Annotated in this window: 44 protein-coding genes and 1 tRNA gene (1 of these 45 running past the window's edge); 13 read left to right on the top strand and 32 right to left on the bottom strand. The window is 63.6% G+C overall.

Annotation, left to right across the window (positions count from 1 at the left end; translation table 11 throughout):
• Nucleotides 1-330, top strand: the 3' portion of a protein-coding gene (locus JQ617_RS38875) for a class I SAM-dependent methyltransferase (RefSeq protein WP_212030959.1). Its footprint begins 288 nt before the window's first position; 330 of the gene's 618 nt are visible here — the last part of the coding sequence; its start codon lies beyond the left edge, outside the window; it ends in the stop codon at nt 328-330.
• Between the two features lie 104 nt (nt 331-434).
• On the opposite strand, the gene JQ617_RS38870 is transcribed toward JQ617_RS38875, so the two are convergent.
• Entirely contained in the window at nt 435-1,322 is an 888-nt protein-coding gene (locus tag JQ617_RS38870; RefSeq protein WP_212030958.1) for a branched-chain amino acid aminotransferase, read from the bottom strand.
• A 115-nt stretch (nt 1,323-1,437) separates the two neighbouring features.
• Here JQ617_RS38870 and JQ617_RS38865 point away from each other — a divergent pair, with 115 nt between their 5' ends.
• A complete protein-coding gene (locus JQ617_RS38865; protein ID WP_212030957.1) occupies nt 1,438-2,373 on the top strand; it encodes an alpha/beta hydrolase in 936 nt (311 codons plus the stop codon).
• A gap of 229 nt (nt 2,374-2,602) precedes the next feature.
• Here the strand turns inward: JQ617_RS38865 and JQ617_RS38860 are convergent, their stop codons facing one another.
• Nucleotides 2,603-2,851: a hypothetical protein gene (locus tag JQ617_RS38860; RefSeq protein ID WP_212031000.1), complete on the bottom strand. Its 249-nt coding sequence runs from the start codon at nt 2,849-2,851 to the stop codon at nt 2,603-2,605.
• A gap of 214 nt (nt 2,852-3,065) precedes the next feature.
• On the opposite strand from JQ617_RS38860, the gene JQ617_RS38855 reads away from it, so the two are divergent.
• Together JQ617_RS38855 and JQ617_RS38850 are read left to right on the top strand one after the other, a co-directional pair.
• Nucleotides 3,066-3,938: a hypothetical protein gene (locus JQ617_RS38855; protein ID WP_212030999.1), complete on the top strand. Its 873-nt coding sequence runs from the start codon at nt 3,066-3,068 to the stop codon at nt 3,936-3,938.
• A 177-nt stretch (nt 3,939-4,115) separates the two neighbouring features.
• Complete coding sequence (locus JQ617_RS38850; protein WP_212030956.1) at nt 4,116-5,696, top strand: sensor domain-containing diguanylate cyclase; 1,581 nt, start codon at nt 4,116-4,118, stop codon at nt 5,694-5,696.
• Nucleotides 5,697-5,712: 16 nt separating this feature from the next.
• Here JQ617_RS38850 and JQ617_RS38845 read toward each other — a convergent pair whose 3' ends face one another.
• The 3 genes from JQ617_RS38845 to JQ617_RS38835 all read right to left on the bottom strand — a co-directional run bounded on the left by JQ617_RS38845 (nt 5,713) and on the right by JQ617_RS38835 (nt 8,068).
• Nucleotides 5,713-6,273, bottom strand: a complete 561-nt coding sequence (locus JQ617_RS38845) for a carboxymuconolactone decarboxylase family protein (RefSeq protein WP_212030955.1) — start codon at nt 6,271-6,273, stop codon at nt 5,713-5,715.
• A gap of 109 nt (nt 6,274-6,382) precedes the next feature.
• Nucleotides 6,383-7,546 (bottom strand): PLP-dependent cysteine synthase family protein, encoded by a 1,164-nt coding sequence (locus tag JQ617_RS38840; protein ID WP_212030998.1) that lies wholly within the window; start codon nt 7,544-7,546, stop codon nt 6,383-6,385.
• Nucleotides 7,547-7,603: 57 nt separating this feature from the next.
• Nucleotides 7,604-8,068, bottom strand: a complete 465-nt coding sequence (locus JQ617_RS38835; RefSeq protein ID WP_212030997.1) for an Lrp/AsnC family transcriptional regulator — start codon at nt 8,066-8,068, stop codon at nt 7,604-7,606.
• A 157-nt stretch (nt 8,069-8,225) separates the two neighbouring features.
• Between JQ617_RS38835 and JQ617_RS38830 the strand changes: the two genes are divergently transcribed.
• Nucleotides 8,226-9,242 (top strand): 1-aminocyclopropane-1-carboxylate deaminase, encoded by a 1,017-nt coding sequence (locus JQ617_RS38830; RefSeq protein WP_063692803.1) that lies wholly within the window; start codon nt 8,226-8,228, stop codon nt 9,240-9,242.
• Nucleotides 9,243-9,419: 177 nt separating this feature from the next.
• On the opposite strand, the gene recQ is transcribed toward JQ617_RS38830, so the two are convergent.
• The 4 genes from recQ to JQ617_RS38810 form a co-directional block, all read right to left on the bottom strand.
• A complete protein-coding gene (recQ, locus tag JQ617_RS38825; RefSeq protein WP_212030954.1) occupies nt 9,420-11,285 on the bottom strand; it encodes a DNA helicase RecQ in 1,866 nt (621 codons plus the stop codon).
• 256 nt (nt 11,286-11,541) lie between these two features.
• A complete protein-coding gene (locus tag JQ617_RS38820; protein ID WP_212030953.1) occupies nt 11,542-12,285 on the bottom strand; it encodes a polysaccharide deacetylase family protein in 744 nt (247 codons plus the stop codon).
• 98 nt (nt 12,286-12,383) lie between these two features.
• Nucleotides 12,384-13,385: a homoserine O-succinyltransferase MetA gene (gene metA, locus JQ617_RS38815; protein WP_212030952.1), complete on the bottom strand. Its 1,002-nt coding sequence runs from the start codon at nt 13,383-13,385 to the stop codon at nt 12,384-12,386.
• A gap of 12 nt (nt 13,386-13,397) precedes the next feature.
• The gene (locus JQ617_RS38810) at nt 13,398-14,699 is read right to left on the bottom strand and encodes an O-acetylhomoserine aminocarboxypropyltransferase/cysteine synthase family protein (RefSeq protein WP_212030951.1); all 1,302 of its coding nucleotides are present in this window, start codon (nt 14,697-14,699) and stop codon (nt 13,398-13,400) included.
• A gap of 403 nt (nt 14,700-15,102) precedes the next feature.
• Between JQ617_RS38810 and JQ617_RS38805 the strand changes: the two genes are divergently transcribed.
• The gene (locus JQ617_RS38805) at nt 15,103-16,395 is read left to right on the top strand and encodes a TadE/TadG family type IV pilus assembly protein (protein ID WP_212030950.1); all 1,293 of its coding nucleotides are present in this window, start codon (nt 15,103-15,105) and stop codon (nt 16,393-16,395) included.
• 48 nt (nt 16,396-16,443) lie between these two features.
• Here JQ617_RS38805 and JQ617_RS38800 read toward each other — a convergent pair whose 3' ends face one another.
• Nucleotides 16,444-18,030, bottom strand: a complete 1,587-nt coding sequence (locus JQ617_RS38800) for an amidase family protein (RefSeq protein WP_212030949.1) — start codon at nt 18,028-18,030, stop codon at nt 16,444-16,446.
• Nucleotides 18,031-18,286: 256 nt separating this feature from the next.
• Between JQ617_RS38800 and JQ617_RS38795 the strand changes: the two genes are divergently transcribed.
• On the top strand, nt 18,287-19,105 hold the full coding sequence (locus JQ617_RS38795) for a uracil-DNA glycosylase family protein (protein ID WP_212030948.1): 819 nt from the start codon (nt 18,287-18,289) through the stop codon (nt 19,103-19,105).
• On the top strand, nt 19,102-20,697 hold the full coding sequence (locus JQ617_RS38790; protein WP_349630679.1) for an amidohydrolase family protein: 1,596 nt from the start codon (nt 19,102-19,104) through the stop codon (nt 20,695-20,697). Before JQ617_RS38795 ends, JQ617_RS38790 begins: the two co-directional genes overlap by 4 nt.
• A 6-nt stretch (nt 20,698-20,703) precedes the next feature.
• Here JQ617_RS38790 and JQ617_RS38785 read toward each other — a convergent pair whose 3' ends face one another.
• Nucleotides 20,704-21,738, bottom strand: coding sequence for an aldo/keto reductase (locus JQ617_RS38785; RefSeq protein ID WP_212030947.1), 1,035 nt, complete (start codon nt 21,736-21,738; stop codon nt 20,704-20,706).
• A 10-nt stretch (nt 21,739-21,748) separates the two neighbouring features.
• Complete coding sequence (locus JQ617_RS38780) at nt 21,749-22,930, bottom strand: MFS transporter (protein WP_212030946.1); 1,182 nt, start codon at nt 22,928-22,930, stop codon at nt 21,749-21,751.
• A 98-nt stretch (nt 22,931-23,028) separates the two neighbouring features.
• On the opposite strand from JQ617_RS38780, the gene JQ617_RS38775 reads away from it, so the two are divergent.
• Nucleotides 23,029-23,982 carry a LysR family transcriptional regulator gene (locus JQ617_RS38775; RefSeq protein ID WP_212030945.1) on the top strand — a complete coding sequence of 318 codons (954 nt, stop codon included), beginning with the start codon at nt 23,029-23,031 and terminating at the stop codon, nt 23,980-23,982.
• A gap of 374 nt (nt 23,983-24,356) precedes the next feature.
• Here JQ617_RS38775 and JQ617_RS38770 read toward each other — a convergent pair whose 3' ends face one another.
• The 8 genes from JQ617_RS38770 to JQ617_RS38735 all read right to left on the bottom strand — a co-directional run bounded on the left by JQ617_RS38770 (nt 24,357) and on the right by JQ617_RS38735 (nt 38,610).
• Complete coding sequence (locus tag JQ617_RS38770) at nt 24,357-24,941, bottom strand: hypothetical protein (protein WP_212030944.1); 585 nt, start codon at nt 24,939-24,941, stop codon at nt 24,357-24,359.
• 495 nt (nt 24,942-25,436) lie between these two features.
• Nucleotides 25,437-28,652 (bottom strand): efflux RND transporter permease subunit, encoded by a 3,216-nt coding sequence (locus JQ617_RS38765; RefSeq protein ID WP_212030943.1) that lies wholly within the window; start codon nt 28,650-28,652, stop codon nt 25,437-25,439.
• The gene (locus JQ617_RS38760) at nt 28,649-30,097 is read right to left on the bottom strand and encodes an efflux RND transporter periplasmic adaptor subunit (RefSeq protein ID WP_212030942.1); all 1,449 of its coding nucleotides are present in this window, start codon (nt 30,095-30,097) and stop codon (nt 28,649-28,651) included. The genes JQ617_RS38765 and JQ617_RS38760 overlap by 4 nt, the downstream gene beginning before the upstream one ends.
• Nucleotides 30,094-30,501 carry a FixH family protein gene (locus JQ617_RS38755; RefSeq protein ID WP_212030941.1) on the bottom strand — a complete coding sequence of 136 codons (408 nt, stop codon included), beginning with the start codon at nt 30,499-30,501 and terminating at the stop codon, nt 30,094-30,096. Before JQ617_RS38755 ends, JQ617_RS38760 begins: the two co-directional genes overlap by 4 nt.
• A 100-nt stretch (nt 30,502-30,601) precedes the next feature.
• Entirely contained in the window at nt 30,602-30,964 is a 363-nt protein-coding gene (locus JQ617_RS38750; protein ID WP_212030940.1) for a hypothetical protein, read from the bottom strand.
• 302 nt (nt 30,965-31,266) lie between these two features.
• Nucleotides 31,267-34,014 (bottom strand): DEAD/DEAH box helicase family protein, encoded by a 2,748-nt coding sequence (locus JQ617_RS38745; RefSeq protein WP_212030939.1) that lies wholly within the window; start codon nt 34,012-34,014, stop codon nt 31,267-31,269.
• A gap of 2 nt (nt 34,015-34,016) precedes the next feature.
• Nucleotides 34,017-35,732, bottom strand: coding sequence for a site-specific DNA-methyltransferase (locus JQ617_RS38740; RefSeq protein ID WP_249157859.1), 1,716 nt, complete (start codon nt 35,730-35,732; stop codon nt 34,017-34,019).
• 28 nt (nt 35,733-35,760) lie between these two features.
• Nucleotides 35,761-38,610 (bottom strand): SNF2-related protein, encoded by a 2,850-nt coding sequence (locus JQ617_RS38735; RefSeq protein ID WP_212030938.1) that lies wholly within the window; start codon nt 38,608-38,610, stop codon nt 35,761-35,763.
• 210 nt (nt 38,611-38,820) lie between these two features.
• Here JQ617_RS38735 and JQ617_RS38730 point away from each other — a divergent pair, with 210 nt between their 5' ends.
• The gene (locus JQ617_RS38730; protein WP_212030937.1) at nt 38,821-39,618 is read left to right on the top strand and encodes a HipA family kinase; all 798 of its coding nucleotides are present in this window, start codon (nt 38,821-38,823) and stop codon (nt 39,616-39,618) included.
• Nucleotides 39,615-40,469, top strand: coding sequence for a DUF3037 domain-containing protein (locus JQ617_RS38725; RefSeq protein ID WP_212030936.1), 855 nt, complete (start codon nt 39,615-39,617; stop codon nt 40,467-40,469). The genes JQ617_RS38730 and JQ617_RS38725 overlap by 4 nt, the downstream gene beginning before the upstream one ends.
• Nucleotides 40,470-40,499: 30 nt before the next feature.
• Here the strand turns inward: JQ617_RS38725 and JQ617_RS38720 are convergent, their stop codons facing one another.
• The 7 genes from JQ617_RS38720 to JQ617_RS38690 all read right to left on the bottom strand — a co-directional run bounded on the left by JQ617_RS38720 (nt 40,500) and on the right by JQ617_RS38690 (nt 48,920).
• Nucleotides 40,500-42,275, bottom strand: coding sequence for a relaxase/mobilization nuclease domain-containing protein (locus JQ617_RS38720; protein ID WP_212030935.1), 1,776 nt, complete (start codon nt 42,273-42,275; stop codon nt 40,500-40,502).
• Nucleotides 42,272-42,568, bottom strand: a complete 297-nt coding sequence (locus tag JQ617_RS38715) for a hypothetical protein (RefSeq protein ID WP_212030934.1) — start codon at nt 42,566-42,568, stop codon at nt 42,272-42,274. Before JQ617_RS38715 ends, JQ617_RS38720 begins: the two co-directional genes overlap by 4 nt.
• A 319-nt stretch (nt 42,569-42,887) precedes the next feature.
• Nucleotides 42,888-45,047, bottom strand: coding sequence for a hypothetical protein (locus tag JQ617_RS38710; RefSeq protein WP_212030933.1), 2,160 nt, complete (start codon nt 45,045-45,047; stop codon nt 42,888-42,890).
• A 537-nt stretch (nt 45,048-45,584) separates the two neighbouring features.
• Nucleotides 45,585-45,938 carry a DUF6876 family protein gene (locus JQ617_RS38705; RefSeq protein ID WP_212030932.1) on the bottom strand — a complete coding sequence of 118 codons (354 nt, stop codon included), beginning with the start codon at nt 45,936-45,938 and terminating at the stop codon, nt 45,585-45,587.
• Between the two features lie 245 nt (nt 45,939-46,183).
• A complete protein-coding gene (locus JQ617_RS38700; RefSeq protein WP_212030931.1) occupies nt 46,184-46,549 on the bottom strand; it encodes a hypothetical protein in 366 nt (121 codons plus the stop codon).
• A gap of 5 nt (nt 46,550-46,554) precedes the next feature.
• On the bottom strand, nt 46,555-48,591 hold the full coding sequence (locus JQ617_RS38695) for a tyrosine-type recombinase/integrase (RefSeq protein WP_212030930.1): 2,037 nt from the start codon (nt 48,589-48,591) through the stop codon (nt 46,555-46,557).
• 239 nt (nt 48,592-48,830) lie between these two features.
• Nucleotides 48,831-48,920: transfer RNA gene (locus JQ617_RS38690), tRNA-Ser, on the bottom strand.
• Between the two features lie 196 nt (nt 48,921-49,116).
• On the opposite strand from JQ617_RS38690, the gene JQ617_RS38685 reads away from it, so the two are divergent.
• Complete coding sequence (locus JQ617_RS38685; protein WP_212030929.1) at nt 49,117-49,458, top strand: hypothetical protein; 342 nt, start codon at nt 49,117-49,119, stop codon at nt 49,456-49,458.
• A gap of 115 nt (nt 49,459-49,573) precedes the next feature.
• Here the strand turns inward: JQ617_RS38685 and JQ617_RS38680 are convergent, their stop codons facing one another.
• From JQ617_RS38680 to JQ617_RS38670, 3 genes are all read right to left on the bottom strand, one after another.
• Complete coding sequence (locus tag JQ617_RS38680) at nt 49,574-51,037, bottom strand: trehalose-6-phosphate synthase (protein WP_212030928.1); 1,464 nt, start codon at nt 51,035-51,037, stop codon at nt 49,574-49,576.
• 237 nt (nt 51,038-51,274) lie between these two features.
• Nucleotides 51,275-52,105 carry a trehalose-phosphatase gene (gene otsB / locus JQ617_RS38675; RefSeq protein ID WP_212030927.1) on the bottom strand — a complete coding sequence of 277 codons (831 nt, stop codon included), beginning with the start codon at nt 52,103-52,105 and terminating at the stop codon, nt 51,275-51,277.
• 4 nt (nt 52,106-52,109) lie between these two features.
• A complete protein-coding gene (locus JQ617_RS38670; RefSeq protein ID WP_212030994.1) occupies nt 52,110-53,594 on the bottom strand; it encodes an MFS transporter in 1,485 nt (494 codons plus the stop codon).
• A 182-nt stretch (nt 53,595-53,776) separates the two neighbouring features.
• On the opposite strand from JQ617_RS38670, the gene JQ617_RS38665 reads away from it, so the two are divergent.
• A complete protein-coding gene (locus tag JQ617_RS38665; RefSeq protein WP_212030926.1) occupies nt 53,777-54,148 on the top strand; it encodes a DUF3175 domain-containing protein in 372 nt (123 codons plus the stop codon).
• Between the two features lie 113 nt (nt 54,149-54,261).
• Here JQ617_RS38665 and JQ617_RS38660 read toward each other — a convergent pair whose 3' ends face one another.
• Both JQ617_RS38660 and JQ617_RS38655 read right to left on the bottom strand, forming a co-directional pair.
• Nucleotides 54,262-56,295 (bottom strand): methyl-accepting chemotaxis protein, encoded by a 2,034-nt coding sequence (locus JQ617_RS38660; RefSeq protein WP_212030925.1) that lies wholly within the window; start codon nt 56,293-56,295, stop codon nt 54,262-54,264.
• A gap of 332 nt (nt 56,296-56,627) precedes the next feature.
• Nucleotides 56,628-57,671: methyl-accepting chemotaxis protein (locus tag JQ617_RS38655; RefSeq protein ID WP_212030924.1), on the bottom strand; the 1,044-nt coding region annotated here is incomplete at its 5' end.

Genomic DNA, 57,671 nt, shown 5'->3' with positions numbered 1-57,671 from the left:
GACGCCACGACATGGCGGCCGGCGAAAACCTACGATGTCTGGCACGACCGCGCGGCGTTTCACTTCCTGACCGATCCGCAGGACAGGATGGCTTACGTCGAACGCCTGCGGTCAGCGGTCGCCCGTGGCGGGCAAATCATCATCGCGACGTTTGCACCCGACGGTCCGGAGAAATGCAGCGGCCTGCCGGTGCAGCGCCATGACAGCGCGAGCCTGGCCGCGGAGCTCGGGCCGGATTTCGAGCTGGTCGAGACGCGGAGCGAGATGCACCGCACGCCGTGGGATTCGACGCAGGCGTTTCAATTCAGCCGGTTTCGGAGACAGAAGTAGCTCTCGTCATGGCCGGGCTTGTCCCGGCCATCCACGCGCCACCGCGCACAAGGAAGAACGTGGATGCCCGGGACAAGCCCGGGCATGACGACGGAAAGTGCCGATCAAGCCGCCAGCTTCACCGCGTGCGCGAAGTCCCAATAGAGCTTGCGTGCCCTGGTGTAGAACGGGCCCGGCTTCAGCTCGCGCTCGTCGATGCGGATCACCGGCGCGACCTTGGCGAAATTGCCGGAAGAGAAAATCTCGTCGGCGGCGAGGAAGTCGGCATAGCGCAGCGTCCTCTCGACCACGGTGACGCCGTCGCCGCGAAGCAGGCTGATGACGCGCTGGCGCGTGATGCCGTTCAGGAAGGTGCCGTTCGGCACCGGCGTGAACACCACGCCGTCCTTGGCCATGAACACGTTGGAATTGCCGAACTCGGCGACGTTGCCGAGCATGTCGAGCATCAGCGCGTTCTGGAAACCGCGCGAGGCCGCCTCGGCCAGCGCGCGCGAATTGTTCGGATAGAGACAGGCGGCCTTCGCTTCGACCGGCGCACATTCGGTCGTTGGCCTGCGGAACGGCGACAGCGTGATGGCGTTGCCGACGGGTTTCGGTATCGGCGCCTCGTAGATGCACAGACACCAATTGGTCGAGTCAGGATCGAACAGCACGCCGCCGCCCAACCCGCTCTGCGCCCAGTACATCGGGCGGATATAGAGCTCGGCATTCGCGGCGAAACGCGCGATGCCTTCGTTTGCAAGCGCGAGCCAGGTGCCGGCATCGACCACCGGCTTCAGGCCAAAGCTGATCGCGGATTGATTGGTGCGGGCAACGTGACGGTCGAGATCGGGCGCGACGCCCTCGAACGCACGGGCGCCGTCGAACACGACCGAGCCGAGCCAGGCCGCATGCGTCCGCGGCCCCATGATCGGCACATTGCCGTCATGCCATTTGCCTTCGAAGAAGGTCCAGCTCGGTGAATATTCGATCGGCTTTCTGATCTCGGCCATGACCGGTCTCCCTTGGCACGATGTCGCATTATAGCGCCACTATTGGTGGAACTTCTAAATGATTCCCTGCGCAGAAGAGGTAGACTACCTTTTCCCTCAAGGGAGAAGGAAGCAGATGCCGCTCGATCCGCTTGCAAAGCGTTTGTTGACCATGATGGCGGCGGCTGGGCCGCAAGCACGCAGCCGGCCGAGCGTCGAGGCGCGGCGGCAATCGCTGGCCAAGCTGATGCAGTTCGCACGCACTGAAGCGCCCGACGTGACGGCGTCCGACGGCATGCTGCCCGGCCCCGGCGGAGAGCTTCCCTACCGGCTCTACTCACCCGCCTCTGCCGGCGAGCGCACGCCGGGCTTCGTGTTCTTTCACGGCGGCGGCCTCGTCGCTGGCAGCATTGCCACGCATGACCGCATCGCCGCCGCGCTCGCGCATGCGACCGGCTGCCGCCTCGTCTCGGTCGATTACCGCCTCGCGCCCGAGCATAAATTCCCGGCCGCCGTGGACGATGCGATCGCCGCGACCGAATGGGTCGCGCGCGAGGCGCCTTCGCTCGGCATCGATGCGGAACGGCTGGTGGTCGGCGGCGATTCCGCCGGTGCCACGTTGGCGGCGATCGTGTGCCAGGAAGCGGCGCAGAACGCCGGCCTCTCCATCGTGGCGCAATGCCTGATCTGCCCGGTGCTGGATTTCGAGGAGACCTCGCCCTCGCGCGAGGAATTCGCGGAAGGGCATCTGATCGATCGCGTCACGATCGAAGCCGATCTCGCCGACTACCTGCCCGGCGACATCGATGCGGCCGATCCCCGCATCTCACCGCTGCGTGCGACGCGCCTCGCCGGCCTGCCGACGGCGATCATCCACACCGCCGAGTTCGACCCGATGCGCGACGAGGGCAACGCCTATGCGCGCAAGCTGCTCACCGCAGGCGTTGCCGTCGAGCACGTCTGCCATGACGGCATGGTCCACAATTTCCACGCCATGGGCGCGATCCTGCCCCAGGCACAGCTTGTGCTGTCGCAGATCGGCGAGCAGGTGCGGCGGGCCGTGGAGAAGTGAGACGCTCTGACTTGCCCTCTCCCCTTGCGGGAGAGGGTGGATCACCGCAAAGCGGCGAGATGGGTGAGGGTCTCCATCCTCACGGGCGAATTTGCGCGTCGTGAGAGCCCCTCATCCGGCGCCGTAGCCGAAGCAAAGCATCGGCGTTCTCAGGGACGGCGGCCGAAGGCCGCCTACGCCACCTTCTCCCGCAACGGGAGAAGAAAGCAGCGTCACGCCCTCGACCCAATCACACGCGCGCGCAGAGCACGGCCCTGGCTGCAACGACATATTCCAGCCAGTGCGCGTCGGCGTAACGTTCGGCCTGCCGCGCACAGGTGACGTCGGGCGCATGGGCGGCTGCGATGGTGCGTGCGAAGCGCTCTTCCGCGACGGTCACCTCGCCAGGTTCAGCCGACGGCACAGAGGCGACGGCAGCGGTCGGAGCAACAGCGAGCCCTGCCAGACCAGTGAGCAGGATGCGGCGTGACGTATTCATTTCTGTCGTCCTTCCATGGTCCGGCTGCACCGTGGCCGGCAAGTGTGTCAGTGCGATCACGGCAGGGTAGCCGCACGCATCCATGCCGTCCATCGCTTGCGGATAGCGCTTGACCACATGCGCGATCACGTTCCATCTAACAACGGTTTTGCCATCAAATCGCCACGCGTCGGATCGTCACGTGCCCCATCGCAGCCAGTCCTGTCGTTCGGCCTTGCGCGCTGCCGCGATGGGATTGCTTTGTCTGGCCTTATCGGCAGGCGCTGCCTTCGCCGCAGATGAGGACGAGGACGAGTCGGCAAAGCCCGATGTGCCCAACATCTATCTCGACCTTCGCACCATCTATGCAATGATCCCGGCGGGCACGCTCGGGCTCGGCTTCGGCAACACCTCGCTGTCGGCCGCCTTCGAAGCCCTGGCGGCACGGCGCGGCTCGACGTTGCCTAACGGCCTGCCGGCCGCGAAATCGATCGCCGTCGACCTGCCGCTGACCGTGGACGTCAGCGACCGCGTCTCGCTCTATGGCGGCGTGTCGGGCTCGACGATCGATATCGGCGGCGGCTGGTCCACGTTCGACGTCACGAGTTGGAACATCGGCGTGCAGGCCGACCTCTATCAGCAGAATGGTGGCAGGATCCCGACCATCACGCTGCAATCGACCCTGACGCAGTCGGTGCCGAACGAGCAGGGCATGACGAACTCCTTCAACAACATCCTGGAGTTCGACTACGCGCTCGACGAGGACGAGACGCGGGGCTGGCTGGCCGGGATGCAATATACTTACACCACCATCGCCAGCCCGTTCGCCAGTATCAGGCCGAACACGATCCTCTATGCCGGCGGCTATTACCAATGGCCGAGCAACTGGAAGTTCACCGGACGGCTCGGCATGCAGTCGTTCGGCGGCGCGCAGTTCGCTGGACGGACGCTGGCGGAGCCCTTCACCCAGCCGCTGCTGCGCCTCGACCTCGACCGCATGGACGACAACGACAACCGCCTGTTCGGCATCACGGCCCAGATCGCGTGGATGCCGAAGCCGTCCTACCAGCTCACCCTGCGCACGCCGCTCTATGCGGTGCGCAATTGACCGGGTTCGCGGTAGAACTTCGATAGGCCGCGGCCGCGGCTGCGACCGGACCAAACGGGCTGTCCCGCCCTGCGCGTCAACAGATCGTTAATCCTCTTGCCAAAACCTCGATCTCGTTACGCCGGCGCAAGGAACCTTGCGCCACACTACGCCGGCTTTTCGTGTTGGAGGCTGCGAATGTCCCGCTTGGTCTCGGAACGGACGTTCCTTGCTGGGAAGATCTTCTTCAATTTCGGCCAGTCGTCGATCGATTGCGTCGTGCGCCGCCTGACCGAGGAGGCCGCGACGCTGGAGATGGAGAGCGGCCTCGGCGTGCCCGAGCGCTTCCAGCTCAGGCTCGCGGGCCGCGAGATTCTGCCCTGCCGCGTGATCTGGCGGTCCGACCGTCAGGTCGGCGTCGCCTTCGAGCAGCCGGGCAGCGAGCACGCGGCGGGCGAAGAGCGGGAACGCTCGTCCGATGCGCTGATGCGCAGCCAGATGCTGGCGCTGCGCGCCGCGCTCGATCATGTGCCGACCGGCATCGTGCTGCTCGACTCCAGCCTCAGGGCGCGCCTGATCAACCGGTCGTTCCGCCAGATGTGGCGCCTGCCCGACCAGGTCGCCGACAGCAATCCCTCCATCCTTACGCTGCTTCACCACGGACGCGACACCGGCGCCTATGAGGTGCCCGATCCCGAGCTCGATGCCCTGGTGGCGCAGCGCGTGCGCACGATCGAGGCGGGAGATCCGACGCCGATCGACCTGCGCCGGACCAATGGCGACGTCGTGCGCGTGCAGGTCACGCCGCTCCCTGACGGCGGCCGCATGCTGACCTATACGCCCGTCACCGACATCGTGCGCGCCTCGGACGAGTTGAAGCTGCTGCGGGATGCGCTGGAGAACGTTCAGGACGGCGTCCTGCTGCTCGATTCCGATCTGCACGCCGCCTTCATGAACCGGCGGATGCGGCGGTTCTGGGAGGTCAGCGAAGACGAGGCGGCTGCGCGGCCGGCCTATTCGTCACTGGTGCGGCGCCTGCATCGCGCCAGCGCGCCCAATCTTCCGACCGGTGAGCTCGCCAGATTTCCGGCACGGCGCGTCGAGGAGGTCAAGGCCGGCGATCACGTGCGCGACCTGCAGACGCCGGACGGACGGCGCATCCGGGCCCACTGCACCACGATGTCGAATGGCGGGCGCATGCTGACCTATGTCGACATCACCGATCTGACGCAAAAAGCCGCGATGCTGGAGACGCTCGCGACCACCGATCCGCTCACCGGACTCTTCAACCGCCGGCACTTCCTCGATACCCTCGAGGCGGAATGGAGCCGCTTCCAGCGCTACTACCGCTCCGTCTCGGTGCTGATGCTCGACATCGACCACTTCAAATCGGTCAACGATCGCTACGGCCATGCCGTGGGCGACGCCGCCATCAAGGCGGTTGCGGCCGCGTGCCTCGACGGCAAGCGCAAATCGGACATCGTCGGCCGCCTCGGCGGCGAGGAGTTCGCCATCCTGCTGCCCGAGACCAGCCTGACCCGGGCAAGGACGGTGGCCGAACGCATCCGCAAGCGCGTGATGGGCACGCAGGTCCTTGCCGAGCAGGTTCAATTCGGCCTCACCGTGAGCATCGGCATCGCGGAGGCCACCGCCAGCATGTCGGGCATCGATGCGCTGATGGGCGCGGCCGATCACGCGCTGTACCAAGCCAAGGCCGAAGGCCGCAATCGCTGCATCGGCTGGGCACCCTCGCCGCCGGCAGACAAGGCGGCGGAGTGATCGAAGCAGGCCGCGGCTAATCCGGCACCGGCACGTCGAAGGTGTTGAGCGTGACCGAGACCATGCAATAGACGCCGACGAGATAGGACAGCTCGGCCGCGCCATGCACGCCGAACTGCTGCACGGCCGCGCGATAGGTCAGCTCCGGCAGCACGCCGCCGCTCACCAGCGCCGAGGCCATGTCGTAGGCGACCGCCTCCTCCTTGGTGAGATCGACCGGCCGCTGGCCGGCGACGATGGTCGCGAGCTTCTCGTCGGAAAGGCCGCGCTGCTCGGCGACCAGCACATGGGCATAGAGCTCGTAGCCGGAACGGAAATGCGAACCGGTCACGAGGATCGCGACTTCGCGCACCGGGGCGGGCAGCAGCGGGTTCGACGCGATCGCCTTGACCAGATCCCACACCGGCTTGCCGAAGCGCGGCTCGCGGATCCAGGGATTCCAGGGACCGAGCAGCGCGCCGTCGTCGCGCATGTTCACGAAGCCCTTGAAGTGGTCCGTGATACCGGCTCGCATGTCGTCATAGAGCGGCTTCTGTTCGGCGGTCAGATCCTTGGGATCGAGAATGGGGAGGCGCACGGTGGTATCTCCTCGTTGAGAAGCGGCGAGGCTCGCCCGCGGATGTGCGCAGCGCAAGTGAAGTTGCCGTGACGGCCGTGCCTTTTGGCAAATCGCAGGGAGACGCCGGCTAGGAGGCGGCGGGGCTTCGTGCGCCCTGCAGATTGACGACGTCGTCGACGTCGAGCCTCAAGGGCTCGCCGGTCTCGAGGAACGACGACAACGCCGCCTCGAACGGCGCCGGATCGAGGCCGCGCGCTTTCAGCCATTCCGGCTCGTAATAGGTCTGCCGGTAGCGCTCACCGGAATCGCAGATCAGCGTCACGAGCGATCCCGTCGCGTTCGCCTTGCGCATCTCCGCGGCGAGACGGCACAGCGCCAGGAAGTTGGTGCCGGTGGAGCCGCCGACCGCGCGGCGGAGCCGGCGCGACAGCACGTTCATCGCCGCAATCGTTGCCGCATCCGGGATCTTCATCATGCGGTCGACCACGCCGGGCACGAAGGACGGCTCGCAGCGGGGACGGCCGACGCCCTCGATCAGCGACGGACGATCGCAGACATGGGAGCGATCCTGCGTACGGAAACAGTCGAAGAAGGCGGAATGCTCGACATCGGCGACGCAGAGCCGCGTCGGATATTGGCGATAGCGCAGATATCGCCCGATGGTGGCCGAGGTGCCGCCGGTGCCCGCGCCCATCACGATCCAGTCCGGCAACGGCCGCGGCTCGCCCTGCAATTGGGTGAAGATCGATTCGGCGATGTTGTTGTTGCCGCGCCAGTCGGTGGCGCGTTCGGCGAAGGTGAACTGGTCCATGTAGTGGCCGTTCAGCCGGGCGGCGAGCGCGGCGGCTTCCGCATAGAGCGCGCGGCCGTCGTCGATCAGATGGCAGTTGCCGCCGTAATGCTCGATCGCGGCGATCTTCTCCGCCGAGGTCGTGCGCGGCATCACCGCGTAGAACGGCACGCCGATCATCTCGGCGAAATAAGCTTCCGACACCGCGGTCGATCCCGACGAGGCCTCGACCACGGGCGTGCCTTCGCGGATGTGGCCGTTGCAGAGCGCGTAGAGGAACAGCGAGCGCGCGAGGCGATGCTTCAGGCTGCCGGTCGGATGCGTGGACTCATCCTTCAGATAGATGTCGATGCCCGACAGCGCCGGCACGATCAGCCGGATCAGATGCGTGTCGGCCGTGCGGCACTGGTCGGCCTCGATCGCGGCCACGGCCTCGTCCACCCAGCCGCGCCGATAGGCCGGCCCGGCCGGATTGTGCTGGCGGAAGGGGAATGTCTGCATCACGCGAATCTCTCATGATGGGGATCGCTCATCAAGTGCGCTGGAGAATGCTCCTGCTCAAAACTCCAGCGGGGCGTTGTCGACCACCTCCTTCATCACGAAGAAGGTGCGGGTCTGGCGCACGCCGGGCAGCGCGATGAGCTGCTCGCCATGGATGCGGTTGAAGTCCTCCATGTCGCCGACCCGGATCTTGAGGAAGTAGTCGAAATCGCCGGCGACGAGGTGGCAGTCGAGCACGAATTTCAGCCTGGCGATCGCCTGCTCGAAGGTCGCAAAGCTCTCCGGGGTCGACCGGTCGAGCACGACGCCGACCATCACCAGCGTGCCCTTTGCCACCTTCTTCGGCGCGACCATGGCCCGCACGGCGGGGATGAACCCGTCCTCGAACAGGCGCTGGGTGCGGCGATGGCAGGTCGCGGGGCTGATCGCGACGGTTTCGGCCAGCTCGGCATTGCTCAGCCGGCCGTTATTCTGGAGCAATCTCAGGATCTTAAGGTCGGTTCGGTCAAGCCTCGCGGCCATGAAAGAAGCTTTCATCGAATGATCTATTTCTGGAAGAAATATTAGCCATTGGCTCCAGAAGCGCAAGAATGGGCGCAATATCGGCGCAATAATTGAGAGCACATTTTTCCAGGGCGGTGCTAGGCAAGGCCAGCACCAACACCAATCGGGATGACCCATGAAGCTGGACCAATTTCCGCGCTATCCGCTGACCTTCGGCCCGACGCCGATCGAGAAGCTGGAGCGGCTGTCGAAACATCTCGGCGGCAATGTCGAGATCTATGCCAAGCGCGAGGACTGCAATTCGGGCCTCGCCTATGGCGGCAACAAGCTGCGCAAGCTCGAATACATCATCCCGGACGCGATCGCCTCCAACGCCGACACGCTGGTGTCGATCGGCGGCGTGCAGTCCAACCACACCCGCATGATCGCCGCCGTCGCCGCCAAGATCGGCATGAAGTGCCGCCTGGTGCAGGAAGCCTGGGTGCCGCACGAGGACGCCGTCTATGACCGCGTCGGCAACATCATGCTGTCGCGCATCATGGGCGCCGACGTGCGCCTCGTCGACGACGGTTTCGATATCGGCATCCGCAAGAGCTGGGAGCAGGCGGTCGAGGAAGTGAAGGCCGCAGGCGGCAAGCCCTACGCGATTCCCGCCGGCGCGTCCGTGCACAAATATGGCGGGCTCGGCTATGTCGGCTTCGCTGAGGAAGTGCGCAAGCAGGAGGCGGAGCTCGGCTTCAAGTTCGACTACGTCATCGTCTGCACCGTCACCGGCTCGACCCATGCCGGCATGCTGGTGGGCTTCGCTGCCGACGGCCGCGCCCGCAAGGTGATCGGCATCGACGCTTCCTTCACGCCGGCGCAGACGAAATCACAGGTGCTCTCGATCGCGCAGAACACCGCAAAGCTCGTCGAGCTCGGCAAGGACATCGTTGCCGACGACGTCGTGCTGATCGAGGACTACGCCTATCCGGCCTATGGCGTGCCGTCGGAAGAGACCAAGGAAGCGATCCGCCTCACCGCGCGTCTCGAAGCCATGATCACCGACCCCGTCTACGAGGGCAAGTCGATGCAGGGCCTGATCGACCTTGCGCAGAAGGGCTATTTCGAGAAGGGCGCCAAGATCCTCTACGCCCATCTCGGCGGCGCACCGGCGCTGAACGGCTACGGCTACGCGTTCCGGAACGGCTAGCTCCTCTCGTCCCGGGGCGCGACGAAGTCGCGAGCCCGGGACCCATAGCCCCAGGGAGTCGTTTGGCGAAGACTCGTGGTGACCAGCTTGCCGTAACCACCTCCGCTTGTGGTTATGGATCCCGGGCTCGCGACTTCGTCGCGCCCCGGGATGACGGCGGAGTTTTCGTCGCGCCCCCTACCGCGTCCTGACGATCTGCAGCAGCTCGTCGCCGTAATGCTCGAGCTTCTTGTCGCCGATGCCAGGCACGTTGCGTAGCTCGTCCAGCGTGGTCGGCCAGGCCCGCACGATGCCGTCGATCGTCGCATCGTGCAGCACGACATAGGCCGGCACGCCGCGCTCGCGCGCGACCTCCGAACGCCAGGACCGTAGCCGCGCGCGCAATTCGGGATCGACGTCGCCCTGCGGCGCGCTCGCCGCGGGGGCGAGCTCACCACGGCGGGATTTTGCGCGGCTGGAGCGGACGCGCGTGCTCGGCGCCTCCTCGCGCAGCCAGACTTCCGTTTCTCCGCGCAGCACGCCGCGCGCGGACTCGGTCAGCTTCAGCGCGCCGTAGGCTTCGCTGTCGGCCTGCAAGTGTCCCATCGCCACGAGCTGCCGCAGCACCGTGCGCCATTGCTTCTCGTTGAGCTCGCGCCCGATGCCGAACACCGAGAGCTTGTCGTGGCCGAACTGCGTGACCTTCTCGGTCAGGCGACCGACCAGCACGTCGATCAGGTGCATCGCGCCGAAACGCTGGCCGGTGCGGTAGGCGCAGGACAGCAGCTTCTGCGCCAGCACCTTGCCGTCGCGCATTTTTGGCGGGGTCAGGCAGTTGTCGCAATTGCCGCAGGTCTCGCCGTGCACATCCTCGCCGAAATAGCCGAGCAGCCGCTTGCGGCGGCAATGCGCGGTCTCGGCAAGGCCGACCAGCGCGTCGAGCTTGCGGATCGAGACGCGCTTGAAATCCTCGGACCCGGCGGACTCGTCGATCATGCGGCGCTGCTGCACGATGTCGGAGAGGCCATAGGCCATCCAGGCCGCCGACGGCTTGCCGTCGCGCCCCGCGCGCCCCGTCTCCTGGTAGTAGGCCTCGATGCTCTTGGGCAGATCGAGATGGGCGACGAAGCGCACGTCGGGCTTGTCGATGCCCATGCCGAAGGCGATGGTCGCGACAATGACGATGCCGTCCTCGTTGAGGAAGCGGTCCTGGTTGCGCGAGCGCACACTGCCGTCGAGACCGGCATGATAGGGCAGCGCGGCGATGCCGGCCTCCTCGAGCGCGGCGGCAACCTCCTCGACCCGGTTGCGCGACAGGCAATAGACCACGCCGGCGTCGCCCGCGTGGCGCTCCCGGATGAACTCCTTGAGCTGCAACACCGCATTGCGCTTGTCGACGATCTCGTAGCGGATGTTGGGCCGGTCGAAGCTGGAGACGAATTGCGGCGAACCGGCAAGCTGAAGCCGCTCGACGATCTCCTTGCGCGTCAGCTCGTCGGCGGTCGCGGTGAGCGCGATGCGCGGCACGTCGGGGAAACGCTCGGCGATGATGGAGAGGCCGACATATTCGGGCCGGAAGTCGTGCCCCCATTGCGAGACGCAATGCGCCTCGTCGATCGCGAACAGCGCCACCTTGGCCTGCGCCAGCATCGACAGGCAGCGCGGCGTCACCAGCCGTTCCGGCGCGACATAGAGCAGATCGAGATCACCCGCGATCAGGCGGCGTTCGATCTCGGAGGCCTCCTGGAATGTCAGGGACGAGTTCAGCGCGGCGGCGTTGACACCGGCCTCGATCAGACCGGCGACCTGGTCGCGCATCAGCGCGATCAGCGGCGAGACCACGATGCCGCAGCCCTCGCGCAGCAGCGACGGCAGCTGGTAGCACAGCGACTTGCCGCCGCCGGTCGGCATCAGCACGAGGCAATTGCCGCCGTCGGTAACGTGCCGGATGATGTCGCCCTGCGCGCCGCGGAACCCCGGCAGGCCGAACACCGAATGCAGCACCGACAACGCATCACGGCCGTTGGCCGGCGCGGGCAGCGGAGCGGTGGAAGGAGCGTTCATGGGTGAGTCGAGCGAGGCCGCGGGGATTCGTCACAAGGCCAGTCGCATGCTGGGGCGGCCGTGGCAAGGCCGTTTGCGGGGCGAAGCCGCGTCTTCCCCTCTCCCCTTGCGGGAGAGGGTGGCTCGCCGCGCAGCGGCGAGACGGGTAAGGGGTATCTATCCGCGGATCAGACCAGGCATTGAAAACTGCGGAGGCATACCCCTCATCCGGCGCTTCGCGCCACCTTCTCCCGCAAGGGGAGAAGGAAGAGGCGTCTCACGCCCCGATTCGCCGCAGCGCTTCCGCGACCGTCACGATGGGCATGCCGCGTCGCTGGGCCGCCTCGAGCGCGTGGCGCATCAGGCGCGGCGTGCAGCCATAGGGGCTCGGCGCCTCGGCGACGTCGTGGCCGTAGAAGATCAGCCAGCCGCCGCTCGCGACCGCTTCGTCGAAATAGCGATCGACGCCTGCCTCGTCGATCTCGCAATCGACCAGCGGCGAGGCGCGCAGGAACTGGAGGTCGATGACGTCGCTGTTGACGCCGGGAAGGATGCCGCGCGCCGAGCGGAAGGTCTTGGCCAGCTGCGGCTTGCGCCACACCGAGGCGATCCCATAGGGGTAGGCGAAGTTCTCCAGCGTGATCGAGGAATCGATGGCGCGGAAATGAGTGCGGTTCCGTTCGATCTCGCGGGCCATGGCGGCTTCGTCGAGATTGGCAGAGCTCTGGTGCGAGAAGGTGTGGCAGGCGATCTCGTGGCCGGTCCGGTGCAGCCGCACGATCGCGTCGTTCGACAGGCCATGCCAATGATCCGACGGCTGGCCGATCAGGCTGCCCGCGATGTAGTAGGTGCCGCGGCCGCCATGCGCCTCGAGCAGCGAGGCGCCCTCGCCGGCCGCGCTATCGGGCGCATCGTCGAAGGTGAAGCTCACCAGCGGCGCATGCGCAGGCAAACGGTGCGGCGCGGCTCGGAAATGCCGGGCCAGCCGATTGCTCACGCGTCCCTGGAGTGCCGACCACACGACTGTGTTCCCGTGATTCCGTATTTCTCTACTGAAACATTCAGGCGCCGATCGAGGCAAGCCTAACGCTTTGGTAATCCTAACGCGGAACGAACCGGCTAGCGCGCCAGCAGCGGCGCATCGGCCGGCGAACCCAAATAGTGCAACCAATTGCGGAATAGCGCGGCCGCAGCGCTGCCGGCCGCGATATCGGCGCGCAAATTCAGCGCCGGCAGGTCGTTGGTCAGCGCCGGATGGCGCTGGTGCCGCGCCCGTCTCTCGAAACGGGCGAGCTTCTCTTCCGTCGCTGCGTCAAAATAGCTCACGGGCAGATGCGGGTAGTTCTCACGCTCGCGCGCAAGATAGCGGCCGATATCACGCAGATATTCGCGCTGGAGCGACAGCGCGTCATATTCCGGATGGCCCTGGAAGAACACGAACCGGCTGAGATATTGGCGGACGAACACATCGACGCCGGCCAGCGCCGAGCGGGTCAGCACCTGATAGCCGGCCTGCGCGAGGTCGCTCTCGGCAAGCTCGTTCAGGCGCGAATGCGAAACCTTGAGCGGCGCGGGAGCAGTTTGCGTGAGGGCATCGTCCATCACCGCTTCGCAGTCGAAGATGCCGTGGCATTTGGCCGGCAGCCGGCGCCGTTCGATGCCGTCGAGATGCAGCACCGCGGCATGCGCGGCAAGGCACGACCAGATCGTCGAGCGCGTGTTGGCCTTTGCCCAATCGATGAGGTCGGTGAGGTCGCGCCAATATGGCTCCTGGTGGAGTTCGGGCGCGACCGGCTCGGCGCCGGTCACGATCAGCCCGTCGAACTTCTGGCGCTTGAGATCTGCGAGATCGGAATATTCGCTCTCGACATGCCATTTCGCTTCCGGCGAGCGCTTGACCGAAGGCAGCGAAAAGCAGTGGAAGCGGATGCGGCGCGGACCTGCGGCAGCCCGAAGCAGCTTCATGAACTGCCGCTCGGTCGCTTTCAGCGCCGGATCCGGCATGTTGTTGATCAGTCCGATCGTGAGATCGGCACCGGCGTGATCGTGCGCGAGGTCGCGCTCGGCCGGCACCAGCGCCGGGCTCGATATGCCTTGATCCCTGTCGATCAAGATCGTCATCGGGCCGTCCGCCTACTCCGCCGCCTGAAGCCGCGACGACGGACAGGCCTTCTCCAGCGCCTGGTCGATGTCCTCGATGATATCCGAGGAATGCTCGATGCCGATCGAGAGCCGGATCGTCTCCGGCAGCACGCCGGCGACGCGCTGCTGCTCCGCCGACATCTGACGGTGCGTGGTCGAGGCCGGATGGCAGGCCAGCGACTTGGCATCGCCGATATTGACGAGGCGCGTGATCAGCTTCAGCGCATCGTAGAAGGTCTTGCCGGCTTCCATGCCGCCCTTGATGCCGAAGGTGAACAGCGAGGAGGCATTGCCGTCGAGATATTTTTGAACGAGCGAATAATAGGGGCTGTCCGGAAAGCCGGTATAGTTGACCCACGCCACGCGCGGATCGCCGCGCAAAAATTCGGCGACCTTGCGGGCATTCTCGACGTGGCGCTCCATGCGCAGCGCCACCGTCTCGATGCCCTGGAGCAGCAGGAAGGCGTTAAAGGGCGAGAGCACCGAGCCCATGGTACGCTGATAGACGCTGCGTGCGCGCTCGATATAGGCGGTGCGGCCGAAACGCTCGGCATAGACGAGGCCGTGATAGGACGCGTCGGGCTTGTTGTAGGCCGGGAAGCGGTCTGCGTGCTTGGCCCAGGGGAAGTTACCGGAATCGACGATGGCGCCGCCGAGCGTGGTGCCGTGGCCGCCCAGGAACTTGGTCAACGAGTGCACGGCGATGTCGGCGCCGTAGTCGAACGGCTTGAGCAGGATCGGGGTCGCGACCGTGTTGTCGACGATCAGCGGCACGCCATGCGCATGCGCGATTTTCGCCAGCGCCTCGATGTCGCAGACATTGCCGGCGGGATTGCCGATGGTCTCGGCGAACACGGCGCGGGTGTTCTCGTCGATCAGCCTGGCGATCGCATCGGGCGCATCGCTCTCGGCGAAGCGGCCGGTGATGCCCTGGCGCGGCAGGATGTGCGAGAGCAGCGTGTGGGTGGTGCCGTAGAGCTGCGGCACGGAAACGATGTTGCCGCCGTGGTCGGCGACGTTGACGAAGGCGAAGTGGAGCGCCGCCTGCCCGGTCGCGACCGCGAGCGCGCCGACGCCGCCCTCGAGCTGGGCGATGCGCTTCTCCAGCACCGCGCTGGTCGGATTGGCGATACGGCTGTAGCGGAAACCTTCCGCCTCGAGATTGAAGAGCGCCGCGCCGTGATCGGCGCTGTCGAAGGCGTAGGCCGCGGTCTGGTAGATCGGCACGGCAACCGCGTGCGTCGTGGCTTCGGGTTCGTAGCCGGCGTGAATAGCGATCGTTTCGTTGCGCATCGTGCCACCTCCGCGTGGAGCGGGCCGCACTTATTGGCCTGTATGAGGCATGTGCGTTGTCCGCCCTTTCTCTGTTAGAGGCGGGTGGTAAAGCGGACAATAATTCGCTTAGACATCGAGGAAGTAACCCTAACGGTTGTTGGTGAATTGGCTCAAATTCGAGTTAAATTGGATTAATCAATTGAGGGGCCGCCGCCGCGCTGCGAGACGTGCATCCTCGGCTTCGCGACGACCGGCTTTTCCGCGAAGGCCGCCTCTCCAACATCCATTTCACGACGTCTCTCAAAGCCCCATCGAAACGATCCGCAATCACAGGACATCAACGATCACGCGGCGCTCAATCGTTGCGTAATTCCGCTGCCTCTACGCTGACGCATCGTTGCTTGCTTTGGGATGTGCCGGCTTGGCGTACGTCAACAATCTGCTCTCGCGCTTTGCCGCCGACCGGCGCGGCAACATCGCCGTCATCTTCGCGCTCTCCCTGGTGCCGCTGCTGTCCTTCGTCGGCGCGGCCGTCGACTATTCCCTCGCCGCACGGGCGCGAACGAAGCTGATCGCCGCGCTCGACACCGCGGTGCTGGTCGCCACGGCCAAGAGCGAAATCACCAAGAGCGCGTCGGCCGCGCAGAGCGACGCCCTGAACACCTTCGCCGGACAGATTTCCGCGTTCGGCCTTGCGACGAGCTCGGTGACCATCACCGTGACCGACACCGTCACCACGCGCACCGCCACCGGGACGGCATCCTCGTCGGTGACGACCTATTTCATGGGCATCCTGGGCTACAAGACCCTGGAGTTCTCGGCCACATCCGGCGCGGCGGCCTCGCTGCCGTCCTACATCGACTTCTACGTGCTGCTGGACAATTCGCCGTCACAGGGACTCGGCGCCACAACGGCCGACATGACCGCGCTGCAGAACGCGACATCCGACAGCTGCGCCTTCGCCTGCCACGACATCTACACGTCGAGCACGAAGAAGACCAAGCAGACGAGCAGCTATTATGCGATCGCCAAGAACCTCGGGGTCAAGATGCGGATCGACCTGGTCCGCGACGCGACGCAATCGCTGACGGACACGGCGACCGCGAGCCAGCTCGTCAGCAACCAGTACCGGATGGCGGTCTACACCATGGGCAGCGATTGCGCCTCGATCGGCCTGACCACGATCTCGGCGCTGACGTCGAGCCTGTCTTCGGTGAAGACGGCGGTTTCCGGCGTCGACCTGATGACGATCCCCTACACCAACTACAACAACGACATGTGCACGGATTTCGACGGCATCCTGTCGTCGATCAACGGCGCGATCCCGACGCCGGGCGACGGCTCCTCGTCCTCGCCGCAGAAATGGCTGTTCTTCGTCTCGGACGGCGTCGCCGACTACTATTACCCTTCGTCCTGCAGCAAGACCGTGATCAACTCGTCGGGCCGATGCCAGGAGCCGCTGACAGCGACGATCTGCGACACCATCAAGGCGCGCGGCGTCAAGATCGCCGTGCTCTACACCACCTATCTCGCGATCACCAACAACAGCTGGTACAACACCTACATCGCGCCATGGCGCAGCTCGATCGCGACCAAGATGCAGGCCTGCGCGACGTCGGGCTATTATTACGAGGTCTCGAGCGATTCGAGCATCACCGACGCGTTGAACGCGCTGTTCCAGAAGGCGATCGCCGCTGCGCATCTGACCAACTGACCCGCCGCCGCGGGCCCCGCGCGTGACGCGGAGCCCTTGCGCACGGCCTCAGGCCATCGTCTCCCAGAGGCGATGGACCAGCGCGCCGGCGCGCTTCTCGATCGCGGCTGCGGCGTCGAGCGCGAGATCCTCGCGATAGCGCCCCGCGATCAGCTGCACGCCGATCGGTTTGCCGTCGTGCAGCGCCACCGGCACCACCGCGCCGGGCAGGCCCAGCACGTTGATCGCGGAGATGAAGCGGATCTCGCCCCAGAAGATCTCCTTCACGCGCTCGGCGCTGACGGTGTCCTCGCGCGGGCCCGGCGTCGGCTTCACCGTGGTCGGCGCCAGCACGACCGGATATTCCTCGAAGAACAGCTGCCAGGCACGGATATGGCCGTTGCGCGCCGCCGTCGCTTGCATCCAGGCCTTGAGGTCGAGCACGTTGGCCTTGGTCTTCATGCCGCCCCAGGCCTTGTGGAAGTCCTCGGACGTGACCTTGAGCATGGCGGCCTCCTGCATCACCACGGTTTCGTTGGTGATGATGTCGCACCAGGTCTGCCAGACGCCGTTGATGTCGGGCACCTCGACCTCGGTGACGCGATAGCCGGAACGCTCGAGATGATCGGCGGCCTGGCGCAGCGCCGCGGCGACCGAGGGATCGACGGCCATGTCGTCGGGAATCTTCGCCAGGGCAACCTTGATCGGCCCTTTCGGCCTGGCCCCGGCCAGCGGCGCCGGCACCCACCAAGGATCGCGCGGATCGCGCTGGCTCATCACCTCCAGCGCGAGACGGACGTCGGCGACGTGACGGGCGAGCGGGCCCTGCGCCGACATCAGATGCGCCAGCATCGGGCGCTCGGCCGTGGCGCTGCCGTTGAAGGCGGGGATGCGGCCCTGCGTCGGCTTGATGGTGGCCACGCCGTTGCAATGCGCCGGCCAGCGCAGCGAGCCGCCGATATCGTTGCCGTGGGCGATCGTGCCGATGCCGGCGGCAACCGCCGACCCCGCACCGCCCGAGGACCCGCCGCAGGTGATATCGGAATTCCAGGGATTGAGCGTCAGCCCGTGCAGGGGATTGTCGGTGAAGCCGCGGAAGGAGAATTCCGGCGTGTTGGTGAGGCCGATGACGATCGCGCCCGCCTTCTTCAGGTTGCGGACGACGGGTGCGTCCGACGGCGCGATCAGGTCCTTGTTGGCGGGAACGCCGTTGAAGTTCGGCCGGCCCTCATAGTCGACGTTCTCCTTGATGGTGACGGGCACGCCGTGCAGGAGGCCGAGCTCGCCGCCCTTGGCGCGCTGCTTGTCGGCCGCGTGCGCCGCCTTCAGCGCCTCCTCGCCGAGATCAACGACGACCGCATTCAGCTTCGGATTGACCGCGCGCATCCGATCCAGATGAGCCTCGACGGTCTCGACCGCGGAGATGGCGCCGGAGCGGATCGCGGCCGCGGTGTCGACCGCAGACCATTGCCAGACCGGTCCCTTGGGACGGCGCGCCGTGACCGATTTCCGCGGCGCGGCCTTCTTCACAGCCTTCTTGGCGGTCTTCCTGGCCGTCTTGGTTGCGGCAGCCTTTCGTCCGGTGCCTGCTTTGCGCGAGGTCTTCGCTGATGTCTTCGGTGCCGTCTTCTTCTTGGTCGCCGCCTTCTTCGCCACGTCGCATCTCCAAAAAATTGCGCCGCGGAGGTTATGGAGGTCACGCGACCGTGTACAGGCGCGTTTCTGCATGGCGCGTTGTCGCGACGCTCTGTCACGCCCGGCCACGAAGCGGCGTGGGAGCGTGAACCTTTGGGCGGCCTGTCCCGACCCACATACTGGTTGAGTCGTTCATGACATGACCGCCAAGATTGCCGCATGAACGACCAGGATTACTGACGCAGCTATTTTGACCTCGACAGATTGGAGCATTGCCATGCTCACGGAGTTCGACGGCGGATATTGCGAACAACCCTTTCGCGATCTGTGCACCGACTATCCCGGCCCCGAGGCCTACGATCCCCACGATTTCCGCATTGAATGGGGGCCGATCTTCCATCGCGGCCGGCTCGACGGATCGGCGCGCGTGCTCGTCGTCGGACAGGACCCCGCCCAGCACGAGACGATCGTGCGCCGGATTCTGGTCGGCACCGCGGGACGCCGCACGCAAGGCTTCCTCGCCAAGCTCGGCATCACGCGAAGCTACGTGATGGTCAACACGTTCCTGTACAGCGTGTACGGGCAGAGCGGCGGCTCCAAGCACAAGAACGAGCCCGGCATCGTCGACTATCGCAACAAATGGTTCAAGGCCGTGCTCGGCACGGCCAACATCGAAGCCGTCGTCTCGCTTGGCGGCCTCGCGGACGAAGCCTGGAAAGCGTGGCTGAAGACCGCCGATGGCGCGGCCTACAAGACCCTCGCCTATCAGCACATCCCGCATCCGACCTGGCCGGAAAGCTCCGCCCACGATGCGGCGACGCAGGCCTCCAACACCAAGATCATGCTGACCAAATGGAATGCCGCGCTCGCCGCGCTTGCACCCGCGATCAAGCATTCCGACGTCCAGACTGCGCTGGTGCCCTATGGCGATGCGTTCAAGCCGGCCGAGCTCGTCGACATCATCGCCAAGGACCTTCCGGCGGGCCTGCCGGCCTGGATGCGCGGAGACAGGGCATGGGCGGTGCGCCAGGGCGCCGACGCCGCCGCCAAGCGCCGCAACATCACGATCACTGTCCCTGACGGAGTGATCCCGTGAGCTCGCGATGGGCGCTGAGCGGGCGGATCGTGACGATGGCCGCCGAAGGCGACGTCATCACGAGCGGGACGATCTTCATCGAGGATAACCGCATCGCCGCGGTGGTCCCGAAGGGACAACCGGCGCCGGCGGGCTTCGAAGCCGTCGTTGCCGTGGCGACCGGCGGGACCATCTATCCCGGCCTGATCGAGCTGCACAATCACCTCAGCTACAACATCCTGCCGCTCTGGCAGGTGCCGCAGGCCTACGGCAATCGCGACCAGTGGCAGAACGCCAAATCCTACAAGACCTCCGTGACCGGCCCGATGAGCGCGATCGCGCTTGCCGACGACGGCTCGCTGCTGCCGGCCCTCGTCCGCTATGTCGAGGCCAAATGCATGGTCGCGGGAACGACGACCAGCCAGGGGATCACGCTGTCGAACTGGAGCGGCACGATCCACAAATACTACAAGGGCGCATTGCGTGCCGCGGAGATCGGCAGCCCGCCGGACCTGCCGCGCGCCCACTCCAAGATTCCCGACATTGACGCGCAGGATTGGGCGAAGTTCGACAAGGAGCTGAAATCGTCGTCGTGCTTCCTGCTTCACCTCAGCGAAGGCATCGACATCAAGGCGCACAGCCATTTCCTCGCCTTGCGCAATCCCTCAGGCGACTGGGCGATCGAACCATCGCTGGCCGGCATTCATTGCACGGCGCTCGATGCGACCGACTTCGGAACGATGGCCGAGAACCATGCCAAGGTCGTGTGGTCGCCCTTGAGCAACCTGCTGCTCTACGGCAAGACCACCGACGTCGCCGCCGCACGCACGGCCGGTCTTACCATCGCGCTCGGCTCGGACTGGTCGCCGTCCGGCAGCAAGAACCTGCTCGGGGAGCTGAAGGCGGCGAAGGTCGTGTCCGCGCATTTCAATCTCGGCTTCAGCGACTACGACATCGTCGCGATGACGACGCGCAATCCCGCCGCGATCCTGAAATGGGATGCGAAGCTCGGGACCATCGCCGCGGGCAAGTTCGCCGATCTCCTGGTCGTGAAGGGCGTGACCGGCGATCCCTACGCCCATCTCATCAAATCGCGCGAGCAGGACGTCGTTCTCGTCACGATCAGCGGTCGGCCGCGCTACGGCACGAAGACGATCATGCAAAAGGCGGGCGGAAGCGGCGAGGCCCTCAAGATAGGCAGCAGCGCGCGGGTGATCAACTTCTCCTCGCCCGATCAGGATCCGGGGATCGAGAAGGTCACGCTGGCGGAGGCGACGATCCGCCTGAAGGCCGCGCTCGGCAATCTCGGCACGCTGCAGCCCCGCAGCCTCGCCATGGGCGATGCGATCGCCCGCGGAACGGTGTCGCGCACCGGCTGGCGGCTCGCGCTGGACGAGCAGTTCGGCAACAACGTCCAACTGCGTCCGCGGCTCGAATATAACGGTGTCCGCACCGGTCCCGATCTGGCGGCGGTGGCCGTGGCCGACGAGCCGCTGCATCCGATCAAGCTGGACGGCCTCACCGTGGCGGGCGATCCCCTCTTCCTGGACACGCTCAAGAACGAATCGAATCTTCCGCCGGGAATCGCGACCGCGATCGCGGCCTTCTATTAGCTGCCCTTACACCAGCGGTGGATTGAGCCGCGCAAAGCCCTCCTGGATGCGATAGGGATAGTACGGATAAGGCGGCATCACCGCGCTGACCTCGTCGAGACGCTTGATCTGATCCGCGCTCAGCGACCAGCCGACCGCGCCGAGATTGTCGCGCAGCTGTGCTTCATCGCGCGCGCCGATGATCACGGACGAGACCGTGGGGCGCGCCAGCAGCCAGGCGATCGCGACCTGCGGCACGGTGCGGCCGGTCTCCGCGGCGATTGCATCGAGCACATCGACGACGGCGTAAAGCCGCGCGTCGTCCACGGGCGGACCGAACTGCGCGGTGGCGTGCAGGCGGCTGCCTTGCGGCAGCGGCTCGCCGCGCCGGATCTTTCCGGTGAGCCGGCCCCAGCCCAGCGGGCTCCAGACCAGCGCGCCGACGCCCTGGTCGCGCGCCAGCGGCATCAACTCCCACTCATAATCGCGGCCGAGCAGCGAGTAATAGACCTGGTGCGCGACATAACGTGGCCAGCCATGCCGGTCCGCGACGGCGAGCGACTTCATCAGCTGCCAGCCCGCGAAGTTGGAGACGCCGACATAGCGCAGCTTGCCGGCGCGTACGAGCGCGTCGAGCGTGGACAGCACCTCCTCGATCGGCGCGAACGCGTCGAAGGCGTGGAGCTGAAGCAGGTCGATGGTCTCAGTGCCAAGCCGGCGCAGCGCCGCATCGACCGAGGTAAGCAGTCGCTGCCGCGACGAACCGGCGTCGAGCGGGCCATCACCCATCGGCAGGCTCATCTTGGTCGAGATCAGCACCTTGTCGCGACGGCCTCTGATCGCCGCCCCAAGAATTTCCTCGGAAGCGCCATTCGAATAGACGTCGGCGCTGTCAAACAGATTGACGCCGGCGTCGAGGCAGATGTCGACCAGCCTGCGCGCTTCGTCCGCACTGCTGCCGCCCCAGGCGGAGAACAGCGGGCCCTGGCCGCCGAATGTACCGGTGCCGAAGCTGAGGACGGGGACCTTGAGCCCGGACGCGCCGAGATTGCGGTATTCCATGATCGCTCTCCTATTCCGCCGGGCACGCCGCGACGACCGACTGCCGGCGGTCGAGCTGTAGGCTCCACAGCGCCAGCACGAGCCCCACCGCCGTGATGCCGGCCGCGACCAGCGGCAACGTGGAAAGGCCGAGCCCGCGAGCGATGGTGACCCCACCGGCCCAGGCGCCAAGTGCGTTGCCGAGATTGAACGCGGCGATGTTGAGGCTGGAGGCGAGCGTGCGGCCACTGGGACCGGCCGCTTCCAGCACGCGAAGCTGAAGCGGCGCGACGGTTGCAAAAGCGGCGATGCCGAGCAGCAGGATCAGCGCGACGGCTGCGATCTTCACCGACAGCACGGCAGCAAGGCCGAGCAACACGATGGCGAGCGCGGCGAGCGTCCCGGTCAGGGCGCGGGCGAGGCCGAGGTCGGCGAGCTTGCCGCCGGCGACATTGCCGATCGCAAGGCCGACGCCGAACACCAGCAGGATCGGCGAGACCGCTTCCTCCGAAAAGCCGGTGAAGCGCGTCAGGATCGGCTGGATATAGGTGAAGACGACGAACAGGCCGGCAAAGCCGAACACGGTCATGGAGAGGCCGAGCAGCACCTGCGGACGGCTGAGCACTGCGACTTCCTCGGACAGCGAGACCGGCTTGTCGCCATTGCCGACATGACCTGGCACGAGCGCTGCAACCACCGCAAAGGCGATCACGCCGATGACGGTCACCGCCCAGAACGCCGCGCGCCAGCCCAGCATCAGGCCGAACCAGGCGCCGAAGGGCACGCCCAGCAGTGTCGCGACCGTCAGGCCGATGAACATGGTGGAAATCGCGGAGGCGCGCTTGTCTTCGGCGACGAGGCTGGTCGCCACCACCGAGCCGACGCCAAAGAACGTGCCGTGGGCGAGCGAGGTCAGCACGCGCGCCGCCATCAGCAGTTCGTAGTTCGGGGCCAGCGCACAGGCGGCATTGCCGAGCGTGAAGATCGCCATCAGCGCCAGCAGCACGGTCTTCCGCGGCAACCGTCGCGTCGTCAGCGTCAGGACCGGCGCGCCGACGAATACGCCGAGCGCATAGCCGGAGATCAGCAGGCCCGCGACCGGCACGGATACATGCATGTCGGCGGCGACCTGCAGCAGCAGGCCCATGATGATGAATTCGGTGGTGCCGATGCCGAAGGCACCGGCGGTGAGCGCGAGGACGGCGGGAGGCATGCAGTGCTCCAATGGATAAGACGAGCCACGCAGATAGCCGTGCGCCGGCAAAACCATTAGGATGTCCGCAATCCAATCATTTATGACATGAATTCAACATGGCCCGTTTCGACACCAACCGCTCCGCCGAGATGGAGGTCTTCGTCCGCGTCGTCGACCTCGGCGGCTTCACCCCAGCCGCGCGAAAAATGCGCCTGACGCCGTCGGGGGTAAGCAAGCTGATCTCGCGGCTGGAGGCGCGGCTCGGCACGCGGCTGATCAACCGCACCACACGCAAGCTCACGCTGACCGAGGAAGGCCAGGCCTTCTACCAGCGCGCGTTGCGCATCCTCGCCGAGATGGAGGAGGCCGAGCGCGAGGCGGCGTCGGGCGCGGCACCGCGCGGCCGCCTCACCGTGAACAGCAACATCCCGTTCGGCATGATGCATATGATGCCGCTGATCCCGCGTTTCCTCCAAGAGCACCCCGAGATCACGCTCGACCTCGTGCTGACCGACACGCTGATCGACCTGATGCAGGAACGCGCCGACGTCGCCATCCGTGTCGGCCCCCTGAAAGCCTCGCGCCTGATCGCCCGCAAGCTCGGCACCAGCCGCATGGTGGTCGTCGGCGCCCCGGGCTACCTCGCGCGCGCGGGCACGCCGAAGACGCCGGCGGATCTCGCCGATCACCGCGGCATCGGCTGGACCTTTTCGCGCATCCGCGGCGGCTGGCCGTTCAAGCGCGGCGATCGCACCGAGGAAGCCGTGCCGCCACAGGTCGCGCGCGCCAGCGACGGCGAAGCCGCCCGCCGTCTCTGCCTCGGCGGCGTCGGTCTCGCCCGCCTCGCGCTCTTCCACATCGGTCCCGACATCGAAGCCGGCCGCCTGGTCCCCGTCCTGCAAGGCTACAATCCCGGCGACCGCGAAGACATCCACGCCGTCTATGTCGGCCACACCGCGCCGCTCCCCGCGCGCGTGCGCGCCTTCATCGATTTCCTCGCCGAGCATGTGCGCGTGAGCGATCCCGCGCTGAAGCGAGCGGCGGATGGGAAGTGGAAGATGGTGGGATGAGGCGGAGGGCTCGGAAGGAATCCGCCTTCGCCCGGCGGGCGTCGGCGCGACAGCCTTCCGCGATCTTGGTTTGCGTGGGGCTGGCGGAGAGAGTGGTAACGAACCCCAATCCCGTACCTTGCCTTTGATTTATTTAAGATTTTAGGCTCGCTCGATATAAAATGTGTACACGCGTGTGTTAGCTTGTCAACGCTGCCACGAAGGACCCGGTGTCCGGAACGCGCGAACTGCAAAACGCGTCAAGCTTCGCCTGCGCAGCTTTGGCAGCCCCTTACCTCGGACTCCATCGGATTGCGCTCGCACCGGAGTCTCCTGGCAAGGAACCAAACATGGCTGAGGGCTTCAGCGCCGCCGGCGGGGTGTTCATTTGGTGATTAGGACGGCAGCCGGAGACGCGGATTGGATCCGAATTTCTTCTCGGCCCACTTGCACACCCGATTGGTGATCTTGCTCATGTTCTCGGTGCAGTCTCCGATGACCTCGGCGCCCGAGTTCCAGTTGATGATATAAATCCAAGCGATGTGTTCGCGCTTGCCGACTTGGTAGACGTACATGTCGATTTCATCAACGTCGTCGAGCATCGACAACAGCTTCTCGCGCCCGCCCTTGCGGCTGACGTAGTCTTCGACTCCGCGATCGGAGAGCGAGATTTCGTAACCTGCCGCGAGCAGGTCATCAACGAGCCGCGCGCGGACTTCGTAGTTGACCCGCTGGCGCCAGTCCTTGACGATCGGAACGAGCCTGCGGTTGCTGCGCAAATCGTAGGCGGAGCCATCGAGCCAGACAATCTGCTCTTTGTCGCCGCCGTCGGTACGGAAAATCGCAGGGAACGGCTTGTTGTCGAACGCCTTCTGATTTTGAATGACCTGATCGGGGATAGTCACGATCTGCTCTTCCTTGCTGGTGTGGGCGATGTACTTCGCCAGAGCCTTTCGTTCGAACGTGAATTCCGGATCCATGTTTAGAGTCCTTCGTTTGTCGTGGTTGCTATGTCGTCTCGAGGACGACAATCTCGCAAGCGGTCCGGTAACGGTCCCTCGCAAGCGTGGCAAAGGATCATGATCTCTCGGCGGCCGGGGCGCAAACCGCAGTGGGAAGCTAAGTCGTCTACATGCGCTATCTGCTAGTTCTCCCCATAAATATTCAGACGTCAGCAAGTGCCGATTTGCTAGTGCCTGCGGACCCGACAAACGCTTCGGGCCGCCGCGCGGACCTGGATGGCGCTTTAGTTGAACACGCCGGAGACCGAAGCGACGCTGGCCGTCCCTTGGATGTGACGAAGCTGATCAACGCTCTGAGCGATGATCGCAGTGGTGCACGCCTCGCGCGTCTCGCGCGCTCAAGGGCACACAAAAAGGCTTAGATCGCGGCGGATGCGGCGGCCATAATCGCGAGACCTGTCACCCGAGCGAATGATGCTTCGACCGCGACGCGGAACCCCCGGCCTGCCGGGTTCATCGGACCGAAAGCGGGTCTTTGCGAGGCTTTGACGGACCGGCAAACTCGGCGACTTTCCGCGGCGGGTCGGGGGCGAGCACCGGCGCAGCGGCTTCCCCTTTGTCCTTCATGCCGCCCCCCTTCACCAGGCCGAAGATCGCGGGGATGACGATCAGGGTCAGCAGGGTCGAAGAGATCATGCCACCGATCATCGGCACCGCGATGCGCTGCATAATCTCCGACCCCGTCCCCGTGCTCCACATGATGGGGAGCAGCCCCGCCATGATCGCGACCACCGTCATCATCTTCGGACGGACACGCTCCACAGCGCCCTCCATGATCGCCTCGCGCAGGTCGGCGCGGCTCAAGGTCCGGCCCTCGGCAAGACGGCGGCTTTTGACCTCCTCCAGCGCGTGGTTGAGATAGATCAACATCACCACGCCGGTCTCGGCGGCCACGCCGGCGAGCGCGATGAAGCCGACGGCAACGGCGACCGAGAGGTTGAAGCCGAGCCACCACATCAGCCAAAGCCCGCCGACCAGCGCGAACGGGAGCGAGAGCATTACGATCAACGTCTCGGCGATCGACCGGAAGTTCAAATACAGCAGCAGGAAGATGATCAGCAGCGTTGCGGGGACCACGATCTTGAGGCGCGCCGCCGCCCGCTCCAGATATTCGTACTGGCCGCTCCAGACCACGTAGTACCCCGGCGGAAACTGGACGCTGCCCTGGACAGCGCGCTGCGCGTCCGCGACGTAGCCGCCGAGATCGCGCTCGCGGATGTCCACGTACACGTAGGTCGCAAGCTGCGCATTCTCCGTCCGGATCGAGGTCGGGCCGCGTGTGAGCTGGACGGTCGCGACCTCCGCGAGCGGAACGGCTCCGCCGGCCGGCATTGGAACGAGGATGTCGCTTGCGATCTTCTTCGGATTGTCCCGGAGGTCGCGGGGATAGCGCATGTTGACGGTGAAGCGCTGCCTGCCTTCGACGGTGGTCGTGATTGTCTGGCCGCCGAGAGCGGTCCCGATGGTGTCCTGGACGTCCTGGACCATGATCCCGTAGCGCGCCAGCGCCGCCCTATCGGGCGTGATTTCCAGGTAGTAGCCACCGATGCCGCGCTCCGCGTAGGCGGAGGACGTTCCGGGCACGGCCCGCAGCACCTGCTCGACCTGCTTGGCGAGCCTGTCGATCTCGACGAGATCGGTGCCGATCACTTTGACGCCGACGGGCGTCCGGATGCCTGTCGACAGCATGTCAATGCGTGCCTTGATCGGCATCGTCCAGGCGTTGGAAACCCCCGGGAATTGAAGCGCCTTGTCCATCTCGGCGATCAGTCCATCGATGGTGAGGCCTGGGCGCCACCGCTCCTTCGGCTTGAGGTTGACGACCGTCTCGAACATCTCGGTCGGCGCCGGGTCGGTCGAGGTAGAAGCTCGGCCGGCCTTGCCGTAGACGGACTCCACCTCCGGGAACGATTTGATGATCCGATCCTGCGTCTGCATCAGCTCGCCGGCTTTGGTGATCGAGATGCCGGGCAGCGTCGTCGGCATGTAGAGCAGCGTGCCTTCGTTGAGGTTCGGCATGAATTCGGTTCCGAGCTGGCGCGCCGGCCAGATAGTCACCGCGAGTACGGCGAGCGCGAGCAGAACGACAAGCGTCTTGGCGCGGAGCACGCCCTTGATGACGGGACGGTAGACCCAGATCAGGAAGCGGTTAATCGGGTTTCTGTGCTCAGGAATGATGCGCCCGCGGACGAAGATCACCATCAGCGCCGGCACCAGGGTGACAGATAGCAGCGCCGCCGCCGCCATCGAGAACGTCTTGGTGAAGGCAAGCGGGCTGAACAGCCGCCCTTCCTGCGATTCCAGGGTGAAGATCGGCATGAACGACACGGTGATGATCAGGAGGCTGAAGAACAGCGCCGGACCTACCTCCGAGGCCGCCTCGATCAGGATGGTCACCCGCGATTTGCCGGGCTCGGCTCGCTCGAGATGCTTGTGCGCGTTCTCGATCATCACGATGGCGGCGTCCACCATGGCGCCGATGGCGATGGCGATGCCGCCGAGGCTCATGATGTTCGAGCCGATCCCGAGCAGCTTCATCGCCCCGAACGCCATCAGGACGCCGACCGGCAGCATCAGGATGGCGACGAGCGCGCTGCGGACGTGCAGCAGGAAAACGACGCACACCAACGCGACGACCAGGCTTTCCTCGAACAGCGTGCGCTTAAGCGTGTCGATCGCGGCGTAGATCAGGTCCGACCGGTCGTAGACCGGAACGATCTCGACCGACTTCGGAAGGCTGGTCGCGATCTCCTTGAACCGCTTCTTCACGTTCTCGATGACGTCGAGGGCGTTCATTCCGAAGCGCTGTAGGACGATACCGCTGGCCACCTCGCCTTCGCCGTTCAGTTCGGTGATGCCGCGCCGTTCGTCGGGTCCCAATTCGACCCGGGACACGTCACGCAGCAACACGGGCGTGCCCCCGTCGGTCTTGAGGACGATGCCGCCCAGATCGTCGATGCTCTTCAGATAGCCCCGACCCCGGATGACGTATTCGAACTCCGACAGCTCGACGGTCCGCCCACCGACGTCGGCGTTGCTGGCGCGGATCGCGTCCCGGACCTTCTGCATGGTGATGCCGAGGTCGCGCATCCGTTGCGCATCGAGAACGACATTGTACTGCTTCACGAAGCCGCCGACGCTTGCCACCTCGGCGACGCCCTCGGCCTTGGCCAGCGCGAATTTAAGATTCCAGTCCTGGATGGTCCGCGTGTCCGCGAGATTGAGCTCCTTCGACATGACCGCATACTGGTAGACCCAGCCGACGCCGGTTGCGTCGGGACCGATGGTCGGCGTTACTCCCGCCGGCAACCGCGATGCGGCTCCATTGAGGAATTCGAGCACCCGCGAGCGCGCCCAATAGATGTCTGTGCCGTCCTCGAAGATCACGTAGACGAACGAGACTCCGAAGAACGAGAAGCCGCGGACGACCTTGGATTTCGGCACCGTCAGCATCGCGGTCGCGAGCGGATAAGTGACCTGGTCTTCGATCACCTGCGGCGCCTGCCCCGGATACTCCGTGTAGACGATGACCTGGGTATCGGAGAGGTCCGGAATGGCGTCCAGCGGCAGATGGACGAGCGCGTAGATTCCCGCAGCCGCGGCGAAGCCGGTGCCGAACAGCACCAGCAGCAGGTTGCGCGCCGACCAGGCGATCAGGCGGGCGATCATGGACGCGCCCCCATACTTCCGCTTGTGGCTTCGGTCGGCTTCTCGCCGCTCGCCTCGGCAAAGCCCTTCAACGCGGCCTTCAGGTTGCTCTCGGCGTCGATCAGGAAATTGGCCGAGGTGACGACCAACTCGCCCTCCGACACCCCTTGGGTGACCTCGATCAAGCCGCCACCTCGCCGGCCGAGCTTCACTTCGCGCGGTTCGAAGCGTCCATCGCCCTTGTCGACGAGGACGGCCTGGCGGCTCCCGCTGTCGAGCACGGCGCTCTCCGGCACCGCCAGCACCGGTCCAGGCGTACCGGTCTCGATCTCTGCGTCGACGTACATCTCGGGGCGCAGTAGCTCGTCGGGATTAGGCACCTCGACCCGGATGCGCGCGGTGCGCGTGGCGGCGTTGAGATGGGGATAGACCAACGCCACCGTGCCGCCGAAGCTCTGCCCCGCGAGCGCGCGAGGCCTGATGGTCACCATGGTGCCGACGGCGACCTGGACCAGGTCGCGCTCGGCGACATCGATGAGAACCCATACTAGGCGGTGATCGGCGATCCTGAAGAGAACGTCGCCGGGCCCCGCGCGCATGCCGGGAACGACGTTGCGCTCGAGGATCTCGCCGTCCTGCGGCGCGAGCCACGGAATCGAGAGCGAGATTTCCTTGGTGCGCTCAAGCTCCTTGATGGACGGCTCCGGGGCCGCGAGATTCTGCAGCCTGCGCCGCGCGCCCTTGAGCGCCTGGCCGGTCGCGCCGGCGTTGACGGCAGAGAGATATTCCGCAGCCGCGCTGGAAAGCGCCGAGCTGTACACGTTCAGAAGCGGCTGCCCCTTGTGGACATGATCCCCGGTCGTGACGTTTGCGACGCTCTCGACGAATCCTTCGAAGCGCAGCGCGACGACGGAAACACGCCGCTCGTCCTCCCTGACGGTCCCCGGCGCCCGGATCACCGACGTGACGGGCCGCCGCGAGACCGGCTCGGATTTGGCGCCCGTGCGCTGGATCTTCCCCGGCGAGAGCTTGACGGAGCCGTCGTCAGTATCCTCGCCTTCGTAGACCGGGATGTAGTCCATCCCCATCGAGTCCTTCTTCGGCACCGGCGAGGTGTCCGGCAGGCCCATCGGATTGCGATAGTATTTGATCTTGCGATCCGCCTTCCCGTCGGCGGCCTTGGCCCCGGGCGGCTCCTGTTCCGCCTCATCGAAGCTGATGTCCGCGCTCGGCGGGACGGCGCGCCAGGCACGGCCGTCCGACGTCTTTTTCGGCGTGAGGGAGTAAAGCGGCTTCCCGTCCGGATCCTGATAGTAGATCGGCGCGCCGCTTTCCGCGGCGCCAGCGGCCGCGACGACCGACGCGGCAACGAACGGCTTTGCCCGCGGGATCGCGCCCGCGAGCAAGGCGGCACCGACCGCTGCGAAGATCGCAGCGGTCGCGCCCATGACGACGGCGGGCTTCATTTCTGCGCCGTGACGACGAGCTTGTTCTCGACGGTACCCGTCTCGCCCTGGACCTTGGCGCCGAGCGACAACTGCCAACGGCCGGCCATGCTGAAGTTGGCCTTGAAGCGGTATGTCCCCGGCTCCGCGCCCGGCATGGGCGTCACCTTCGTGACCATCTCCTGCATGCCGTCCGGCGCCATGTCGAGTCTGGACGCGAAGATGACGGCGTCCGGCACCGCTTTCCCGGTCTTCTTGTTCACCAGCTTGACCGTGACGATCCTGTCGGCGCCAGCCTGGACGGACGGCTCGACGAGCTGGAATTCGTAGTCCTTGATGTCGGCAAGCGCGAGCTTCGGCGCCCCCACGATGGTGAGGCCGAGCAGCGCGGCGGCGACCGCGCGCGCAGCAGTAATAGTCTTCATGATGTCATTTCCTCGAAACGTCTGATGGACCGCCAAAGCGGCAAGCTTCGACGCGCGTCCTCAGCGGTCGCGCGCCGACACTCCGGCGCCGAGGCGCCGGTCAGATCACGGTTCGAGGTGGTTGGTCCGGCGGATGTTCGCCAAGTCCGTCGATCAGCAGATCGTCAGGCAGGGCGAACGAGCTGCGCGAAAATGTGCGATCCACCAGCGCGCCGACGCCGCTCGGAGTCGGCAAACTGATGGTCAACAGGCAGAGTGCGATAAACGGGCAGGACCCGCAGTTCTTGGCCTTCTGATCCTGCTGATCAGGGCAGCACGGCATGTCGTCTGCCATCGCATGCATCCCGTCGGCAGCCGCCGCCGGTTGCAGGGTGGCCATAGCGGGCACTGACAGGGGCGCGGCAAGAAGCCCCGCCGCCACCACCAGCGCGATCAGCCAGTTGACGACCTTCCTCGGATCCATGGCTCCTTTTCCCATGTTCGGACTGGACCTGCAAATCGAGGGCCCATCACGATTACGACAGATCCGGCGTGGTTCGTACGCAATACCCGCGGCATCCAAGGCTGAGCGGCCATCCGAAGGCAAAGGGCCAGACCGCGGTCGGCGCCAGGCGCGTCCGGGAGGGTTCACCAGAACTCGAACGGCAAATGAGCGTCCGAAACCGAGCTTAGGCTGGAAGCGGCACTTTTGCCGACGACAGTGGCCTTCTTTGTGGAATGGGAAGCAGGATGCCACGAAGACCGGCAACCCGCTTGCCGCTACTTCTAGGCTGGCACGGCCGCTTCAACGATCGCCGTTTGCGCGAATCTTCCGGTCAGTCCTGTCAAGGTCACGTTTTCCAGCATCGCATCGTGGGGGATGAGCACGTAACGCCATGGCTTTCCGCCATAGGTCTTGGCATGATCGTTGGCGTGCCCCACCCAGGTCCGGGCAGCTTTCGCCTTGGCTCTCACCGTCTCATCCTCAAGGTCGCGCCGGGCCTTGATTTCGACGATGAGCTTTTCGGCTGTCGTCTCCACGACAAAATCGGGCTCATAACGCTCGCCACGCCGGAATTCGATTTGGAATTGCTTACTGCCCGGCTTCACCCACCGCAGCACGTCGGGCTCATGTTCGGAATCTATCAAGACGGCGAAGCGCCGTTCTTCGTCGGACTGGAAGCTTTGATGCTCATAGAGACATTGTTTGAAGCCACCATAGACGTAGCGCCGCGTGTCGCTTGGCGGCACGACGGGCGCGCGGAAGTCGCGCACCTCTTTGGTGTCGGCGACTCGAAAATTGATGCTCTGCAGCACCTGAAAGCCTTTCGAAACCCGGGCGCGATACTTTGTCGGTGTCTCTACGTAGTGACCATCGGCCATCATCTGCCGGAAGATGAACTGCGCGAGGCCTTTGCCCTGATGCAAGAGCACGCTTTCAACGTCCTCGTCTGATGAAAGGTAGGAGCGCAGATGAGCCACCATCTGCCCGGCGAGTTTGTAGAGAAGATCGGAGTTGGCATCGTAGTCCACCTGATTGTAGTCCAGGAGGTGGACGACGAGATAATCCTCAAGCCGGTCCTCGCGAACGACGGCCATGTTGCGGGCAATCGTCTGCCGAGCGCCGGTGCGCAGATTCTGCACCATGATTTCGTCGGATAGGGGCTGCGGCGCGATCGTATCGAGATTGGCTAGATCGAATTCTGCGAACGAGAACGTCACGTCGCCGGTCGGCAGCACCACAATCTCGGGAATTTCGATCATGTGATCGGCGATGTTGGTTGCCACCGCGCCAACAATTTTGGCAACGTCTGGCTTGTCCAAGATGCCTTCAAGTGCGCCCTGAATGGGTCGCGTCAGTTCTTCGACCCGCTGCGCGATCTTGGCTTGCACCTCCGGCGCGCGAAGCTGGTCGAGATTGGGCAGCTCGCGTTCCATCTGGCGGATGACCTGATAGGTCACATGCGCCACGGTCTTCGCCTGCTCGCCCTGAAACACCGCCTGGGGCTCTTCGCCAAACGCGCCAGCGCCGCCGATAACCCTCTCCACTACGGTTGGCGATGTCAATTCAACCTTTCCGTCGCGCCACACTTCGCCGTCACCGCCGATTTCCACCGACTTGAGGACGATGGAGCCCGGCTCCTTGGCCTTCTGGATGATTTCGTCGAAGCGGTCATGTGCAATGATGGTAAGCGTATCGACGGCCTCATCGCCCGTGCGCTCGCCATAAGGCAAGCGAAGCCCACGGCCCAAGGTCTGCTCCGTGAGAATATCCGATGCCGAAGCGCGCAACGGTACGATCGTATAGAGGTTGGTCACGTCCCAACCTTCTTTCAGCTTGTTGACGTGGATGACAATTTCCGTCGACCCGTCCTGTTCAAGCGCGACCAGCCGCGCGGTGGCTTCGTCGCTTTCCTCGCCACGCAGGGCGGAATCGACGCGAATGACGCGGCCTTGATAACGCCCGCCGAAGAACCCTTGGGCTTCGATGGTGCGTCGAATAGCTTCGGCGTGCGTCGTATCCTGCGCGACCACAAGCATGAAGGGATGGACAAGGGCGCGGCCGGTCAGTTCCGCATAATCCCTAAGCTTCAGTTTAACGTTCTCATGGGCGTGGATTCCGTCTTCAAGCTTGATCCGCTCAAGCTCCGTTTCATTGACCGATTTCGGATCGAAATCCTTACGCGTGGCGACGGCGGGCTCCTTAACAAAGGCGTCGGCCATCGCGTCGCCCAGGTCATAGCGATAAATCACGTTCTTGAAGTCAACAGCCTTCGCGCCGACCGTCTTCGGTGTCGCCGTTAATTCCAGCCCAAGCATGGGTCTAAGATCGGCGATGGCCTTGAAGCCAGCCTTCGCCCGGTAGCGATGCGCCTCGTCCATCAGGAAGACGAGGTCCGGCAGACTGGCGAGATAATTGTAATAGCCTTCCTCGCCGATCACGTCGTTCGGACCGCGAATGCGACCGACTTCCTTGTTGATCTTATCGACGTTGAAGACGTTGATGATCACATCAGCGTCGAACAATTCGCCGTGCCGCCGCAAGCCACGCCCTTGGTCCCAGTTCTCTCCGGTAACGAGTACGGGCGGATTCTGCGCGAACTCCGAGATTCCCTTGAAGACATATTTTGGCGTGCCAGGCTTAAAGTCCTCAAGCAGCTTGTTATAGATCGTCGTATTCGGCGCGAGCACGAAGAAGTTCCTCGAGAAGGGCTGATCAGAGCCGTTCCGGCGCCCCAGATAGAGATAGGTGATGAATGCGCCCATGAGCCGCGTCTTGCCCACACCGGTCGCGAGCGCGAAACAGAGCGACGGGAAATCGCGCTCGAAATCTTCAACCTCGCGAACATCGCCCCCAGCGAGGCTTTGAGTGACTTGCAGTGCGGCAGCAAGATCCGAGGCTGGAAGGTCGATCCTATCTAGCACATCGGCGAGAATTTCGAGCGAGCGTGCCTGCGGTGATCGCAATGACATCCGGGCGGTAATCTGGCGAATGAGACGATCGGGTCTGATTTCGGACGTGGCTTCCAACATGCTCACGCCTCCCCTTCGCCGAAAAGAGTCGGCTGGATGTCCGTCGACTTCCCGCGCCCTCGCTTGTGACCATTAGGCGCGCGTCCCCGGGACTCCTTGTCGCCGGCGACGCCGTCCGGCTCACGCGCCGGTAGTTCAGCGATTTCTAGGCTGTAGTCGTCACGTCCCCATTCGCACCGATTGAGGATGGAGTGCGGTATCTTCTTGACCGTCAGATTTTCGAAATCATCCAGCCGGGCGTTGAATGCCTTGCAGCAAATGAGCAGGGTACGGTCGGGCCCCACGTCGTGCGAGATTGCCTTCAACTGATCATGGGTGAGGCTCGTCGTTGTAACAAAGATGAAATCGCGCTCCGAAGAGTGGCCGTGCCTCCAGTATTCCGTTACGTCCTGTGACGGCTGGTAGGTAAAACCCATGTGGCAACACATCGCTTCGGCGAGCATGGCAGCGTTGTACGTCTTGGCGATGACCCAGTTGCCCCACTTGTCCTTTTCGAGAAGCGACGGCGCGAGGTGATAGAAGCGAAAGCCGCCACCGCCCTGCCAGCCCGTGGCTCCAGTGACTCCCCCCTCGTCCTTGCCGTCGACCACCTTTTTTAGACGAGGGACAATATGCGTGACAGCATGCTCGCCGAGTTCGGCCATGATCCAGCGCCGCCCCATTTTGTGAGCAACTGCGCCTGTCGTACCGGAGCCCGCGAAAGAGTCGAGCACCAGGTCGTTCGGCTTCGTGGCCAAAGACAAAATGCGATGCAACAATCGCTCCGGCTTTGGCGTTGCAAACGCCTTGTCTGCAAATAGCTCAATCGACTCCTGCTTAGCCTCTTGCGTGTGACCAACATCGTCGTGTGGCCAAAACGTTTGAGGGGTTACGCCCTCCTTTACTTCCGCCAAGAAGCGCTTGATCTGAGGAATCGCGCCACCGTCCCGTCCCCACCAGATGCGCTTATCTTTATCGAGTTCCCAAAACTTCTTCTCGTCCACACGCCAATAGTTCTTGTTCGGTGGTCCCGGAATAGTACGCCCAGAAGGAGTCTTTATCGGGTAAAGGCCTTTACTGTAGTAGTTTCTCGCCGAAAGATCGCCCGGCTTCCAACGTCCGCGCGGGTCGTTATCGGGGTTCTTGTAAGCAGCATCCTGTTTCTCTGTTCGCGGCATCGGGTTGGGGATCCATTTCTCCGCGTTTTTTGCTATTACAAGTATGTAATCGTGATCCTCCGAGAAATGGCGGGCCGTTGATTTCGGCGAGTAGTTTTTGCGCCATATTACGGATGTTATGAAGTTAGACCGCCCGAATATCTCGTCACAAAGCACCTTCAGATAGTGCGCCTCATTGTCGTCTATGGTGATCCACAGCGAGCCATCATCCGAAAGAAGCCGGCGGATTAATTCGAGTCGATCACGCATCAGCGATAACCAAAGCGAATGCTCGAGACCATCGTCGTAGTGCTCGAACGCGCTGCCGGTGTTGTAAGGCGGATCAATGAAGACGCACTTGACCTTGCCAGCATAGTCGGCCTCTAGCGCCTTGAGCGCCAAAAGGTTATCGCCTTGGATCAGCATGTTCTCGAAGATGTCGTCGTCCCGCTTCGTCGCAGCGTGATGGCTCTTCTTCGCGTCTTCGATGAGGATGCGCGGCTCAAGGCGCGGCCGATCGTTCTTTCCGATCCACGTTAGTTCAAGCCGGGTTCCGCCATTCCGTCCCATCATCACTCCCATAACCCTTTGGCCCTGTTTCTGGCATACTTCACGCGCGTATCTCCCACCGGATGGTAAAAAGCGGCGTCTGCTGCGGCGTCAGCTTGAGGCTGGCCTGAATCGCGTCGAGAAGGTCTTCTACCTCCTTGCGGATGTCCTTCTTGCGCTGGAATTTCGACAGCATCAGTTCGTCGCGCTGGCCTTCGAGCTTCTTAATCGCACGTTGCCTCTCAACCTTGTCCGCTACAGAGAGCCCTGGCGTTGTGCGGAGCTCTTTGCGCTTGGCCTTGATCTCGTCTTCGAGTGCCTTGATCTCGGCGTCGGCCGCCTTCTCCAGATCGTCGGCATAGTTGTCGAGCTTATCGGTTTCCTTGGCGAGGAATTCGGCATTGGCTTGGTCCGCTTCGTCCAAACGGCGCTTGCGCGCGAGGGCTTCGGCCGCATCGATCGCTTCCTTGGGCGGTGTCAGTCCCAGAACCGTGGAAGCGGTAGCGGGGACAAGAAACAAGCGGTCAATCACCTCATCGTCGAGGACCGTTCCATCATCAGCGACAACCGACGTCAGAAGATGCTCAACTGTCTGGTTCGCAGTCCTCACCGCCAAACGCGATACCCGCAACCAACCAGAGCGGCCGATATGCTGTTTCACATTGGCCAGAACGCCATTCCCATAGGCCGAATAATCGAATGTGAGGCTGGCGAGTGGCAGGGTGCGGAGCTTGGCTTTGGCCGTGAGCGTTGAAGCTAGATTGCCGTCCGCCAGCCGGAAGAACTTCCAATGCTGTTCGTCGGCGAGCGGCCAGCCTGTTGTCCATGTCTCCCCGCCGTGAACGAAGATCGGGCTACCATCCGTGTGCTTCGAAAAGGTCGCGCCGGCCAATTCGGCGCGAGCGATGGTGATGAGACGCTCCTCGAACTCGCTCATCATCCGGTCGATGGTCTCCTTACGACTTTTCAGGATGCGAACCACATCCTGATCGAAGAAGCCCATGAGCTTGCCGCGCGCATCGACAACATCGGCCTTGATCTGTTCGTCGAGTTCGGCTTGCAGCCGATCGAACTCGGCATCAATTTCTTCCTTATTGCGTGCCGATTGATGGATCTCAAAAACGCGCCGCTCAAAATCGGTCCCGCTTTCGATCGCCCCCAAGACCTCGTCACTCGCGCCGAACACACCGTCGAACAGCTTGAATTTCTTGTCTAGAAGCTCAAAAACTCGTTCTTCGGCTCGGTTCTTGAGGTTCAGAAAATTGACCACTAGCACGTCGATCACCTGGCCGTAGCGATGACAGCGACCGATGCGCTGTTCCACACGCTGCGGGTTCCAAGGCAGATCAAAATTCATCAGCAACGAGCAGAACTGAAGGTTGATGCCTTCAGCCCCGGATTCCGTTGCGAGAAGGATGGTTTTGCTTTCGCGAAAGGCTTCGACGATCGCGGCTTTCATGTCGGCCGTTTTCGACCCGGAAATGGCATCGCTACCTTCGTGCCGCTCCTTCCAGTCGGCATAGATCGCCTGGCTTTCCAAATCATTGTTCTGGCCGTTCATGAGCGCGATTTGTCCGGCGTAGCCGTTCGCTGCGAGGAGATCGGCCAGGTACTTTTGTGTGCGGACTGATTCCGTGAAGATGACCGCCTTGCGCTTGCCGCCCAGTGACGCGATGCGCTCAAGGACGTCATCTAGAACGCCAATTAGCTTCTCGCCCTTGGCGTTGATATTGATGCTGCGGGCAAGCGCGAGATAGGCTTCCAGTTCGGCGATTTCGGCTTTGAGCCTGGCCGGATCGATACTCGCTTCTGCACCCTCGCCCGCATCGTCGTTGCTCGTCCATTCCTCGGCGATTTCATCGGCGTCGTCGAGGTCGGACACGTCCTCAACAGTCGGCCGTTGCATCGCATTAAGACGTTGAAGGATGGAATCTAAAGTCTGTGCGACCGCAAACGTCGATGAACCTAGAATTTTGCGAACGACAAGCGTGACGAGCTGATTGGGCTTCGCACCGAATGCGATCGTATCCTTGCGTTGGAGATAGGCGGAAAGCCCTTCGTAGAGTTTGACCTCGTTGTCATGCGGTTCGAACTTGAAGGTGACCGGAATACGCTTGGTGTAGTTGATATGCCCGGCTTCCTGCACGTCCTTGCGCAGGGTGCGGCGACAGATCGGCCTAAGCCTGTCACGTAGGATGAGAAGGGTCGCGGGATCGGGCCTACCTCCATACGTCGTCTTGAAGCTCGCCTCATCGCCGAACAGCTTGTCATCAACAATCGAGACAAGGCCGTAGAGCTCCATGAGGGAGTTCTGCAGGGGCGTCGCCGTGAGAAGTAGCTTGAAAGTACCAGTCAAGGCGTCACGCAGCGCCTTCGCTCTTTTCGAGGCACTCTTGCGATAGACATTCCGCAAGCGGTGAGCTTCATCGAAGATGACGAGGTTCCAATTCGTCTTACGAAGATCGTCAGCCTTCAACGCGCCGAACTCATAGGAGGTGACGACGACGTGGTTATCGACTTCGAAAGGGCGAGCGTGTCCCTGTTTCTGGCGCTCCTTGAAACTCTTGGCCTCTAGGATGAACGCCGGAATACCGAACTTGTCGAAAAGCTCTTGGGTCCACTGCTTGCGCAACGACGCCGGGACGACCAGGAGGATGCGCCGGTGACCTTCGGCCCATCGCTGCGCGATGACAAGCCCGGCCTCGATCGTCTTTCCAAGGCCCACCTCGTCGGCGAGGATCGCACCGCGCGGAATCGGCGGCTGCAAGGCGAAGAGCGCCGCGTCGACCTGATGAGGATTCATATCCACCCTCGCAGTCGACAGGGACTTCGCGAAGGCGTCTTCGTTGACGCCTTCCAGGGTTATCCGGTGCGCAAGATATTGGCTGTGGTAGGCGGTATAGTCGGCCATGTGCCCCTTCGTCGGTGACCCGGGCCTGAATCACCGGCTCAACCGCAATTTCTTGTTCGTTTTAGCTCGGACCACTACTCGCGCAAAGGGCGACGCCCCTTATACTCGCGCAGGGCGGTTGATTCTTTTGGACAAAATAGGCGTTCGGCGCGAGCGGCGGAATAAAGCAGTCAATCCGCAGGCCGTCGGTGCAGGGGCATGGGCATAGGCGTGCTGAAACGTATCTCTCCGATCCAATATGATCGTCCAGCCACGCGCGGCCGGACCGGACCGCTGTTCATCACCTGTGAAGCCGCCGACGGCTCCATCGTGGAGGTGGTCGCGAAGTTTTCAGGGGGCTGCGACCAAGGCACCGTCAATCTCGCGCGTGAGGTTATCGGTGCGTGCCTCGCAGGCGACCTGGGCCTGCCGGTTCCGGAACCCTTCTTGGTCGATGTTCCTCCCCAGTGGGCAGCGACCGTTCCCGCGAGCGAGAGGGCCAAGGTCCAAAGGAGCTCGCCGGTGGCTTTCGGCTGCCGCGCTATCACGGGCCAGCTAAATGTCTGGCTGCCGGGCAACACGATTTCTGACATCATGATACCAACTGCTGCCGGCATTCTCGTCTTTGATGGGATCATTCAAAACCCGGACCGAAGGTCAGATAATCCGAATTGTTTCGTCCGTGGTGACGAGCTCCGGATTTTCGACCATGAGCTGGCTTTTGCTCACGATCTACCTATCTTTGGGCAGCGATGGATTCCACCGTGGGCCCTAGGCGGCCTTAAGTCTTTGGAAATTAATGGTAATCATATTTTCAGGGCCGGCCTGAAAGGGCGTTCTATCGATTTCGGACCGATCCGTGCCGCTTGGGCGGGCTTGTCGAACGCCCAGATCGCGGACTATGAAAAGGCACTTCCAACCGAATGGACCGATGTAGCGAGCGCTGCGGCAAGCGCGACCAAGCTGATTCGGGACGCGCGCGACAACATTGATGCGGTTCTGGAAGAGGTGAAGCGGGTGCTCTCATGACGGACAAAGCAGCATACAGCTACACACTACTCCGATACGTGCACGACGTGCTGACTGGCGAATTCGTCAATGTTGGGGTTGTTCTCTTTGTGCCGTCCAAAGGCCTGGTTCGCTACAAGATGCGAGGAACGATTGGACGTCTAAAGGGCGTTTTCCCTGACGTTGATCGCAAAGCCTTTCTATCATCAATGACCGCAGTGCGCAGGGGCCTGCAAGTGGCCGCCAAGAACGAAAAGGAGGCTGGTCTCCTCAAGAGTGATGGCGACGCCATCGTCATCGCGCGGCGTGCCGTGCCGCCCGACGATAGCTCTCTGCAGTGGTCGCCGCCGGGCGCTGGGTTGACTGCCAACCCGGATGAGGCCTTGGATCGTCTCTTTGATCGATACGTTTCGCGATACGATACGCATTATCGCTCCCGCCGCTCAGATGAGGATGTGTGGCGGCCGGTTCGTCAGAAGCTTGAAGAGCGCAACTTGGCGCAACATCTTCAAGAAAAATCGATCAGCGGCGGCGTGGACGATATTGTGTTCAAGCACGCATGGAAAAACGGGCAATGGCACGTTTATGAGCCGCTGTCGTTCGACCTTGCCGATGCTGACGGCATTAAGACCAAAGCGCGCGAATGGCTTGGTCATTTGTCGGCTGTCGTCGCCGACGGCAAAGCCGAACGATTTAAGCCGCACTTTATCGTTGGCGCTCCCAGCAATGCGACGTTGCAAGACGCTTATCGCAGCGCTATCGCCATCCTTGAGCAAGCTCCGAACCATCCGGAAGTTTTTGAGGAGGGCGAGCTTGATAAGCTTGTCGCCCAGATCGAGGATGAGGTGCGGGAACATGGCGCCCGGGCTTAAGTTCGGGCTCCTCCAGGAATTCTAAGGGTCTCAAGAGATCCTTGGCGGTGGCGGCAGATACGGGATTCCCCAAAGATCGAACCTCGGTATCAGGTCCCAGTCATCGGTAGATTCGTCGGAGTGTGCCGCACGCGCAGTATGGATTTGCGCCGCGACTTGCATGAGCCTGGCAGTGCCCCACAAAGCAGAGCGGGGGCTCTTTTCCACCATTGTCCGTGCCAGTTGGGCTACAGCGATTTGTCGTTGGGCCAAAGTATGACGGGCGGATTGCCCCTTCTCATGCTGCGCCTGGGCTATCCGGAATTTCCGATCCTCCGCTTTTACCTCTGTTTTTGCAGTAGCAAGTCGAGTGCGTGCCGCCTGGATCTTACGTCCTAGTTCATCCGAACGACTTTCCAAGGGCTGCCGATCCGGATCGATCTTGTTCACGAATAACCTGGCCCAGATCGGCTGCGACGGGTTGTTGGCCAACCGTTGCGCAATGGCATCAAGTTTATCCTGCAATCGCTGTAGACCGATAGTTGCCTCTTCGACTGCTTTACGGGCGGCGAGAAGGGATTGCGGCTCGGGGAGCTCTGCCGCTCTCATCGCGGTGGTCTCCTGCTCAATGACGTCATTGAGGTCAGATACTGCTCGCTCCAAAGGGGGGAGTGCAGCATGCCGAGCCGCCCCCAGCAGGTCGAGTAGCGAGCTTTGGTAGCGAATGCAGCCAGCGGTGAGCTTTAGCCGCGCGCGACGCCCTTGATCGCTTTCGTCACAGCCGGCTCGTCCAGGCGCGACTCCAAAGCCTCCAATCGCGACTGAACCTGCTCGATCCCGCCTACCACCTGCCGGAGGAGTTCGATCATAACCTCTATCGGATCGGGCTCGTTCGGGGCGGTCGCTTGATGGGCCAGCTGCGCCACCGGCTGCATCTGCTTCGCCAGCTTTTGCAGGGAGTGAAAGATGGCCTGATGGATGGTCTGTTGGGGCTTCTGATTGCTTTGCTGCATCGAATTTCATCCTTTCTTCAAGAGCGGCCTTGCGAAGCCGCGTCAATCGCGCCAACGAACCGACGAACGTCTCGTCGATAGTTTCGACGATCAGGACATCTTTCTCGTCGCCGGTCCTGAGACGCAGCCCGATATTTGCCAGTCTGGCCTCGAAGTCGCCGCGACTAGTCGCGCTCGCCAACGCCTCACTGACCATCCCGCGGATGCGCGGCAGATCGACACCATTCCGCTTCGAACGCTGGTGGTCGGCCTCGTCGAAGCTCGCGGGATGATCAGGCGACACGGCGTCTTTGAGCGCGGCGGCCGTCGTGTAGTCACCGTCGCGCTCCAGCGCAGCGATCACGCCCTTCAAGCGAGGGGGAGCGACAATGCCGTGACCCCATGCCACTTCGACGGCAACGCTAATTTTGGACTGCCGATCATAATCGTGAGACGAGGACATGACCCGACCGGTGATCGGATCGACCTCTGGCACCAGAATATGGAAATGGTGAGGGCAGCCATTTTCCGCGGCCCGCGACTTTGTATGACGCCACACACAAATCCGCTGAGTATCGAACCCGAATTCGACCGCGAGGCGCTGGATCAAATCATCCAATTGTTCGAGCGTAATGACTTCGCTCGGTGACGCGATCCAATGGCGGAGGCAGTATTGCCTGCCGAACTGCAGCGCATCACTGCGTGCGTCTTCGAGGTCGGCAAGATTACCACGAAGAAGCACGACCTCGTCGTTGTCTTCTCCGTCTTGAATATGCTGCAGCGCCCGCTTCAGGGCTGGCCCGCGTGCCCGGATCCGTTTCGACTTGATGATCAACGGCCCGCCTCCACGTGGCGACGGTAGATCGCGCGCAGAGCTTCAGCCGCGGCTTTGATCTCGATGGAAGCAGCGCCGCCTGCGACTTCGGCGATCAAATCGAGCCGATTGGCGACGGAGCGCAGGTAGATCAAGTCCTCCAGGAGCGGCCTGGACGCGACCCGTCCTTTGATCGCTGCTTTGCCCGCTCGGCGCAGCAGGCCGGACACCGTCGTCCCCGCATCCTTTGCGGCGTTGACGAACAAGTCTTTGTCGCCAGCGGGTACACGAAACTTGATGATCTCGGACGACATTTTTCGCTCTTCGGGGTCCACGGGGCGGAGCCCCTGGGAAGCACGCGGGTCCACGACCCGCATGGCTTGCTGCTCTTTTTTCTGAGGACCTATCAGGCCCACGGTCTCAACATGAATCGTTGCTCAAGAGCGATCAAGCGACTGTGGCCACAAATCTTGATCGGATGGGAAGTTAAGATTCGTACAGGAGCGATCGCACGGTAACTCAATGTGCGATCGCTCGGGATGTCATCGAGACCTTCGCCCCCCACTGTCGTCTCAGTCGATGCGACTCCGGCAGCGCAGTTGGCTGCTGTGGCGAGGTGATCGAAGGATTGGCCTAGTGCTGCTCGGACTGAACGCCGGGCATGCGAAGGCGAAGCGTCGCCGTCGCCGGTCCGCTCTGAGCTTGAACGGTCAGCTCAAGCGTAAGACCGGCGAGAGGACGACCAAAGCCGACACCCGCGTCGGAATTGATCCCGGCCTCGCGTTCGAGAGTCAGTGGGAGATCCCTGGCTCGCCCATTCACCGCGGCCTGGGCACCGGCCGTCCCGTCCTCGGCCACGGCCTTCGGCCCGTCGACATGCTGGGGCTTCGCCGCCAGGCGGCTCTCGCCGGCACCGGCCGCGGTGCCGGCCGTCCCGTCCTCGGCCACGGCCTTCGGCGCGCCGGACTGCTGGGGCTTCGCCGCCGGGCGGCTCTCGCCGACGCCGACCGCGGTGCCGGCCGCCCCGTCCTCGGCCACGGCCTTCGGCCCGTCGACATGCTGGGGCTTCGCCGCCAGGCGGCTCTCGCCGACGCCGACCGCGGTGCCGGCCGCCCCGTCCTCGGCCACGGCCTTCGGCGCGCCGGACTGCTGGGGCTCCGCCGCCGGGCGGCTCTCGCCGACGCCGACCGCGGTGCCGGCCGTCCCGTCCTCGGCCACGGCCTTCGGCGCGCCGGACTGCTGGGGCTCCGCCGCCGGGCGGCTCTCGCCGACGCCGACCGCGGTGCCGGCCGTCCCGTCCTCGGCCACGGCCTTCGGCGCGCCGGACTGCTGGGGCTCCGCCGCCGGGCGGCTCTCGCCGACGCCGACCGCGGTGCCGGCCGTCCCGTCCTCGGCCACGGCCTTCGGCGCGCCGGACTGCTGGGGCTCCGCCGCCGGGCGGCTCTCGCCGACGCCGACCGCGGTGCCGGCCGTCCCGTCCTCGGCCACGGCCTTCGGCGCGCCGGACTGCTGGGGCTTCGCCGCCGGGCGGCTCTCGCCGACGCCGACCGCCGTGCCGGCCGTTCCGCTGATGGCTCCAAAAGAGTTTTCGTGAATCGCCGGCTTTAAGAGGTAGGAGTGGGTCTCCTCCACGTGGCGCTTGGCGAATGCGATTGCGTCGTCGAGATCGTAGTACTGCCGCAGCTCAGCAAAGCTGGTGTAGTTGCCAACCTGAGCTACGTACCGACGGGTCAGGCCCAACCATGCGAAATGGCAGCCAAAGAGGACGGGCTGGCGTGCGGGCTCGCTCGGCAGCAGGCTCGAGACGTCTGCTCCGGCATCGCCAGGATGATCCTGGCGGGAGACGGGGACGTCATCGACCGGAGTCTCAACGGCCCCGTCGGGCGTAGCGAACTGGTCGCTGGGTTCCGCCGGACATTCTCCGTTCTCGAAAATTTCGGGGTCGTGGTCACCATCGCCATGGCGAATGTCGCTCACCGAACTCGCGGCGGCCTGTGCGCGGAAATGACGAAAGGGGCCGAGAGCATCAAGCGACCGCAATCCCGACGCCTGGTTGAAGAAGTCTTTCAGATGATCATCATCGACTGCATTCCAGTCCTGATTGGCCAGCCGCCACACGGGGTAGCCCGACGTCGCCAAGAAGCTGCGCGGCTCGTCGGGCTCCATGACGCTGCTGATCCAAAGACGATCCGCGCCGAAGATCAACGAGAGATATTCCTGCGCCAACGAGATGTCTTCCGGTTTGAGTTGCCCAACCCAGTGCGCGTGGAGATCGAAGGTCGCGCCACCTTCAAACGGGACCAGATGCCGCGCGACGAGAAGCGGCACGATGACCTGGCGTCGGTCCAGCTCCGCCACGGCCCGCTGCACGCAGTTGTTGAATGCTTTCTGAGCCAACCGGAGATTGGCGATCGGGCAGCGGCCATTCTCGTCTAGCAGCCTCTTGTCGCCATTCTTTTTCACTTCTTCCAACGCGAGAGGCGGACGCAGCACGATGTGAACCACATTGTCCGGTTGATAGGCCTCATCGAAAGCCTCAATGTCCCGCTGAAGCTCAAAAGCTGAAACAGCGGCTTGCGTGTTGAACAGCTTGCTGTGACGCAGGGGGACGCCCCGCGGTTCCGTCAAGCTGCCCTCCGTCGCCAGATCGACCAAGAACACGGGCATCTGCCCTTTGTACGGATTCAGACCGTGGGCATGCAGACGAGCGGCCAGCTTGAAGTCATGACCAAAGCGCCGCGCGGTGGCGGCCGCGTCGGTAGGCGTTCTCAGGTATTCGCGATTCGGGAGCATATGAGTCCTCGTCGGATGGGGCGTGTCCGGGCTCCCGGACCTTCCGACGAGCAGGCCGCATCAGACGATGCGAAGAAGGCCGCCTCGTCCCGGTACCTGCTTGGGCAGATCACCGGGATCTCCATTCGACTAATCCGGACGCTTCCACGGCTCCGGAAAACCAGCACGGGGCATGGTTCGACCTTCGAGGGATTTCACGGCGGATCGAACTGGTCAACGAAGATGGTGTCTCACGGTTAACGCGCCGGTAACCACCTTGGCGTCCAGTCCACGCATCAAAGATAGCCAGCCGCCTCGCGGCACCCGTCCCCTTTTCAGACGGGACGGGTGCAGACGTCGTTTGGATCAATACTCAGGCGGAAGCAAAAGGGTCTTGTTGGTGCGCCACCGCTCGATGCCCGGTTCTGGGAAGTCGGTGACCGGCACAGTTACTGTGAGGATGGTGGCGTCGTTGCCGTGTTCTCGCAAGAGAGCGCAGCGGCGGAAGGCTACCGTCCCGTCGTGAAAACGAGACGGCCTGGTTGGGCAAGCTTCCGGTCAATATTCAGTTGGCAGAAAAATCGTGTTGTTGGCACACCACAATATGATGCCGGGTTCTGGAAAATCGGTGAACGAGATGGCCTTGGAGTGGACCACGCGGTCGTTGCCGTCCTCGCAAGTCAACGTAGCGGCGGAATTCTTGACGTCCAATTTCCAAACCTGAAATGCTTCCGCACGCACCGCGGTCTCGATACGCTGGGCGATCGCTATGTAATCTAGTAGCCAATAGGCTCCAGCGACATCTGCCACATACTTTGCGCCGTCGGTGTAAAGGACCCTCGGAATTAAGGAATGGCGATACCAGTTCTCCGAGCCGGTGAACTGACACAGGGATTCAAAGTCCAAAGTCATATTGCCTCTCTTCTGCTTTCGGGTTGCGCATGCAAACCGACTAGCCAAGCGGCAATGAGCGGGGGAAAGCCGTCATAGGTCGGAGGACCGCGAGGTGGGGCGGGCCGGAGCGTTAGCGACTACACGGCTCGCGCGTTTTCCGCCCGAAGGGTTGCCTTGACGGCGTGGGTCGGCACGCCCCGAGACGCGTGGGCCGTGCCCACGTCTGAAAAAGTGTGACCGCAGGAACGCCCTAGATCAATTTTTTAAGACTCAATTTCGAGAGCTTGCCAGATTTGCTTTCGCAGTGAGGTATCTTGCTCATACTCAAATCGATGGCTGCTGCCATCCTCCGACAGTATAACTCGGCTCACGTTCTCCTTCTCTTCGTCCAGTCTGTAAGGGTACACCTCGAACCAAGCCACATCTGATAGACTCAAGGTTGGGAATGAGGCCGCCAAAACTCGCTTGGCCAAGCCCGGCCAAGAATTTGTGACGCTAGTCCCTCGATTTCCAGGCACCTCCATCAACGCGATCTGCAGGGTGCCGGTTGAAGAGAGAAGCGCTGCGGCGCGGCAAGAGGTCGGCACGTCATCATCGTTGCTGAAAATCAGTTCTAAGACTTTCGCCATGACCTCTAACCCGTTTTGCCGATATCCGATGACTGGCGATCTTCGCCGTTTACCGCGATCATCTTGGAATGCTCTGAGACCGCTGCCCCCTGCGAAACCGCTGGTACGCGCCCCATTTGAATAGCTAAAAGTAGCGCTCTCGCCGTTCTTCCCGGCTTTGACCGTCCCTGTTCCCAGTCGCGAACCGATCCGCACGGAATCTCAAACATTTTGGCGAACTCTCGCTGTGACAGCCGTAGGCTTCTTCTGAGCGCGCGGACGTCAATTTCGGGCTCAAGTTTTGAAGTCTTGCGAGCAGATTTAGGCACCCTCAGCGCGCTGTCGACCAACCCCCCGGGTTCTGCCTCGCCTCCAGATAAAGAGCCACCCTCGATGTTTCGGCGAAAAGCGGAAGCTGCCACAGTCGGTCTGGGCATGGCTCCGCGAAACACCTCCAGATTCAAGCCTGGAGGCAATTCAACAGATGCTAGGGCATGAAGCTCATCGGACCGCAACAACTTCGAACCGTACCGCAGGGCAATGCCATCCAGCGAGTGCCCCGCCTGCAGAGTGATGGTGCGCTCAGGTACCTGTCTCGATCTCATCCAGTCCTTGTAACTATGACGCAGAGAGTGGAAGACCAGCGCTCCTCCCATGTCGAGGCGGGCGAACAGACGCTGGAAGCGCTTCGAGGCCGCATGCGTTGGACGCTTGGCAGCGTGCAAATCGGGAAACAAATAGGCGTGTCCTGCCTCCCGCAAGCTGTCCACCCATCGGATAAATCCGAGGTCGCGCAGAGAATGATGGAGAGCAAAGAGTCTGAGGCTCTCGCGGGTCTTGATGGGCCGGTTCCGCGTCCCTTTGGCGTCCGAAATTTGGGTGGTGAGGTCTACGACGTCTACGTCGTGACGGCGTTTAATGTTATGAGGCTGCAAATTAACCAGCTCGCTCAGCCTCGCTCCCGTCAAGAACGCTAGAAGTGGGAGCCAGACGTCTTCAGGACGCTTGGTATCGGCGTGCTCAACGCAAGCCCTAAAGAGGGTGTTGAGTTGGGATGAATCGAGACCGAGCCGAACGGTGGGCGTACGGGCATCCTTCGGGATGAGCGTGTGACCATATTCAAACGGATACCGTACCTGGTGGTTTGCACAAAGCCAGCGGATGCAGGTCTTAATCTTGCCGACGTAGCCTACCTTGATGGTCGTGAAAGAGAGAGATCGTGCTCGGCGCGACTTGGACCGTCCCCTGTTCTCCTCGATTGCTTGGACCAGCGTTTTGCCGCGCCAATCCGGATCGACCGTGTGCCGCTCGGGAAGAAACTGCAGCCTGCCAGCAAACAGCGTCAAATCCGCTTCGTTGTAGGCCGATATCCGCTTGTCACCGACGATCTCCAGAAAGGCCTGCAATCGATGTTCAAAATAAGCTGGCTCGCTCGAATCGGAAGCCAACTGCGTCCGCTTCGCATTCAGGAATTCGCCCATGGCTTCGCTCAAGAACGGTCCCTGGTACAGCAACCGGTTAGTGATTTCGGCGGTGTTCTTCATAACGGCGCTGACTTCTGAGAGCGCGCGAGAGTTTGCTTCGTGAGCTGAACGAGCCTCTTTTTCCGAGTTTGCCGCTTCGACTGTGATTCTATCGAGTTTCTGTTGCAACTCGTTGGTATATACGACCCCGGCGTCGTTTAGCTCCATGATGAACCGATCGCTCTGATAGGCGCGCTCAATTCTGTTCTGCAGATCAGAGAGCAGCAAATCGAAGTCTTCAACGAGAAGCTTCGCCAACGTTGACCACCCCGAGGTCGATTGTTCGAAAAGTCGCCTTTGGGATTCCAAAATTGCTGGCCGATCGACGGCACTTGCTTTGGCGCGGAGGCTGTCGAGGGTTGAGAACTCCTCAGTTAATCGTTTGAGCCGCTCCATTTCGACCAAAAAGCCTTCTTGGAAACGCTGGCGCGTTGCCTTGTGGATCGCGAGGAGGTCTTCGTCCTTCTCAACGCCGTGTGCGTTTCGCGCACTCAGGACCATCGTCCGCGCGCCTGCCCTGTATCGACGCAAAACGCTCATCCACTGCTCCGCTAACCCCGTGAGATGGCGAGCATATCGGGAGGCCTGTCGGCGGTTCTGGGCAGGGAGACGGACGCGAAAGGGGGTCGCGCCTAAGACCCATTGCAGTTCCTTAGGAGGCCTGAGTTGGAAAAACCAAGTGCCGCCGCGAAGCCATAGATACGACGCCATGTGTACGCCACCGTGTAGCCTAGGAGTGGCGATCCTAAAATTTCGTCAACGATTCAATGGCTTGGGGTTGGCGGAGAGAGTGGGATTCGAACCCACGGTACGGTTTCCCGCACACACGCTTTCCAAGCGTGCGCCTTAAGCCACTCGGCCATCTCTCCGGAGCGCCCTCTCTTGAAGGGGCGGCGGTGATTTTGCAAGGGATCGCAGGGAAATCGGGTGAATTTTCCGTAAGATACTGTATTTAAAAGGAAATATTGGCCCGCGGGAAGTGCTTCGGAACCGCCCGCGAGGTGAACCGGAGGCGCCTGTGGCGCGACGATTCACTTGAGAACCGCAAACACGTCCGGGGACGCCATGACCCTCCGCAACACCATCGCCCTACTGAGCCTGATTTCGGCCCTCGGCTCCGCACTTGCCGCACCGGCCATGGCCCAGGTCTGCACCCGGCAGGGGGTCGACGTCAGCTGCGACGACGGGCGACGCGGGGTGCTGTCGGGCGACGCCATCCTCTGGCCGGACGGGACGCGCTCCAGCTCGACGCCGCATCAGAGCGTGATCATCGGCAACAAGAGTTCGATCCATGTCGGGCCCGGCGTGTTCGTCGGCCAGGGCAAGGGCATGGTGCCGATGGATGATCCCAACGCGCCGAACAAGCGGCAATGCGCGATTCTCGAGGGCGTGTCGTATTGTTACTAGGGGCGCTCACTCAACCCGACGCCGTCATGGCCGGGCTTGTCCCGGGCATCCACGTTTTTGGCGCCGAGGGGTAAGACGTGGATGGCCGGGACAAGCCCGGCCATGACGCCAGCTATCAGATCAACCGCACGCCTGAGATTGCCGATTTCAGCCAGCGCAGCGCCTGCGGGGGCTGGGCTGCGAGCGGCGTGACCGCGGCCTTCTCCGGCCGGCACTTCTCAAGCTCGGCGACGAAATCCGCCGACCATTGCTGGATGGTGTGGCCGCGCAGCTTCTTCATCATCGCATCCCAGCGCATCTTGCGCTCGGTGAGCGGCATCGCCGCCGCAACTGCGATGGCGCGGGCCATGCCGTCGATGTCGTGCGGATTGACCAGCAGCGCGGTCTCGAGCTCGTTGGCGGCGCCGGCGAATTTCGACAGCACCAGCACGCCGGGATCGGCCGGATTTTGCGCGGCGACATATTCCTTGGCGACGAGGTTCATGCCGTCATGCAGCGGCGTCACCACGCCAACCTGCGCAGTGCGATAGAGGCCCGCGAGCACCGCCTGGCTGAACCCCTTGTTGAGGTAGCGGATCGGCGTCCAGTCCACCTCGCCGTGGCGGCCGTTGACGTCGGTCACAAGGCGCGCGACCTCGTTCTGAAGATTGCCATAGGCCTCGATCGCGCCGCGCGAGGGATTGGCGATCTGCAGCAGCGAGATACTGCGCGAGAACTGCGGCTGCTCGGTCCAGAGCCGGTCGAACGCGCTGATGCGGTTGACGAGGCCCTTGGAATAATCGAGCCGGTCGACGCCGATCGCGAGCCGTTCGCCGTTGAGACTGCGGCGCAGCCGGGACACGTCCGGATGAGAGGCCGATTTCGCGGCATAGGCTGCGAATTTCTCCGCGTCGATGCCGATGGGGAAGACTTCACAGCGTGTGCGGCCATGCTGCGAGATCGCAACGCCGTCCTCGATGGTGAGGCCCAGCTCGCCGCCGACATAGGACAGGAAATTCTGGCGATCTTCCTCGGTCTGGAAGCCGAGCAGATCGTAGGCCAGCATTGCCGTGATCAACTCGCGATGATTGGGTACGCCCTGCATCACTGCGGCCACAGGCCAGGGCGTATGCAGGAAGAAGCCGATCGGATCGTCGACGCCGAGGTCGCGCAGCTCCGCACCGAGGGCGAGGAAATGATAGTCCTGCACCCAGAACGCGGTCCGCGCCTTGCGGAAGCGCATCAGGGCGCGCGCCATGAAGGCGTTGACCTCGCGATAGCTGACATAGTCCTCGCGCGAAACGCGGATCAGATCGCTGCGCGAATGCAGCGCCGGCCACAGCGCCGAATTGGCGAAGCCTTCGTAATAGCCGCCATAATGCGCCGCCGGCAGATCCAGCGTCGCGATCGCGCCGGAACCCAGCGCCTCGATCTCGGCAAACGGTTCCTTCTGATGACCGTCACGCACACGGCCCGAGGAACCCACCCAGATGGCACCAGAATGCTCGACAACGGGAAGCAATGCGGCAGCGAGACCGCCCGTCATGGGCTCGTTGGGCTTGCCGCGGGCAACACGATTTGAAACGACAACCAAGTTCACAGGTCGTCCCCTCCTGTTCATTCCACCCCGTTTAACTGCCGTTCATCAATATGGTTCCTGTCATCATTTCTTCGGATTGAAACCAAAATCGGGCGTGCGCGTTGGAACTGGTTTCCCTCAAGGGAACCCGCCGATATCGTTCAACAAAGATGGTTTCTGCCGCGCGCCGACGCCTTGGAGCGTGATGCGCCCCGGGCAGTTGCGTCAGCGACAATGTGGCCCGGGCGTGTCGGTGCCTTATTCCAACCTCGTATCGTCGAGCAGCCTCGCCAGGAACGCGCGCACGTCGGTCGGCGTGTCGAAATGGCCATCGACGCCGATGGCGCGGCGGCCGACCGAGAAGGAGAGACCATTCATGTCGGGCATGATCGCGAACACGGTTTCGTCGGTGACGTCGTCGCCGATAAAGATCGGCCGACGTCCCCTGAACGGCTCGTGCTTCATCAATTCGCGAACGCCGGTCGCCTTGGTGAAGCCGGAATGCTTGATCTCGCAGACGAACTTTCCGGGCAGCACCTCGATCGGCGCATTGGGCAGATCGGCGCGGATCAGCGAGACGGATTCGTAGATCGCCTTCTCGGCGTGCGGGGCGAGGCGATAATGCAGCGCCAGCGAATAGCCCTTGTCCTCGAGCAGAATGCCGGGGCTGAGCTTTGCGATCGCCGCCAGGCGCCGCTTCAATTCCTTGTCCATCGGCGGCGCATGCACGTCGTCGGCTTCGTTGCCGACCGACAGGCGCATTTCCGCGCCGTGGCCCGCGACCGCGCGAAACACGTCCGGCGCGAAGATCAGGTCGATGTCGTTGAGCGAGCGGCCGCTGACCATTGCGAGCGCGCCCGACGTGCGCTCCGTCAGCCGGTTCAGCGTCTCCGACAGGCCCGGCGGCACCCATACCTCGCGCGGCGTCGGCATCAGGTCGAGCAGCGTGCCGTCGATGTCGAGCAGGATGGCGGTCTCGCCGAGATGCGGGACGAGGGCGTGCGGCACCGGCACCGCATCCGGCTTCTCGTCGTCGTTAAGCGCAACGCGTTCGTCGACCATCGGCATGTCAGCCAGTTCCGATTTCATCAGTCTACTCCATATAGGCGAGCGGCCGCGCGATTTGTTCGAGCGGTTTCCGTTCCGCGGAGATGGCGTAGCGCCACGCCACGATCGCGGCCGCGATCATCAGGAATGCCCCCAGCAGATAGCCCGCGAACACGCTGGTGCGTGATCCCGTATCGATCAGCGCGCCGAACAGCGCGGGCCCGATCACGCCGCCGATGCCGGTTCCGACCGCGTAGAACACCGCGATCGCAAGGGCCCGCACTTCGAGCGGGAACGTCTCGCTGACGGTGAGATAGGCCGCACTGGCGGCGGGCGATGCAAAGAAGAAGATCACCATCCAGGCGATGGTCTGCCCCTGCGCGCTGAGCGCGCCGATCGTGAACAGATAACCCGACAGCGCCAGCAGCAGGCCGGAGATGCCATAGGTGAACATGATCATGGTGCGCCGCCCGAGCGTGTCGAACAGGCGGCCGAGCAGCAGCGGACCGAGGAAATTGCCGGCGGCGAACGGCAACAGATACCAACCGACGTGATCGGCGCTGATGCCGTAGAAGTCGGTCAGCACCAGCGCGAAGGTGAAGAAGATGGCGTTGTAGAAGAACGCCTGCGCGCTCATCAGCACGAGGCCGACCACCGCGCGCTGGCGATAGGCCGTGAACAGCGTGTGCACGACCTCGCGGATCGGCGTGTGGTCGCGCATCTTCAGCCGGATCTTGGTGAAGCGTCCCTCGCTCGCATCCTGGTCGTGGCCGATCACCGAACGCTCGATCTCGTCGACGATCGCGTGCGCCTGATCCGGCCGGCCGTGGATCATCAGCCAGCGCGGGCTTTCCGGAATCCACATCCGCATGAACAGCACGACGAGGCCGATGGTCGCGCCGATGAGATAGGCAACGCGCCAACCGAGGTCGGGGCCGATGAATGCGGGATCGAGCAGCACGATGGCCGCGACCGCACCCATCGCGGCGCCGATCCAGAAGCTGCCGTTGATGACGAGATCGGTCCAGCCGCGATAGCGCGCCGGCACCAGTTCCTGGATGGTCGAATTGATCGCGGTGTATTCACCGCCGATGCCGGCGCCGGTGAGGAAGCGGAACAGCGCGTAGCTCGCGATGTTCCAGGACAAAGCGGTCGCGGCGGTCGCCGACAGATAGAGCGCGAGCGTGATGAAGAACAGCTTCTTGCGGCCGATGCGGTCGGTGAGCCAGCCGAAGCCGAGCGCGCCGAGTACGGCGCCGGCGAGATAGGCGGAATTGGCGATGCCGAGATCGAGGTTGGAGAATTGCAGCGTCGGGCTCTGCTTCAGCGCGCCGGAGAGCGCGCCGGCCAGCGTGACTTCGAGACCGTCGAGAATCCAGGTGATGCCGAGCGCCGCCACGACGCGGGTGTGAAACCCGCTCCACGGCAGCGCATCGAGACGCGAGGGGATGCTGGTCTCGACGATGCGGTCGGTCGCGGCCGCCGAGACCGCAGGTCCATAATTCAGCGCTGGGCTTTGCTGCAATTCCATCGCGTTGTTGCGTTTGGCCAATGGAAGAAGCCCCGGTTCACATGGTGTGGACGGGGGCGATCCGATCATGGGGGTGCGGCATTCCGCCTGCCACCTGCGACAACGTCTGCGGCGGAGGCAGGTTCCCTTAGGAACGGCGCCAAATGCGGTCCGTTTCCGATGGAGCCGCAAGGAGTTGACGCATGGCTCATGTCAGAAAGACGACACATTCGCGGAAGACTGCCGCACGCAAGAAGACCAGCGCGAGACGCAGCACCGCGCGCAAGGGCACGAAGCTCGCCGCGCCAAGGCGCTGGTCGCAGCGCGTGACCAAAGAGAGCGATGCGCTCGATCTCAAGCAAGGCGTGTTCAAGCTGACCAGCGCGAAGAAGATCGCGGCGTCGCTGAAGCGCTCGGCCGAACACAGCGCGCGCCGCAAGACCGGCGCCTATCGCTCGGCGCTGTCGATGCTGACCTTCTACATCAACCGCGCCGGCAAGACGCTGCCCAAGACGCAGCGCACCCGGCTGGAGCGCGCGAAGGTCGAGCTGAAGCGGGCGTTCGGAAGGGAGTGAGACTCGTAGGGTGGGTTAGGCGAAGCCGTAACCCACCGCTTTACTCACAGCAGTTCAATCAAGGTGGTGGATTACGCTTCGCTAATCCACCCTACGAGTTAGTCGAGCGACCTCTATGCCGCGCGGATGTTCGCCATGAAGCGGTCGAGCTCGGCGCGCAGGCGGGTGCTTTCGGACGACAGCGACTTCGCCGAATTCAGCACCTCTTCCGAGGCCGAGCCGGTCTCGGCAGCGCCACGGTTGACCTGGCCGATGTCGGTGGCCGCAGTCTGGGTGCCCTGCGCCACGGTCTGGACGCTGCGCGCGATCTCCTGGGTTGCCGCGCCCTGCTGCTCGACGGCGCTCGCGATCGAGGTCGAGATCGACGAGATCTGGCCGATGGTGGCGCCGATCTCCTTGATCGCGGCAACCGACTCAGCCGTGGCGCCCTGCATGCCCGCGATGTGCGATGAGATCTCATCCGTCGCTTTCGCGGTCTGGCTTGCCAGCGACTTCACTTCGCTCGCGACCACCGCGAAGCCGCGGCCGGCTTCACCGGCGCGGGCCGCCTCGATGGTGGCGTTGAGCGCCAGCAGGTTGGTCTGCTCGGCGATCGCCGTGATCAGCTTGACCACCTCGCCGATCTGCTGGGCCGCATGCGAGAGTTTTCCGATGCGGCCGTCGGTCTCCTTGGCCTGTCCCACGGCGGCTTCGGCGATGCGGCTGGAATCGCGCACCTGGCGGCCGATCTCCTCGACCGACGCCGAGAGCTCTTCGGTCGCGGTTGCGACCGACTGCATGTTGGAGGACGCCTGCTCGGAGACGCCGGCGACCTGGCTCGACAGGGACTGCGTGGTCTCGGCGGTACGGGTCAGCGTGGACGCCGCCGATTCGAGCTGCACGGCCGAGGACGAAACGTTGGAGACGATGGCGCCGACAGCGCTCTCGAAATCGTCGGCAAAACGAATCAGCTCGGCGCGGCGGCTGGCCGCCTGCTCCCGGTTCTGGACTTCGCTGGCGGCCGCATCGCGCTCGGCCTTGGCCACGGCCTGAACCTTGAACTCCTCGACGGCGCCGGCCATCTCGCCGATCTCGTCCTTGCGGCCGAGGCCCGGCAGCACGACGTCGAAATTGCCCGAAGCGAGCTCGCGCATCGCCTTGCACATCGCGATCATCGGACGCGAGATGCCGTTGCCGAGCATCAGCGCCAGCGCGGCGCCGACGGCAAGGCCGCCCAGCGCCATCATCAGCATCAGCTGCTCGGTCTCGCCGATCGTGGCGTTCGCGCTCGCCTCGATACGCTGCTGATCGGCCGTCAGGTCCGAGCGCAGATCAGCCGAGAGCTTGAGGATCGAGGCCGCCGATTTGGTCATGTCGCCGTTCGACTTGACGATGATCTTCACGTTCTCGGTCAGCTTCGAGAACGAGGTGCGGTACTGCTTCAGGAGATTGCCGATCTCGGCGACGCGATCGGTGATCTTCTGATCGTTGGCATAGATCGAGACCAGCAGGGTCTCCAGGAACTTGATGCGGGCGATCACGCCGTCGGCGGTCTTGGGCTCGGGCTTGGCGACGAAGGCGCTGACCGAGGTGGAGACCGCGAGATATTGCGAGGTGACGTCCTTGGCCGTGGTCTGGACCGAGGAGAGGCCGGCGAGCGCCGCGGTGTCGGCGAGGTCGTCGAACTTGAATCGGATCTTGTTGCCGACGCTGTTGAGCTCGTCGGCCGCGATCTTGTTGTTCTCGCGGGTCAGGGTGATGATCTCACCGAACACCTTGGTGAAGCGCTGAAACTCGGCCTCGAGCTTGCCGACCTGCTCGCGGCGGGCGGCGCCGGTCGTGGCCGCCATGGACTTCGCGATCGCGCTCCGCAAGTTCTCTTCCGCAGCCTTGGCCGCGGTCTCGTCATCGGCCGCGCCGGTCAGGGTATAGGCCCGCGCCAGCCCCTGATAGGCAATCAGGTCACGATCGACGGTCCGGGCGAGGTCGGCTTCCGCCACGCTGGTGCGGTAGGCAGTCACGGCGCCCTGGATCCGCTCGAAGCCGAAATAGGCGAAAGCCATGCTGACGGCGAGGATGGCCAGCACCGCCACGAAGCCGAGGATGATTTTTGCGCGAAAACGCAAGGTGAGCAGCTTCGATGTGTTCGGCTTCGACTTGACGGGCATTCCCCACCCCATTCCATTCGCGGAAAACCAGGCGCAGCCCGAGAGCAGCCCGCTCCCCGACTCCCTGGCACGGTACGGCGCAAAGGATAAGCTGTGGTAAATTTGTGGCGCCGCAACTGGCGGTTAGGTGACGCAGGGAAAGGCGCGGCTGATTAGGGGCAAAGCGTCAGCGTAAATCTCCACCGTCGTCCCGGCGAAGGCCGGGACCCATAGCCACAGGATCGGGTTTGGCGAAGACTCGGAGTTGCCAGCTCGCGCCATAACCTCTTCCTGGGGTTATGGGTCCCGGCCTTCGCCGGGACGACAGCAGTATTTGAGGCGACGGCTGATCCTTACGCCGCGCGGATGTTCGCCATGAAGCGGTCGAGCTCGGCGCGCAGGCGGGTGCTTTCGGACGACAGTGACTTCGCCGAATTCAGCACCTCTTCCGAGGCCGAGCCGGTCTCGGCAGCGCCGCGGTTGACCTGACCGATGTCGGTGGCCGCGGTCTGGGTGCCCTGCGCCACGGTCTGGACGCTGCGGGCGATCTCCTGGGTTGCCGCGCCCTGCTGCTCGACGGCGCTCGCGATCGAGGTCGAGATCGACGAGATCTGGCCGATGGTCGCACCGATCTCCTTGATCGCGGCAACCGATTCGGCGGTGGCGCCCTGCATGCCCGCGATGTGCGAGGAGATCTCATCCGTCGCCTTCGCGGTCTGGCTCGCCAGCGATTTCACTTCGCTTGCGACCACCGCGAAGCCGCGGCCGGCTTCACCGGCGCGGGCCGCCTCGATGGTGGCGTTGAGCGCCAGCAGGTTGGTCTGCTCGGCGATCGCCGTGATCAGCTTGACCACCTCGCCGATCTGCTGGGCCGCATGCGAGAGTTTTCCGATGCGGCCGTCGGTCTCCTTGGCCTGTCCCACGGCGGCTTCGGCGATGCGGCTGGAATCGCGCACCTGGCGGCCGATCTCCTCGACCGACGCCGAGAGCTCTTCGGTCGCGGTTGCGACCGACTGCATGTTGGAGGACGCCTGCTCGGAAACGCCGGCGACCTGGCTCGACAGGGACTGCGTGGTCTCGGCGGTACGGGTCAGCGTGGACGCGGCCGATTCGAGCTGCACGGCGGACGATGAGACGTTGGAGACGATGGCGCCGACGGCGCTCTCGAAATCGTCGGCAAAACGAATCAGCTCGGCGCGGCGGCTGGCCGCCTGCTCCCGGTTCTGGACTTCGCTGGCGGCCGCATCGCGCTCGGCCTTGGCCACGGCCTGAACCTTGAACTCCTCGACGGCGCCGGCCATCTCGCCGATCTCGTCCTTGCGGCCGAGGCCCGGCAGCACGACGTCGAAATTGCCCGAAGCGAGCTCGCGCATCGCCTTGCACATCGCGATCATCGG

It is taken from the genome of Bradyrhizobium sp. KB893862 SZCCT0404, from assembly GCF_018130885.1.
Lineage (GTDB): Bacteria > Pseudomonadota > Alphaproteobacteria > Rhizobiales > Xanthobacteraceae > Bradyrhizobium > Bradyrhizobium stylosanthis.
Note: the sequence above shows the minus strand (reverse complement) of the source record. Positions and strands in the feature narration are given on the sequence as shown.

Coding starts and splice junctions, on each gene's coding strand:
- JQ617_RS38710 (WP_212030933.1), bottom strand. CDS start 45,047: ATGCTCCCGAATCGCGAATACCTGAGAACGCCTACCGACGCGGCCGCC.
- JQ617_RS38795 (WP_212030948.1), top strand. CDS start 18,287: ATGCTCACGGAGTTCGACGGCGGATATTGCGAACAACCCTTTCGCGAT.
- JQ617_RS38735 (WP_212030938.1), bottom strand. CDS start 38,610: ATGGCCGACTATACCGCCTACCACAGCCAATATCTTGCGCACCGGATA.
- JQ617_RS38715 (WP_212030934.1), bottom strand. CDS start 42,568: ATGTCGTCCGAGATCATCAAGTTTCGTGTACCCGCTGGCGACAAAGAC.
- JQ617_RS38695 (WP_212030930.1), bottom strand. CDS start 48,591: ATGAGCGTTTTGCGTCGATACAGGGCAGGCGCGCGGACGATGGTCCTG.
- JQ617_RS38770 (WP_212030944.1), bottom strand. CDS start 24,941: ATGGATCCGGAATTCACGTTCGAACGAAAGGCTCTGGCGAAGTACATC.
- JQ617_RS38760 (WP_212030942.1), bottom strand. CDS start 30,097: ATGAAGCCCGCCGTCGTCATGGGCGCGACCGCTGCGATCTTCGCAGCG.
- recQ (WP_212030954.1), bottom strand. CDS start 11,285: ATGAACGCTCCTTCCACCGCTCCGCTGCCCGCGCCGGCCAACGGCCGT.
- JQ617_RS38685 (WP_212030929.1), top strand. CDS start 49,117: ATGACCCTCCGCAACACCATCGCCCTACTGAGCCTGATTTCGGCCCTC.
- JQ617_RS38740 (WP_249157859.1), bottom strand. CDS start 35,732: ATGGGAGTGATGATGGGACGGAATGGCGGAACCCGGCTTGAACTAACG.
- JQ617_RS38775 (WP_212030945.1), top strand. CDS start 23,029: ATGGCCCGTTTCGACACCAACCGCTCCGCCGAGATGGAGGTCTTCGTC.
- JQ617_RS38670 (WP_212030994.1), bottom strand. CDS start 53,594: ATGGAATTGCAGCAAAGCCCAGCGCTGAATTATGGACCTGCGGTCTCG.
- JQ617_RS38860 (WP_212031000.1), bottom strand. CDS start 2,851: ATGAATACGTCACGCCGCATCCTGCTCACTGGTCTGGCAGGGCTCGCT.
- JQ617_RS38765 (WP_212030943.1), bottom strand. CDS start 28,652: ATGATCGCCCGCCTGATCGCCTGGTCGGCGCGCAACCTGCTGCTGGTG.
- JQ617_RS38835 (WP_212030997.1), bottom strand. CDS start 8,068: ATGGCCGCGAGGCTTGACCGAACCGACCTTAAGATCCTGAGATTGCTC.
- JQ617_RS38660 (WP_212030925.1), bottom strand. CDS start 56,295: ATGCCCGTCAAGTCGAAGCCGAACACATCGAAGCTGCTCACCTTGCGT.
- JQ617_RS38785 (WP_212030947.1), bottom strand. CDS start 21,738: ATGGAATACCGCAATCTCGGCGCGTCCGGGCTCAAGGTCCCCGTCCTC.
- JQ617_RS38780 (WP_212030946.1), bottom strand. CDS start 22,930: ATGCCTCCCGCCGTCCTCGCGCTCACCGCCGGTGCCTTCGGCATCGGC.
- otsB (WP_212030927.1), bottom strand. CDS start 52,105: ATGAAATCGGAACTGGCTGACATGCCGATGGTCGACGAACGCGTTGCG.
- JQ617_RS38810 (WP_212030951.1), bottom strand. CDS start 14,699: ATGCGCAACGAAACGATCGCTATTCACGCCGGCTACGAACCCGAAGCC.
- JQ617_RS38705 (WP_212030932.1), bottom strand. CDS start 45,938: ATGACTTTGGACTTTGAATCCCTGTGTCAGTTCACCGGCTCGGAGAAC.
- metA (WP_212030952.1), bottom strand. CDS start 13,385: ATGACGATCTTGATCGACAGGGATCAAGGCATATCGAGCCCGGCGCTG.
- JQ617_RS38865 (WP_212030957.1), top strand. CDS start 1,438: ATGCCGCTCGATCCGCTTGCAAAGCGTTTGTTGACCATGATGGCGGCG.
- JQ617_RS38700 (WP_212030931.1), bottom strand. CDS start 46,549: ATGGCGAAAGTCTTAGAACTGATTTTCAGCAACGATGATGACGTGCCG.
- JQ617_RS38745 (WP_212030939.1), bottom strand. CDS start 34,014: ATGTTGGAAGCCACGTCCGAAATCAGACCCGATCGTCTCATTCGCCAG.
- JQ617_RS38870 (WP_212030958.1), bottom strand. CDS start 1,322: ATGGCCGAGATCAGAAAGCCGATCGAATATTCACCGAGCTGGACCTTC.
- JQ617_RS38755 (WP_212030941.1), bottom strand. CDS start 30,501: ATGAAGACTATTACTGCTGCGCGCGCGGTCGCCGCCGCGCTGCTCGGC.
- JQ617_RS38725 (WP_212030936.1), top strand. CDS start 39,615: ATGACGGACAAAGCAGCATACAGCTACACACTACTCCGATACGTGCAC.
- JQ617_RS38850 (WP_212030956.1), top strand. CDS start 4,116: ATGTCCCGCTTGGTCTCGGAACGGACGTTCCTTGCTGGGAAGATCTTC.
- JQ617_RS38840 (WP_212030998.1), bottom strand. CDS start 7,546: ATGCAGACATTCCCCTTCCGCCAGCACAATCCGGCCGGGCCGGCCTAT.
- JQ617_RS38750 (WP_212030940.1), bottom strand. CDS start 30,964: ATGGATCCGAGGAAGGTCGTCAACTGGCTGATCGCGCTGGTGGTGGCG.
- JQ617_RS38830 (WP_063692803.1), top strand. CDS start 8,226: ATGAAGCTGGACCAATTTCCGCGCTATCCGCTGACCTTCGGCCCGACG.
- JQ617_RS38665 (WP_212030926.1), top strand. CDS start 53,777: ATGGCTCATGTCAGAAAGACGACACATTCGCGGAAGACTGCCGCACGC.